Source organism: Faecalibacterium sp. IP-1-18 (genome assembly GCF_023347355.1).
GTDB classification, from domain to species: Bacteria; Bacillota; Clostridia; order Oscillospirales; family Ruminococcaceae; genus Faecalibacterium; species Faecalibacterium prausnitzii.
In genome coordinates, this window is record NZ_CP094472.1 from 2,916,510 (window position 1) to 2,974,180 (window position 57,671).

General features: G+C 54.8%; 42 protein-coding genes, 2 tRNA genes and 6 rRNA genes (2 of these 50 cut by a window edge). 27 read left to right on the top strand and 23 right to left on the bottom strand.

Features of this window, described 5'->3' with window-relative positions; genetic code table 11:
* Together MTP43_RS13845 and MTP43_RS13850 are read right to left on the bottom strand one after the other, a co-directional pair.
* Positions 1-775, bottom strand: the 5' portion of a protein-coding gene (locus MTP43_RS13845) for an SGNH/GDSL hydrolase family protein (RefSeq protein WP_005922696.1). 305 nt of this gene lie to the left of the window's left edge; only the first 775 of its 1,080 coding nucleotides appear in the window; the start codon lies at positions 773-775; its stop codon lies off the left edge, out of view.
* On the bottom strand, positions 772-1,701 hold the full coding sequence (locus MTP43_RS13850) for a glycoside hydrolase family 113 (RefSeq protein ID WP_249234913.1): 930 nt from the start codon (positions 1,699-1,701) through the stop codon (positions 772-774). Before MTP43_RS13850 ends, MTP43_RS13845 begins: the two co-directional genes overlap by 4 nt.
* A gap of 273 nt (positions 1,702-1,974) precedes the next feature.
* On the opposite strand from MTP43_RS13850, the gene MTP43_RS13855 reads away from it, so the two are divergent.
* Complete coding sequence (locus MTP43_RS13855) at positions 1,975-3,087, top strand: SGNH/GDSL hydrolase family protein (RefSeq protein WP_249234914.1); 1,113 nt, start codon at positions 1,975-1,977, stop codon at positions 3,085-3,087.
* Between the two features lie 112 nt (positions 3,088-3,199).
* Here MTP43_RS13855 and MTP43_RS13860 read toward each other — a convergent pair whose 3' ends face one another.
* Positions 3,200-4,186: a LacI family DNA-binding transcriptional regulator gene (locus tag MTP43_RS13860; protein ID WP_005922703.1), complete on the bottom strand. Its 987-nt coding sequence runs from the start codon at positions 4,184-4,186 to the stop codon at positions 3,200-3,202.
* Positions 4,187-4,583: 397 nt separating this feature from the next.
* Here MTP43_RS13860 and MTP43_RS13865 point away from each other — a divergent pair, with 397 nt between their 5' ends.
* The 15 genes from MTP43_RS13865 (at position 4,584) to MTP43_RS13935 (ending at position 21,487) form a co-directional block, all read left to right on the top strand.
* Positions 4,584-5,996, top strand: a complete 1,413-nt coding sequence (locus MTP43_RS13865) for an ABC transporter substrate-binding protein (protein ID WP_097779852.1) — start codon at positions 4,584-4,586, stop codon at positions 5,994-5,996.
* A gap of 71 nt (positions 5,997-6,067) precedes the next feature.
* Positions 6,068-7,015, top strand: coding sequence for a carbohydrate ABC transporter permease (locus tag MTP43_RS13870; protein ID WP_249234915.1), 948 nt, complete (start codon positions 6,068-6,070; stop codon positions 7,013-7,015).
* Between the two features lie 16 nt (positions 7,016-7,031).
* Positions 7,032-7,877 (top strand): carbohydrate ABC transporter permease, encoded by an 846-nt coding sequence (locus MTP43_RS13875; protein ID WP_249234916.1) that lies wholly within the window; start codon positions 7,032-7,034, stop codon positions 7,875-7,877.
* A gap of 199 nt (positions 7,878-8,076) precedes the next feature.
* The gene (locus MTP43_RS13880) at positions 8,077-9,096 is read left to right on the top strand and encodes a glycoside hydrolase family 130 protein (RefSeq protein ID WP_249234917.1); all 1,020 of its coding nucleotides are present in this window, start codon (positions 8,077-8,079) and stop codon (positions 9,094-9,096) included.
* 140 nt (positions 9,097-9,236) lie between these two features.
* On the top strand, positions 9,237-10,418 hold the full coding sequence (locus MTP43_RS13885) for an AGE family epimerase/isomerase (protein WP_249234918.1): 1,182 nt from the start codon (positions 9,237-9,239) through the stop codon (positions 10,416-10,418).
* Positions 10,405-11,595, top strand: coding sequence for a glycoside hydrolase family 130 protein (locus MTP43_RS13890; RefSeq protein WP_097777010.1), 1,191 nt, complete (start codon positions 10,405-10,407; stop codon positions 11,593-11,595). The genes MTP43_RS13885 and MTP43_RS13890 overlap by 14 nt, the downstream gene beginning before the upstream one ends.
* A gap of 37 nt (positions 11,596-11,632) precedes the next feature.
* Positions 11,633-12,313, top strand: coding sequence for a YesL family protein (locus tag MTP43_RS13895; protein ID WP_005922719.1), 681 nt, complete (start codon positions 11,633-11,635; stop codon positions 12,311-12,313).
* Between the two features lie 44 nt (positions 12,314-12,357).
* Entirely contained in the window at positions 12,358-14,043 is a 1,686-nt protein-coding gene (locus tag MTP43_RS13900; RefSeq protein ID WP_044960176.1) for a phospho-sugar mutase, read from the top strand.
* 117 nt (positions 14,044-14,160) lie between these two features.
* The gene (locus MTP43_RS13905; protein WP_044960178.1) at positions 14,161-15,075 is read left to right on the top strand and encodes a type I phosphomannose isomerase catalytic subunit; all 915 of its coding nucleotides are present in this window, start codon (positions 14,161-14,163) and stop codon (positions 15,073-15,075) included.
* Positions 15,076-15,167: 92 nt separating this feature from the next.
* Positions 15,168-15,842 (top strand): hypothetical protein, encoded by a 675-nt coding sequence (locus MTP43_RS13910; protein ID WP_113621309.1) that lies wholly within the window; start codon positions 15,168-15,170, stop codon positions 15,840-15,842.
* Positions 15,843-17,171: 1,329 nt separating this feature from the next.
* Positions 17,172-17,507: a hypothetical protein gene (locus tag MTP43_RS13915; protein ID WP_005922736.1), complete on the top strand. Its 336-nt coding sequence runs from the start codon at positions 17,172-17,174 to the stop codon at positions 17,505-17,507.
* A 624-nt stretch (positions 17,508-18,131) separates the two neighbouring features.
* A complete protein-coding gene (locus MTP43_RS13920) occupies positions 18,132-18,863 on the top strand; it encodes a replication initiator protein A (protein ID WP_005922747.1) in 732 nt (243 codons plus the stop codon).
* Positions 18,860-19,696 (top strand): ATP-binding protein, encoded by an 837-nt coding sequence (locus MTP43_RS13925; protein ID WP_113621676.1) that lies wholly within the window; start codon positions 18,860-18,862, stop codon positions 19,694-19,696. The genes MTP43_RS13920 and MTP43_RS13925 overlap by 4 nt, the downstream gene beginning before the upstream one ends.
* Positions 19,697-19,768: 72 nt before the next feature.
* On the top strand, positions 19,769-20,083 hold the full coding sequence (locus tag MTP43_RS13930) for a helix-turn-helix domain-containing protein (protein WP_005922752.1): 315 nt from the start codon (positions 19,769-19,771) through the stop codon (positions 20,081-20,083).
* Positions 20,084-20,098: 15 nt separating this feature from the next.
* Positions 20,099-21,487: a site-specific integrase gene (locus tag MTP43_RS13935; protein ID WP_005922754.1), complete on the top strand. Its 1,389-nt coding sequence runs from the start codon at positions 20,099-20,101 to the stop codon at positions 21,485-21,487.
* Between the two features lie 162 nt (positions 21,488-21,649).
* Here MTP43_RS13935 and MTP43_RS13940 read toward each other — a convergent pair.
* The 4 genes from MTP43_RS13940 to MTP43_RS13955 form a co-directional block, all read right to left on the bottom strand.
* A tRNA-Lys gene (locus tag MTP43_RS13940) sits at positions 21,650-21,725 on the bottom strand.
* A 39-nt stretch (positions 21,726-21,764) separates the two neighbouring features.
* Positions 21,765-21,881: ribosomal RNA gene (rrf, locus tag MTP43_RS13945) — 5S ribosomal RNA — on the bottom strand.
* 126 nt (positions 21,882-22,007) lie between these two features.
* Positions 22,008-24,842, bottom strand: a 23S ribosomal RNA gene (locus tag MTP43_RS13950).
* Between the two features lie 270 nt (positions 24,843-25,112).
* Positions 25,113-26,623 (bottom strand): 16S ribosomal RNA (locus MTP43_RS13955).
* Together the 16S, 23S and 5S rRNA genes with 1 tRNA gene alongside form the textbook arrangement of a ribosomal RNA operon.
* A 960-nt stretch (positions 26,624-27,583) precedes the next feature.
* Here MTP43_RS13955 and nrdD point away from each other — a divergent pair.
* Together nrdD and nrdG are read left to right on the top strand one after the other, a co-directional pair.
* On the top strand, positions 27,584-29,755 hold the full coding sequence (gene nrdD, locus MTP43_RS13960) for an anaerobic ribonucleoside-triphosphate reductase (RefSeq protein ID WP_015536517.1): 2,172 nt from the start codon (positions 27,584-27,586) through the stop codon (positions 29,753-29,755).
* Positions 29,756-29,844: 89 nt separating this feature from the next.
* On the top strand, positions 29,845-30,402 hold the full coding sequence (nrdG, locus tag MTP43_RS13965) for an anaerobic ribonucleoside-triphosphate reductase activating protein (RefSeq protein ID WP_015536516.1): 558 nt from the start codon (positions 29,845-29,847) through the stop codon (positions 30,400-30,402).
* Positions 30,403-30,579: 177 nt separating this feature from the next.
* On the opposite strand, the gene MTP43_RS13970 is transcribed toward nrdG, so the two are convergent.
* Complete coding sequence (locus MTP43_RS13970) at positions 30,580-32,157, bottom strand: RecQ family ATP-dependent DNA helicase (RefSeq protein ID WP_113621613.1); 1,578 nt, start codon at positions 32,155-32,157, stop codon at positions 30,580-30,582.
* A 249-nt stretch (positions 32,158-32,406) separates the two neighbouring features.
* Here MTP43_RS13970 and MTP43_RS13975 point away from each other — a divergent pair, with 249 nt between their 5' ends.
* On the top strand, positions 32,407-33,435 hold the full coding sequence (locus MTP43_RS13975; RefSeq protein ID WP_113621614.1) for a glycosyltransferase family 2 protein: 1,029 nt from the start codon (positions 32,407-32,409) through the stop codon (positions 33,433-33,435).
* Between the two features lie 9 nt (positions 33,436-33,444).
* On the opposite strand, the gene MTP43_RS13980 is transcribed toward MTP43_RS13975, so the two are convergent.
* Positions 33,445-33,648, bottom strand: a complete 204-nt coding sequence (locus MTP43_RS13980) for a hypothetical protein (RefSeq protein ID WP_147232774.1) — start codon at positions 33,646-33,648, stop codon at positions 33,445-33,447.
* Positions 33,649-33,750: 102 nt separating this feature from the next.
* On the opposite strand from MTP43_RS13980, the gene MTP43_RS13985 reads away from it, so the two are divergent.
* From MTP43_RS13985 to MTP43_RS13995, 3 genes are all read left to right on the top strand, one after another.
* Complete coding sequence (locus MTP43_RS13985; RefSeq protein ID WP_249234919.1) at positions 33,751-35,046, top strand: cation:proton antiporter; 1,296 nt, start codon at positions 33,751-33,753, stop codon at positions 35,044-35,046.
* Positions 35,047-35,297: 251 nt separating this feature from the next.
* Positions 35,298-35,549 (top strand): AbrB/MazE/SpoVT family DNA-binding domain-containing protein, encoded by a 252-nt coding sequence (locus tag MTP43_RS13990; protein WP_005922780.1) that lies wholly within the window; start codon positions 35,298-35,300, stop codon positions 35,547-35,549.
* Between the two features lie 21 nt (positions 35,550-35,570).
* On the top strand, positions 35,571-36,506 hold the full coding sequence (locus MTP43_RS13995) for an alpha/beta fold hydrolase (RefSeq protein ID WP_113621616.1): 936 nt from the start codon (positions 35,571-35,573) through the stop codon (positions 36,504-36,506).
* 190 nt (positions 36,507-36,696) lie between these two features.
* On the opposite strand, the gene MTP43_RS14000 is transcribed toward MTP43_RS13995, so the two are convergent.
* From MTP43_RS14000 to MTP43_RS14025, 6 genes are all read right to left on the bottom strand, one after another.
* Positions 36,697-37,647 carry a histidine kinase dimerization/phospho-acceptor domain-containing protein gene (locus MTP43_RS14000; RefSeq protein ID WP_005922784.1) on the bottom strand — a complete coding sequence of 317 codons (951 nt, stop codon included), beginning with the start codon at positions 37,645-37,647 and terminating at the stop codon, positions 36,697-36,699.
* The gene (locus MTP43_RS14005; protein ID WP_044960186.1) at positions 37,629-38,309 is read right to left on the bottom strand and encodes a response regulator transcription factor; all 681 of its coding nucleotides are present in this window, start codon (positions 38,307-38,309) and stop codon (positions 37,629-37,631) included. Before MTP43_RS14005 ends, MTP43_RS14000 begins: the two co-directional genes overlap by 19 nt.
* 4 nt (positions 38,310-38,313) lie before the next feature.
* Positions 38,314-39,177 (bottom strand): TraX family protein, encoded by an 864-nt coding sequence (locus MTP43_RS14010; RefSeq protein ID WP_044960188.1) that lies wholly within the window; start codon positions 39,175-39,177, stop codon positions 38,314-38,316.
* 139 nt (positions 39,178-39,316) lie between these two features.
* A 5S ribosomal RNA gene (gene rrf, locus MTP43_RS14015) occupies positions 39,317-39,433 on the bottom strand.
* Positions 39,434-39,559: 126 nt separating this feature from the next.
* Positions 39,560-42,394 (bottom strand): 23S ribosomal RNA (locus MTP43_RS14020).
* Between the two features lie 270 nt (positions 42,395-42,664).
* Positions 42,665-44,175 (bottom strand): 16S ribosomal RNA (locus tag MTP43_RS14025).
* A gap of 556 nt (positions 44,176-44,731) precedes the next feature.
* Here MTP43_RS14025 and MTP43_RS14030 point away from each other — a divergent pair.
* The 3 genes from MTP43_RS14030 (at position 44,732) to MTP43_RS14040 (ending at position 46,081) form a co-directional block, all read left to right on the top strand.
* Positions 44,732-45,508, top strand: a complete 777-nt coding sequence (locus tag MTP43_RS14030) for a type III pantothenate kinase (RefSeq protein WP_015537045.1) — start codon at positions 44,732-44,734, stop codon at positions 45,506-45,508.
* 70 nt (positions 45,509-45,578) lie between these two features.
* A tRNA-Arg gene (locus MTP43_RS14035) sits at positions 45,579-45,655 on the top strand.
* A gap of 174 nt (positions 45,656-45,829) precedes the next feature.
* Positions 45,830-46,081, top strand: a complete 252-nt coding sequence (locus MTP43_RS14040; RefSeq protein ID WP_112121690.1) for a DUF6061 family protein — start codon at positions 45,830-45,832, stop codon at positions 46,079-46,081.
* 19 nt (positions 46,082-46,100) lie between these two features.
* On the opposite strand, the gene MTP43_RS14045 is transcribed toward MTP43_RS14040, so the two are convergent.
* The gene (locus MTP43_RS14045; protein ID WP_242983622.1) at positions 46,101-47,156 is read right to left on the bottom strand and encodes a helix-turn-helix domain-containing protein; all 1,056 of its coding nucleotides are present in this window, start codon (positions 47,154-47,156) and stop codon (positions 46,101-46,103) included.
* A gap of 236 nt (positions 47,157-47,392) precedes the next feature.
* Here MTP43_RS14045 and MTP43_RS14050 point away from each other — a divergent pair, with 236 nt between their 5' ends.
* Together MTP43_RS14050 and MTP43_RS14055 are read left to right on the top strand one after the other, a co-directional pair.
* Positions 47,393-48,805, top strand: coding sequence for an MFS transporter (locus MTP43_RS14050; protein WP_005934545.1), 1,413 nt, complete (start codon positions 47,393-47,395; stop codon positions 48,803-48,805).
* Positions 48,802-51,273, top strand: a complete 2,472-nt coding sequence (locus MTP43_RS14055; RefSeq protein WP_015537047.1) for a glycoside hydrolase family 2 protein — start codon at positions 48,802-48,804, stop codon at positions 51,271-51,273. The genes MTP43_RS14050 and MTP43_RS14055 overlap by 4 nt, the downstream gene beginning before the upstream one ends.
* 179 nt (positions 51,274-51,452) lie before the next feature.
* On the opposite strand, the gene MTP43_RS14060 is transcribed toward MTP43_RS14055, so the two are convergent.
* The 7 genes from MTP43_RS14060 to MTP43_RS14090 form a co-directional block, all read right to left on the bottom strand.
* Entirely contained in the window at positions 51,453-53,177 is a 1,725-nt protein-coding gene (locus tag MTP43_RS14060) for a recombinase family protein (RefSeq protein ID WP_442900572.1), read from the bottom strand.
* A complete protein-coding gene (locus MTP43_RS14065) occupies positions 53,174-53,638 on the bottom strand; it encodes a hypothetical protein (protein ID WP_005922204.1) in 465 nt (154 codons plus the stop codon). Before MTP43_RS14065 ends, MTP43_RS14060 begins: the two co-directional genes overlap by 4 nt.
* Before the next feature lie 165 nt (positions 53,639-53,803).
* Positions 53,804-54,088 (bottom strand): hypothetical protein, encoded by a 285-nt coding sequence (locus tag MTP43_RS14070; protein WP_015538118.1) that lies wholly within the window; start codon positions 54,086-54,088, stop codon positions 53,804-53,806.
* A gap of 389 nt (positions 54,089-54,477) precedes the next feature.
* Positions 54,478-54,852, bottom strand: coding sequence for a hypothetical protein (locus MTP43_RS14075; RefSeq protein WP_249234921.1), 375 nt, complete (start codon positions 54,850-54,852; stop codon positions 54,478-54,480).
* A 137-nt stretch (positions 54,853-54,989) separates the two neighbouring features.
* Positions 54,990-55,955 carry a hypothetical protein gene (locus tag MTP43_RS14080; protein WP_249234922.1) on the bottom strand — a complete coding sequence of 322 codons (966 nt, stop codon included), beginning with the start codon at positions 55,953-55,955 and terminating at the stop codon, positions 54,990-54,992.
* A 12-nt stretch (positions 55,956-55,967) separates the two neighbouring features.
* Positions 55,968-57,287: a relaxase/mobilization nuclease domain-containing protein gene (locus MTP43_RS14085; RefSeq protein WP_249234923.1), complete on the bottom strand. Its 1,320-nt coding sequence runs from the start codon at positions 57,285-57,287 to the stop codon at positions 55,968-55,970.
* 263 nt (positions 57,288-57,550) lie between these two features.
* Positions 57,551-57,671, bottom strand: partial view of a DUF3592 domain-containing protein gene (locus MTP43_RS14090; protein ID WP_015537049.1) — the end only. The gene runs 335 nt beyond the window's last position; only the last 121 of its 456 coding nucleotides appear in the window; the start codon falls outside the window, past its right edge; its stop codon occupies positions 57,551-57,553.

The window sequence follows — 57,671 nt, forward strand, 5'->3', positions numbered from 1 at the left end:
TTTTCCAGTGGTCCAGATGCCCCAGCTTTTCCTCCGGGTCTGCCCGGAAACCCTCCAGCTTGGGGGAGATCTCCCGGATGGTCAGCCGCCGGGCGTTCTCGTAGGCGTTGGCGGTGAGCGGTGCCGGGAAGGCAGGCTCCTGCTCCGGTTCTTCCCGGTGGGCGTTGACTGCCTCCAGCAGCTTGATGATCTCCCCTGCCACCAGACCGTGGCCGTAATCGTTGGGGTGCAGCCCATCAGGGCTGAGCAGGGTGCGGCTGGCATACTTACCGGCATGCAGATCCTTGTAAATGCTGTCCCGGATGCTGACGTGGGGCACACCGTAGTGGTCGCCCACGGCGTTGTGCTCGTCCTGTGACGTCTCGCCGGTATCGTAATAAATGTTGTTCAGCAGCACCACCGCCGGGTGAGAGGGCCATGTGAGCAGCTTACGGACAACACCCTCGTAGGTCTCCTGCCGGAAGGGGACGTCCAGATCGTTGACGCTGAAATCCACTACCACAAAATCCGGCTGGTACATCAGCACATCGGTCACGGCACGGGCAACGCCATAGTGGGAGCTGGTGCCGCCGATGCCGCCGTTGACGTAGTGGAACTTCGACTGCGGAAAGGTATCCACGAACCACTGATACACCCGGAAAGCGTAGGCATTGCCGGGCTGGGTGGAAAGGCTGCCCTGGGTGATGGAACCTCCCAGAAAGCCGATGGTCAGTTCCTGCCCTGCCGCGGCACGGCGGAACAGTTCTTTCAAGCGAGCAAAATTGGACGTATTCATTCTAAAACTCCTCCCTGATATGCGTTATGGATAATTTTTGCCGCCGGACGGCCGGACACGGCGTAGGCACTGACTGCTCTGGTGTCGGCAGGCCAGTCCCACACGCCAAAGCCCATGACCCACGGACGCTTGGCGCAGGCGGAAAACATTGCCTCATACCAATCTGCCTGCTCCAGATCGTTCCGCGTTCCCTTCAACTCCCAGTTGTTGGGCACGGCAGAAGAGCCGGTGATATTCATACAGCCTGCCTCGCTGAAGAGGACGGGCTTTTTGTATTTTTGGCTCACCGCCTCGATACGGTCCAGCTGGTTTTCCCAGTCCTTCAGGGGGTAGTAGCCGCTGGAGGCGATGCAATCCACGGCATCCCACCAATTTACATGGTCCTCGCCGTATTTATCGCAGTTATAGCTCACCGGGCCGTGGTACTGCTGGCGCACGGCGGCAATGAGGGCGCGCCACTCTGCTTCCCTGTGCTCGGTCATGGTCATTTCGCAGCCGGTCAGGAACAGCCCACAGCCTTCGGCTTCGGCAAGAGCCGCGTAGTGGGTCTGGAAGGCGGTGTAGTTGGCAAACCATCCGCTCCACTGGGTCTCGCAGGGCACATCGTGGTCAAAAAAGCTGATGCGCGCCCGCCACACGCCGTTGGCACAGTTGACGGTAGGCTTCAGCGCCACCTGCAAGCCCAACTGCTTGGCAAAGCGGATAGCACTGCACAGCTCCTCGTCTGTGGGGGTGGCATCGGTGCGCCAGTCAATTTCCTCACTATAAGGGCCAGACTGTATTCCAGAGGGCGACAGGATGACCCAGTTGGCTGCGGTGGCTTCCACCATGGCTGCCATACTGCGGTGGGCATTCTCGCTGCTCAGGTTGCCCCGGTGGGGAAAGGGTGCAAAATTCACCCCATAAAAGTTGTGTTCCAGCTCCATGACATCTTCCTCTTTTTTCTCAAAAATCAACGTCAAATTGCACAATAAGTATAATGCAATCTTGGAAGTTCCGTCAATATGCCGCTTCATTTTCAGCGTATGGTACAAGGAGAGGGGCAAAGCACTGGTCAACCTGACCTGAAAAAAGCCCCTGCACCGGGAGGAGCAAAGGCTAAACTAAATTTTAGGTTTTTGTTAGCTTACAGATTTAGCTTGCGATTTTGCGCAGAATCTGCTATGCTTCAAGCAAAAACCAACGGGAGGGAACAGAAAATGGAGCAACTTACAACTGCGACGCTGACCCAGCTGCCGCAGGTGCGGGCACTGGGGCGGCACACCGGGCGTGACCCGCTGACCCTGTTCTGGACGGCCAGCGGCATGGAGCTGGAATTTACCGGCAGTGAGCTGTGGGTGGATCTTTTCGCCGATTATGAAGTGGTAGAGCCGTGGGTCAGCGTGGAGCTGAACGGCGCATGGGTGGCACGGTTTGCCGTGAACCCCGGCAAAAGCCGGGTCTGTCTTTTCCGGGGCATGACACCGGGCAAGGCAAAGCACGTCCGGCTGCTAAAGGATGTGCAGGCCATGCATGATGACCCGGCGCATCTGTTGCAGATCACCGGGCTGGAATATGCAGGCGGCGATTTTCTGCCCCTGCCGGAGCCGCAGTATCGGCTGGAGTTTGTGGGCGACAGCATCACCAGCGGCGAGGGTGCCATCGGAGCCAAGCCGGAGGAGGACTGGGTGGGAGCCTTTTTCTCTGCGGAGAACCACTACGGCCGCCTGACCGCCGATGCACTGGGAGCCGAATACCGCTGCATCTCGCAAAGTGGCTGGGGTCTCGTGACCGGCTGGGACAACGATGTGCGCCATGTGATGCCGCCCTACTATACGCAGGTGTGCGGTGTAGCGATGGGGCAGCGCAATGCCGCCCTTGGCGCACAGCAGGAAAACGATTTTGCTGCATGGAAACCGGATGCCGTCATCGTCAACCTGGGCACCAACGACACGGGCGCATTCGATAACCCGCCGTGGCAAGACCCTGCCACCGGCAAGCCCCACCAGCTGCGGCGGCTCTCCAATGGGGACTTCCACCCTGCGGACGCCCAAAAAGTGGCAAATGGTGTACAGCATTTCCTGACGCTGCTCCGGGCGAAGAACCCCGGGGCAAAGCTGGTGTGGTGCATCGGAATGCTGGGCAGCGAGCTGCTGCCGGTATTGCGGCAGGGCATGGAGCAGTACAAGACCATTACCGGAGACAGCTCTGTCTATCTGCTGGAGCTGCCCAACACCACGCCGGAAACCGTGGGTGCCCGGCAGCACCCCGGCGCAGAGAACCACCGGCAGGCGGCAAAGGTTCTGACCGCCTTTCTGAGAACGATCCTGTAAAAATGGAAACAGGATGCCGGAGCGTCCGCAGACGCTCCGGCATCCCCAATATAAACTCTATTTTCCGCTAAAGGGGCTGATGCACAAACCTTCGTGCATCAGCCCCTTTTTATCAGGTAGATTCTCTTCTTACAAAGCCGCCGGGCACGATGACGGTGGGAGCAATGGCAGGCTTATGCGCCATTTTGCGGCGCAGTTGCGCCACCACCGTTTTTGCCATGCCGTCCAAGTCCACCCGGTAGCTGGTGAGCTGGGGGCTGCAAATGGTAGAGTAGCGGTAGTCGTCGTAGCCGGTCACTGCCACATCCTGCGGCACCCGGTAGCCGTTGCGCTTGAGGATCTCCACCAGATTATAGGCCACCGCATCGCAGTTGCAGACAAAGGCGTCCGGCATTTCATGAGGCAGAGAGAACGGCACGAACTTACCCTGATCGTCCCGGTCCTCCAGCCGCCAGTCGTCCCGGATGGGCAGACCGGCACGGAGCATCGCCTTGACGTAGCCCAGATACCGGTCCATGATGGAACTGGTGGACAGCACGCTGCCAACAAAGCCGATGTTCCGCCGCCCGGTGGAGATAAGGTGCTCGGTCATCGTGTAGCTGCCGCTGGTGTTGTCGCTGAGCACGCAGTCGGCGGCAATGGCATCGTCGTAGAAGTCCAGCAGCATAAAGGGCACCCCGGTCTGCACCGCCGTAGCAAGGTAGCGGCGGCTGATCCCGCCCATAAAAATCAGGCCGTCCACTTTCCGGTTTACAAGGAAGGTGGGCATATTGCAGCTTTTTTCTGCCTGCGGCAGAACGATCTCCATCAGAACCGAGATGTCCTGCTCGGTGGCAGCTTTCAACACGGCACGGTACAGATTGGAATAAAAGGCATTCTCGTTGAAAAAGCGGTCTGCCACCAGAATGCCGATGCTCTCGCCGCCGGGGTGGGCGTTGGTCCGGGCGGGGGGCTGGTAGCCCATCTCCTCGGCGGTGGCAAGGATCTTGGCACGCATCTCGGCGCTTACGCCCTCCTTCCCTGCCAAACCCTTGGAGACGGAAACGGTGCTGATGCCCAGCCGCTGTGCAATGTCCGCCATGCGTACTGCTTTTGCCATGTTCCTGACCAGCTTTCTTCTTGATTTGGTTATGAGGTAAATAAAATTCTGATTAACTTTATAACTAGCATAACAGTTTTCGGTAGTTTCGTCAACAAAAACCTTTGAAAGCCTTCAAGCTAACCATTGTTTAGGCTAATTTTCTCTATTTTTGTTAGCTAACAAAACATTTTAAGTTCAATTTTCGTGTTGTATCCCGGATTTGCGGGTCAGTTTTCACAAGAAAATCGCCGAATTGCCACCAAAACACCGAATCTTTTTGGTGATATTGACAGTGCATCGTGAAAAGACTATACTTAAATCACAAAAAGCGAAAGGAAGCAGTTAGCTAAATCAAGTTAACAAAAGCTTTCGCAACCCGGAAAAAGGTTCCACATTAAAGAAGGAGGACATCCCTATGCGTAAGATCAATCGCCGCAATTTCCTGAAGGTCACTGGTGTGTTGGCCGCAGCCTCCGCTCTTGCCGCCTGCGGCGGCAGCAGCACTTCTACCGCCGGCTCCACCGGCAGCACCGCCGGTTCCGCTGCCAGCGCAGACGGTGCAAAGGCTTACAATGAGCTGACCGTTGGCACCGACAACACCGACCTGAAGGCCGATCTGAAGTTCGTCAGCCACCGCACCGACCTCATCGAGGACGGCACCTTTGACGGCTACGTTGCCGCATTCCAGAAGCTGTATCCCAACATCACCATCAAGTACGAGGGCATCACCGACTATGCCAACGACATGACCACCCGTCTGACTTCCAACGACTGGGGTGATTTGTGCATGATCCCCACCAACATCCCCCTGACCGAGTTGGGCGACTACTTTGAGCCTCTGTGCGCACTGAGCGACATTGAGAACGAGTACAACTTCGCTTCCAACCGCGCTTATAACGGCAGCGTGTACGGCATCCCCTCCACCGGCAATGCACAGGGCATCATCTACAACAAGAAGGTTTTTGAGGCTGCCGGCATCACCACCCTGCCCAAGACCCCGGACGAGTTCCTGGATGACCTGCAGAAGATCAAGGACTACGATCCTTCCATTGATCCCCTGTACACCAACTACGCCGCCGGCTGGACCATGACCGCATGGGATGCTTACACCAGCGGCGGCGCAACCGGCGACCCGAACTGGATGAACATTACCATGCCCCAGACCAAAGATCCGTTCCAGAAGGGCATTCTGGGTGCGGACGATATGGGTCCCTACGCTGTGTACTACATCCTGTACGAAGCAGTGAAGCGCGGCTTGACCGAGGCCGACCCCACCACCACCGACTGGGAGGGCTCCAAGCCCCGCATCAATAACGGCCAGATCGGTGCCATGGTTCTGGGCAGCTGGGCCATCGTGCAGATGCAGGCCGCCGGTGACCACGCCGACGACATTGGCTATATGCCGTTCCCCATCACCGTCAAGGGTACCCAATACGCCAGCGCAGGTGCAGACTACTGCTACGGTGTGAACAAGAACACCACCGATGACAAAAAGCTGGCTGCCATGCTCTACATCAAGTGGCTGACCGAAAGCTCCAACTTTGCTTATGATCAGGGCGGTGTGCCGGTGCTGAAGAGCCAGGAATACCCCGATACCCTGAAGGCATTTGACGGCATCGACCTGGTCGAGGATGCCCCCGCCCCCGCAGAACTGGCAGACCTTGCCACCGAGGTGCAGCAGGAGGCTGAGCTGATGCTGAATGCCGACCAGACCCACGTCATGCGTGTGGTGGAGGCTGGCATCAACGGCGACGAGACTCTGGACGACATCGTGGCCGACTGGAACGCCGCATGGGACGCAGCTGTGGATGCCTGCGCACCGCAGTAAGCGATCTATCGTTATAAATCAGCAGGGCGGGCCCGTGTCCGCCCTGCTTTTGGTGAAAGGAGGTCTTTTACATGGCATCTTCCGCAACCGTATCCGCGCCTAAAAAGCGCAAGAGCTTCAGCGAATACTTCCACAGTATGCGCGGGCAGCAGCTCATCGTCACGCTGGTGTTCCTGTTCGTTCCGCTGATACTGCTGTTCATGTTCACCTATCTGCCCTTCTTTAAGATGGTGGAGTTCAGCTTCTTCAAAATGAAGTACATCGGCAGACGCACCTTTGTGGGGCTGCAGAACTACATCTCGGTCTTTACCCGCAAAGACTGCTTCCACGCTCTGAGCCTGAGCCTTTACTACATGGCAGGTTCGGTGGTGCAGATGGCGCTGGCGCTGCTGTTTGCCACCATCCTGAGCTTCAAGTGCAAGGGCAGCAAGTTCTTCCGTGGTGCACTGTACTTCCCCTGCCTCATCTGCGGCATCTCGGTGGGCTTCATCTTCAAGTTCTTCTTCACCCACGGCTTTGTGCTGGATACCCTGCTGAGCTGGGTGGGTTTCAACGTGGATAAGCTTCCCTTCTGGCTCCGGGATGAGTCCATCAACAACGTCGTGCTGGTGGCCTGCTCTATCTGGAAATACATCGGCCAGAACATCGTCATGTTCATCGGTGCTATCGCTTCTGTGGACCCTGTGCTGTATGAGGCTGCTGAGATCGACGGTGCCAACGCATGGCACCGCTTCAAGGACATCATCCTGCCCTCCATCAGCACCATCGTGGTGCTGAACCTCATCATCTCGGTGTCCGGCGCACTGTCCGCCTTCGAGATGCCCTATGTTGTCACCGGCGGCGGCTTCAACACCTCCACCTACTTCGTGGTCATGGACAAGATCGCCCATACCGACCAGAAGGTGGGTCTTGCATCCGCCATGGCTGTGGTTCTGCTGCTGCTCATCGTGATCGTCACCTACGCCCAGAAGGCTGTGGAAAAATGGCTGGAAAACCGCAGCAGCGGCGTAACCAAGTGAAAGTGAGGCAGAACGTATGAACGCAACCAAAATGAAGCGCATCCTCATCAACATCTGCAAGTATGTGCTGCTGATCTTTGCCGCTTTCGTGGCACTGGTGCCCATCGTGTCCTGTATCTTCACCGCCTTTAAGACGAAGGAAGAGTATGCCAACACCAACGTCATCACCCTGCCCAAGAGCTTTTTGAACTTCGATAACTTCATCATCGCATGGAACAAGGCCAACATGGGCAAGGCGTTCCTCAACAGCTTTATTATCCTGATCTGCGTGCTGGTAGGCAGCATTATGATCAGCGCCATGCTGGCTTATGTGCTGAACCGGTTCAAGTTCCCTGGCAACAAGCTGATCCGCAACCTGTTCACCATTGCCACCCTGATCCCCGGCATCGCCTCTCAGGTCACGGTGTACCAGATCATGACCGCTCTGCATCTGGTGAACTCCATGCCCGGCTACATCATCCTGATGATGGGCACAGACGTTATCACCATCTATATCTTTTTGCAGTTCTTCGAGAACCTTTCTCCCACGCTGGACGAAAGCGCCATTCTGGATGGCTGCACCTACTTTGGTGTGTTCTTCAAGATCCTGCTGCCCCTGCTGAAGCCCGCCATCGTCACCAGCGCCATCCTGAAGGGTGTGTCCACCTACAACGAATACTACATGGCAAACCTGTATCTGCAGGATAAGACCAAGTATCAGGTGGTTGCTACCTCGCTGTATGTGTTCTCCGGCCCCATGGGCAACCAGTACAACTACATCTGCGCCGGTGTCATCATCACCATCATCCCCGCCCTTATCGTGTTCCTGCTGTGTCAGGATCAGATCTACAGCGGCATGGCTGCCGGTGCTGTCAAAGGCTAAAATTGCGACCGCCGCCTGCGGCGGAAACAGGGAGCAATTTTTGGCACCGCAAGAGGAAAGCCGTTTTCGGCCAGTACAGCCTTTTCAAGACATCCACATTTTTCCTTCATCATCTGCTGCTTCTCCCGGTTTCTGTGCAGGAGCCGGGAGAATACAGCAGAAGGAAAACAAACAATCTTCTATTACAGGAGTTTATCTTATGAGCAACGTAAAAATGTTCTGCGACGCACTGCCCAACATCCCCTGGCAGGAAAAGCCTGCCGATGTTACCGCCCCGGTATGGAGGTACAATGAGAACCCCATCATCGACCGCAACCCTGTGGAAGGGGTGGCACGCATCTTCAACAGTGCCGTGGTGCCCTACGAGGGCAAGTTCATCGGCGTGTTCCGTGGTGAGCAGGTCAACGGCATCCCCTACATCTATCTGGGACGCAGCGAGGACGGCATCCACTGGAACTTTGACAAGGACAAGATCCCCTTCGTCAACGAAAAGGGCGAGCCGTTTATGCCGGTGTACGCCTACGATCCCCGTCTTGTGAAGGTGGAGGACACCTACTACATCATCTGGTGTCAGGACTTCTACGGTGCGTCCATCGGCATCGCCAAGACCACCGACTTCAAGACCTTTGTCCGCATTGAGAACCCCTTTATCCCCTTCAACCGCAATGCCGTGCTGTTCCCCCGGAAGATCAACGGTCTGTACACCCTGCTGAGCCGCCCGTCTGACAGCGGCCACACCCCCTTTGGTGACATCTTCCTGAGCCAGAGCCCGGATATGGAGTTCTGGGGCCGTCACCGCCATGTGATGAGCAAGGGCTCCAACTGGTGGGAGAGCGTGAAGATCGGCGGCGGTGCTGCTCCCATTGAGACCAGCGAGGGCTGGCTGCTGTTCTACCACGGCGTTACCGGCACCTGCAATGGCTTCGTCTACTCCATCGGCGGTGCCATTCTGGATAAGGACGAGCCCAGTAAGGTACTGTACCGCTGCGGCAACTTCCTGCTGACCCCGGAAAAGTGGTATGAGGAGCGTGGCTTCGTGCCCAACGTCTGCTTCCCCTGCGCCACCCTGCAGGATGCCGACACCGGCCGCATCGCTCTGTACTATGGCTGCGCCGACAGCTATGTCGGTCTGGCCTTCACCACCGTAGACGAGGTGGTGGATTACATCAAGACCCACGATAACGCAGGCCCCACCGACCACGAGGTGGGCATCCGCTAAGCGTCAAGCGCAACCCTCTCTGTCAATGCTTCGCATCGCCATCTCTGCAAAAAGAGATTTTACGTCCCCTACCGGGCGCTGGCACGGCGCAAGCCGTGACCGAGAGGGTTTTACTTTGTACAGAAAGGAAGTCCTGTATTATGTCTTCCATCAAACAGGCAGCAGAAGAAATGCTGCTGCAAACCATCATTCCCTTCTGGAAAGGGCTGCGGGACGATGAAAACGGCGGCTTTTACGGCTACATGGATTTTGACCTGAAGCTGGATAAAAAAGCCGAAAAGGGCTGCATCCTGAACAGCCGCATTCTGTGGTTCTTCTCCGAGGCTGCCATGCTGACCGGCCGGGCAGACCTTGCCGAAGATGCCCGCCACGCCTACCAGTTCTTCCTGAAAAACTGCTACGATGAGACAAACGGCGGCGTGTACTGGAGCTGCGATTACACCGGCAAGCCGCAGGACACCACCAAGCACACCTACAATCAGGGCTTTGCCATCTATGCCCTTTCCGCTTACTACCGGCTGACCAAAGACCCCGTTGCGCTGGACTACGCAAAAAAGATCTTTCATCTCATCGAGCAGCACTGCACCGACAGCGAGGGCTATCTGGAGGCCTTTACCATCGACTGGAAGCCGGAGAGCAACGAAAAGCTCTCGGAAAACGGTGTCATGGCGGCAAAGACCATGAATACCCTGCTCCATGTGTTCGAGGGTTACGCCGGGCTTTATCAGGCCAGCCGTGACCCGGAGGTGGAAAAGGCTCTGCGCCGCATCCTTGATATCTACGAGCACAAGATTTACAGCCCGGAGCTGCACCGGCAGCTGGTGTTCTTTGACCAGCACTACAACTCTATCATCGATTTGTACAGCTATGGCCACGATATCGAGTCCAGCTGGCTCATCGACTGGGGCTGCGATTTACTGGGAGATGCAGCGCTTTCCAAGCGCATCCACGCCATCAACTCCGACCTTGCCGCCCACATCTACAAGGAAGCTTACATTGACCACTCGGTGGTCAACGAGTGCGACCGGGGCAAGGTGAACACCACCCGTGTGTGGTGGGTGCAGGCCGAAAGCGTACTGGGCTTCGTGAACGAATACAACAAGAGCGGCGATGCAAAATACCGCGATGCCGCCGCCGATATTTACCACTACATCTGCAACGTGATGGTGGACAAACGCCCCGGCAGTGAATGGTTCTGGGAGGTGGACGCAGACGGAAAACCGTCCAGCCGCAAGCCCATCCTTGAGCCGTGGAAGTGCCCCTACCACAACGGCAGAATGTGCATGGAACTGATAAGGAGGAACCCCGATGTCACAGTCTAAACTCCACCCCGAATACCTGCGCCAGAAGGCTTTGCAGGATGCCTACCTGGCCCGCAAAAACAAAAAGACCGATTTCTACAACGGCATCTACGACCGGTGGGAAAACCCGGTGCTGACCCGTGAATCCATCCCGCTGAGCTGGCGGTTCGATCTGAACCCGGAGACGAACCCCCACTTTATGGAGCGTCTGGGCGTGAACGCCGTGTTCAACTCCGGTGCCATCAAGCTGAACGGCAAGTACTACCTTGTGGCACGCATCGAGGGCAACGACCGCAAGAGCTTCTTTGGCGTGGCAGAGAGCGACAGCCCGGTGGAGGGCTTCCACTTCTGGGAAAAGCCCATCCTGCTGCCGGACACCTGCCCCGAAGAAACCAATGTCTACGATATGCGCCTGACCCAGCACGAGGACGGCTGGATCTACGGCGTGTTCTGCTCCGAGAGCAAGGACAACAGCGTGAATGACCTGTCCGCTGCCGTGGCTGCCGCAGGCATCGTCCGCACCAAAGACCTCAAGACCTGGGAGCGTCTGCCGAACCTTGTCACCAAGCGCAGCCCTCAGCAGCGCAATGTGGATCTGCTGCCGGAGTTTGTCAACGGCAAGTACGCCTTCTACACCCGCCCCATGGATGACTTCATCGACACCGGTTCCGGCGGCGGTGTAGGCTTTGGTCTGTGCGAGGACATCACCCACGCCGTCATTGACGAGGAGATCATCACCAGCCCCCGCCGCTACCACACCATCACCGAGGCAAAGAACGGCGAGGGTGCCACCCCCATCAAGACCGAAAAGGGCTGGCTGCACATTGCCCATGGCGTGCGGAATACCGCCGCCGGGCTGCGGTACGTTATTTATGTATTCGTCACCGCACTGGACGACCCCAGCAAGGTGATCGCAGAGCCTTCCGGCTTCCTGATCGCTCCCCGGGATTGGGAGCGTGTGGGCGATGTTTCCAACGTGGTGTTCACCAACGGCGCGATTGCAGACGATGACGGAAGCGTGTATATTTATTATGCAGCCAGCGACACCCGTCTCCATGTAGCTTCTACCACCATCGACAAACTGCTGGACTTCGCCTTCAACACCCCCGCCGACCCGCTGCGCAGTGTGGACTGCGTAAAGCAGCGGTGCGCCCTCATCGACAAAAATCTGGAGTACCTCAAGAGCATCGGCGAGTAAACCGCCCCTCTGAGACCTCCACCCGAAAGGAAACGCCATGAAAAAGACCAACATCGACAGCCCCTTCTACCGCACTATGGGGAAGATCGGCGATCTGCTTTTTGCCAATCTTCTGTGGCTGGTGTGCTGTTTGCCCATCGTCACCGCCGGAGCCTCCACCCTGGGGCTGTTCACGGTGGTGAACAAGATGGCGGCAAAGGAGGACTACACCGTCCATACCGACTTTTTCAAGGCGTTCAAGCGGGATTTTAAGCAATCTACTGCCCTGTGGCTGGTGCTTTTGCTGGCAGGCTTTGCCGCCCTCACCGGGCTGCGCACCGCCACCGCACAGGACACCCCCAGCACCGGCATTCTGGCGGCAGCGTCCTTTCTGCTGCTGGTGCTGGCAGGCTGCTGCGGCAGCTGGGGCTTTGCCCTGCTGGCACGGTTCACCTATCCCGGCGTTCTGCCGGTGCTGGCGGACAGCGGCCGCATGACCCTTGCAAACCTGCTGCCCACTGTGGGGAATCTGGCTTTTCTGGCGTGGTTTCCTCTGCTGGCAAAAGCCGCCCCTGCGTGGTTCGTCTATCTGCTGCCCCTGTGGCTGCTCATCGGCGGCGCAGGTTCTGCCCTTGGCATGGCAAGCCTGATGCGCCCCGCCTTTGCTCAGCTGGAAAAAGCCGGGCGCAAGGAAGAGGAACCGGAAGAAGAACCTGACACGGAGGACAGCGTGCAATGATCGTCTGCACCGAAACTGTCCTTATTGGAAGAAAGTGTGATCCTATGGAAGAAAAAGTAAAACAGCAGTATGACCGCTGGCTTTCCCAGCCCGGGATGCCTGCTGACCTTGCCGAGGAGCTGAAGAGCATTGCAGGCAACGAGGACGCCATCACCGACCGCTTTTACCGGGAGCTGGAATTCGGCACCGGCGGTCTGCGGGGTGTCATCGGCGCAGGCACCAACCGGATGAACGTCTACAACATCCGCAAGGCAACGCAGGGGCTTGCCAACTACCTGAACGCCTCCGACCTGCCCAAGAAGGTGGCCATCGGCTACGACAGCCGCATCAAGAGCGATGTGTTCGCAAAAGAAACGGCGGCTGTTCTGGCTGCTAACGGCATCAAGGCGTACATCTACCCCCGTCTGGAACCCACCCCGGCGCTGAGCTGGGCGGTGCGGTACTACGGCTGCGGCGCAGGCGTGTGCATCACCGCCAGCCACAACCCCGCCAAGTACAACGGCTACAAGGTCTACGGCGCAGACGGCTGCCAGATCACCCTTGAGGTGGCAGCAAAGATCCTTGCCGCCATTGAAGCAGTAGACTGCTTTGCCGTACAGCCTGCGGACTTTGACGCAGCCCTTGCCGAGGGCAAGATCGAATACAGCAGCGAGAAATGTCTGGACGACTTTGTGGATGCCGTCTATGCCCAGCGTGTGGGCGATGGGGCTGGCACCGCCGACCTAAAGCTGGTGTACACTCCGCTGAACGGCTCCGGTCTGGAATGCGTGAAAAAACTGCTGGCAAAGCTGGGTGTCACCCATGTGACCGTGGTGCCGGAGCAGGAAAAGCCGGACGGCAACTTCCCCACCTGCCCCTACCCGAACCCGGAGATCCGGGAAGCCATGCAGAAGGGTCTGGAGCTGTGCGACAAAGTGCACCCGGACCTTTTGCTGGGCACCGACCCGGACTGTGACCGCTGCGGCACCGCCGTGCCGGACGGCAAGGGCGGCTACCGGCTCATCACCGGCAACGAGATGGGCATCATTCTGTTGGACTACATCTGCCGCACCCGCAAGGCACTGGGCACCATGCCGGAGCATCCGGTGGCTGTGACCACCATCGTCTCCACCGATATGGCCACCCCGGTGGCGGCAAAGTACGGCGTGGAGCTGCGCCGCACCCTGACCGGCTTCAAGTTCATCGGCGAGCAGATCGGTCTGCTGGAAGCCGCAGGTGAAGCCGACCGCTACATCTTTGGCTTTGAGGAGAGCTACGGTTACCTGTCCGGCGCTCACGTCCGGGACAAGGACGCCGTCAACGCCACCCTGCTGGTGTGCGAAGCCGCCGCATGGTACGCAAAGCAGGGCATGACCCTGCTGGATGCCATCAATCAGCTGTATGCCGAGTTCGGCTGCTACCGCAACGCCCTGCACAGCTTCGCCTTTGAGGGCGAAAGCGGAATGCACACCATGGACGCCATCATGAAGCAGCTGCGGCAGACCCCGCCCACCGCCATCGGCGGCATGGCCGTGGAAAGCTTGGTGGACTACAACACCGCCGGCACCGGACTGCCCAAGGCCAATGTGTTGGAGTTCCGTCTGGCGGGCGGTGCCAAGCTGATGGTACGCCCCTCCGGCACCGAGCCGAAGATCAAGGTGTATCTCTCTGCCGTTGCTCCCACCGAAGAAGCAGCCGATGCCATCAATGACACTCTTGGCAAAGCTGCCTCTGCCCTGTTGAAAGCATAATCCCCTGCAAACTGGCTGCCTCGTTCCCGCCGAAAAATGGACGGGGCAGCTTTTTGCACCCTTTTTCGGAAAAATCGCCTTTTGTGTTCAATTTCAGGCATATTCGAGGTATATAAAATGAAAACGATTCAGCTTACTCCCAGCTGCAAAGACTACCTCTGGGGCGGCGAAAAGCTGCGCACCGAGTACGGCATCCAGAGCGAATTACACCCCCTGAGCGAGGCATGGATGCTGTCCTGCCACCCGGACGGCCCCAGCTACCTGCCGGACGGCTCCACCTTCCAGCAGTACATCAACACTCATCCCGGCTGCCTTGGCACCCACTGCGAAAAGTTCAGCGAGTTCCCCGTTCTGGCAAAGCTCATTGATGCCAAAAAAGACCTGTCCATTCAGGTGCACCCCTCCAATGAATACGCTTTGGAGCACGAACACCAGTACGGCAAGACCGAGATGTGGTATGTGCTGGAAGCAGAGCCGGGTGCCTCCCTCTACTACGGCTTCACCCATGAGATCAGCAAGGAAGAGTTTGAACGCCGCATTCAGGATAACACCCTGACCGACGCGCTGAACGCCGTGCCGGTGCACAAGGGGGACTGCTTCTTCATCCCCTCCGGCACGCTGCACGCCATCCGCAAGGGCATCGTGGTGGCAGAGATCCAGCAGAACTCCAACGTCACCTACCGCATCTACGACTATGGCCGTCTGGGCGCAGATGGCAAGCCCCGGCAGCTGCACATCCCGCAGGCACTGGATGTTACCCTCCGGGAGCCGCCGAAAGCGCAGGACTTCCACGGCCATCTGGCGCAGTGTGATTACTTCACGGTGGATGCCGTAGAGGGTGACTTTGAGGATGTCTGCGACGAGACCTCCTTCACCTCTCTGCTGGTGCTGGAAGGCAGGGGTACCCTGACCGAGACCGCCACCGGCGAAAGCCTGCCAATCCGCAAGGGGCAGAGCCTGTTCCTGCCCGCTGGCACCGGGGCCTACGCCGTAACCGGCACAGACCTCAAGTGCCTGCGTACACGGGTGTAAATAAAGCATGAAAAATTCCCGGGCAGTCTGCCGCTGCCCGGGAATTTGTGCTATGATAGATGCAGAAAAACAGACGAAACGAGGACACAGCCATGGCATCCTACCGCTACGAACGGGATATCAAACCCGAAGACCTGATCCAGGAAACGCCCCCTCCCCTGACCCCGGCGCAGCAGCGTGCCAACTGGTGGCACTACCACTGGTATTATGTGGTGCTGATCGCTGCTGCCCTGCTGGCGGTGGGGTATTTCGTCTGGAACCGAGTCACCGAGGTGCAGCCGGACTACACCGTGGCAGTGGTGAGCCGCACCGACCCGGACACTGCTTTCCTCAGCCAGCTGGAGACCCGGCTGGAAGCCCTTGCCGGGGACGTGAACGGCGATGGCAAGGTGAAGGTCACGGTAAAGGGCATCTGGCTGGCACTGGACTTTGAAACGCAGGATGCCGCCCTGCAGCGGCTGATGCAGTCCAGCGAGGACAAGCTGAACTCTGATTTTTATCTGTGCGAGAGCACCCTGTTCATCGTGGACGACCCCGCCGCCATGGAGCAGCGGTATGGCTGCTTCCAGACGCTGGACGGCACCGACCCGGAGGAAGGAGACGTTCTGTCGGTGGCAGACTTTGCTCTGCCGCTGCAAGACACCGCCCTTGCCAATGATGTGCAGAGCGAAAGCTCTACCCTCTGGTACGCCGCTCGCCGCCTGAACGAGGGCATGAATGCGGATGCCGCTGCCGCTTTGAATGCGCTGTGGGAGAAGCTGGTTTGAGGATTGCGAGAGCATATAGCCTGCATCGGCACGGTGCAGTTCAAGGGTTTGGGTGTTCCCAACAAGCATTTTGCAACGCAAATGGTGTTTGTATAGACAGACACATTGCTTGCAGATGCAGACGTTGTATATACGTCTGCCCTGCTTGCAACAACTATGAAGCCTCTCAATGCGCTTCCCAAATTTGAAAAACATTTTGCGATTGAGACTATCCGTTTTTAAGTTCAACTTGAAGTGGACGGTTATTTTTCTTCTTAGAAAATTTTCGTGTTTGCATCCGCAGCAAGCAGGGCAAGCCGGTACCAACTCGCAATTTTTGAATCAGATTTTACAAATCCGAATTCAAAAACGCTTGTTGGGCTTCTCCCAAACCCGACATTCAGCACAAAATTGCGCTGACCGTGCATCTTATCCTCTAAAGGCATTATGACCCACAAGGGGGCCGGTACCGTCCAGCCCTCTCTCTTTTTGCCAAAGTTTTCATCGCCTTTTCTTGCAACCCGCCGAAAGTGGCGTATTTTCAAATCTTTTTGTTGACACAGCTCGATTTTTGTGGTAGTCTATTCCAACAATTTAATATAACATATTTACTTAGAGTTCCAGCTCGGCTCCTGAAGGAGCCGGAGCAAGTTTTTGACTTTCTTATCGCTACATAACGAACCCGAACCAAGGCCATCCCGGAAGGGATGGTCAGGTTTCGGTTGTTGTGTGGCGATTTTTTATTGTCAGATCCAGCACCGCACCTTGAAAATCGAAAGACCGTCTGCATGGGATACCCGGCAAAGACCTCGCAAGAGCGAGCCGGAAAACGCCGCCGGAAGGGGGCAGGAAATCCATGCAGGGAGAACGGCACACCCAATATCAACTGGTCAAAATGGCCAGTTGATGTGGTGAATGACACAAAGCGTCATTCACCAGAAACATCTTCTACGTTACAGCTCGTTCAATGTGTTCAAATTGAACACATTGATTCTATCCATGTTACGCTTAACCTCGACTTGACATTTTGTCAAGCCACGGTGAAATCTGGTAAGTGCTGCTTTTCAGTACTTACCAAATTACCGTAACACGGTCACTCTGTGGTGGGTTACGAAAACCGTAACTCACCACTTGGAAGTGGTAAATAGACAAATTGTCCACTTACCACCCAGCCATAACGCACAGATTTTAGTTGGTGATCATTTTGATCACCAACCAGACAATCGTAACGCTTTATTGTGTGAAAGTGGTGGTTACCATTTTGATAACCACCATATACCCGTAACATTTGGGGCAAATAATGCTTTTCATTATCCACCACACACCTGTAACAGCCAAAGGAGGATGCCTATGACAACAGAACAATGGGAACGTGAAAATCAGGACACCCTGATGGAATATTTCATTGACGGTGACCCCAGTGTGCACAGAATCCAGTGTGAATGCTGCCGCAAGGTCATCTACACCCAGACCCGGAACCGCAAATATTGCAGCTTCCAGACCTGCGGTCACCGGATGCTGAACTTGCGAAAAAGTCTTAAAAAGCGCATTGAGCGCGGAGCCTACACCTGCCCTTGCTGTGGTGAGCAGTTCTTGCCGATTCGGGCGGATGCCAGATATTGCAGCAACGCCTGTCGGCAGAAAGACTACCGCAAGCGTAAAGTAACGGCTCACGCTTCTCTTTGAGGAGCTTGATGAAGTTTGTCAAGTTCCTTATCTACGCTCGCTTTTGTTCAGTAAAGTGGCACTTCCCATTCTGGGAAGTGCCAAAAAACCGTAATGCTTAAATTGCTCACTCCCAAATCCCCAAAGTGGGGATTTGGGCTGTCATCTGAAATCAGGTTACGCTTTCCGTAACTTGATTTGCAACTCCTGCCGAATCAAGTTCCCACTTCGGGAACTTGGTTGTAGCCGTATCAAAATCAAGTTATCAAAATGATAACTTGATTGCATCCGTGGCAGAGCCACCGGAGTTATCATTTTGATAACTTCGGCTTTATCTGTAGCACGTCACTCCTACTCCGTAAAAATCAAGTGGTCAAAATGACCACTTGATTCTGCCTGTAACGCTGCAATGTCGTTGCAAATCAGGTTGCCAAGATGACAACCTGATTCCACCTGTAACACTTCAAGGTTGGCTGAAAATCAGGTGCCGCCACCCGGCACTTGATTTTACCCGTAACGGAATCAGTGGGTCAAAATGGCCCTCTGAAAAAGCCGAGCGAGCTGCGGGCAGAAATTCGCAAATCTTTGCCTGTCAACTTTTTCGGAGCAGGAGTTGCAGACCTTTGCGCCATTTTTTGATATAAAATGCTGGAGGTGAATTCTATTTCCGACTACCTGACTGTCACTACGCCCTTGCCGCAATATCTGCCCTATGCCCGCTTTTTGCTGGACACAGACCTAAGCCACACAGCGAAGCTGCTCTACACTCTGCTGCTGGATCGGGCAACGCTTTCTCAAAAGAACAACTGGATCGATACACAGGGGCACATTTATGTGATCTATCCGCTTTCCCATCTGGCAAAAGATTTAGGGTGCTGCATTTCCAGTGTAACACGCGCTTTCTCCGAACTGGAAAACGCACAACTCATGGAACGTATCCGCAGTGGATTTTCCAAGCCCAGCCGTATTCTGCTCAAGGTTCCGCATACTACGCAAAATTGCACCATCGCAGTATGCAAAAATGCCGAGGATGACTGTGCAGAAACGAGCAGTATGATTGCGCAAAAATGCACACCTAACCAACGTAATAAGAGCAACCTGAAAGATAACCACCTGATAAAAACAACAGATGCCCCTTTAACCTTCGGAGAATATCGCAATGTCTTTCTGACAGAAAAAGAGTACAAGCAGCTCCAGACTGACTTTTCCGGGCTGGACAGCCTGGTCGAACAGCTTTCGGCTTATATCCAGTCTACCGGCAAAAAGTACTCTGATCATGCCGCTACCCTGTGCATCTGGGCGAAACGGCAAAAGTTAGAACAGAAGCAAACACCGGGTATTCCGGACTACACATTCAAGAAAGGAGAAAGCCTATAAAGACGATCGAAAAAATTTTGGAACAGCCCCTATCTAGTATTCCCGAAAATATCGAAGATTATTATGGCGAGGACGGTCTGCTTTACTGCGGAAAATGTTACACCCCTAAAGAAGCATTTTTTGCAAAGGGCATTGTCCTGATGGGCAAGAATAAGCACCCAGTCGAATGCTGCTGTCAGCGCATGGAAAGAGAAAAGCAGGAAGCCCTTATCAACCAGCAAAAACACCTCGACCTTGTGCGGCGACTGAAAGCAGAAGGATTTTTAGACCCAGCAATGCTAGACTGGACCTTTGAAAACGACAATGGCCGCAGCCCGCAGATGCACCATGCACATCACTATGTGGAACAATGGCAGACCATGCGCGCAGAGAACCTAGGACTGCTCCTCTGGGGCGGTGTAGGCACCGGCAAAAGTTTCCTTGCCGGGTGCATTGCAAACGCTCTGATGGAGCAGGAAGTGCCTGTGCGTATGACAAACTTCGCCCGAATCCTGAACGAGTTGAACAGCAGCTTTTCCGGGCGGAACGATGTTGTGGACAATCTCTGTCGCTACCCTCTGCTCATCATTGACGATTTCGGCATGGAACGTGGCACCGAATACGCACTGGAGCAAATCTACAACATCGTAGACAGCCGATACCGCAGCCAGAAGCCTCTGATCGTCACCACCAACCTGACACTGGACGAGATACGCCACCCACAGGATACCGCCCATGCCCGCATCTATGACCGCCTGCTGGAAATGTGCGTTCCGATTTCCTGCATCGGCATGAGTTTCCGCCAAGAAACAGCGCAGGAAAAGCTGGAACGCGTGAAACTTTTGATCGGATAAACCGATAACATCGGAAAGCCAAAATTGCCGGGTGCAATAGTCACCCGGCTACAAGGAATTGGAGGTCTGCCTATGAATATGAATCGGCCTGACATGACCGAAACTGTGAAATCCGAAAATTATACGAATAAGTTCTTGCAAAAGGACTCAACTACGACTACAATGGAGGTGGTCACTCAAACCAATGCCGTCAAGTCTCCGACTGACAGCCCGGCAACCACGAAGCTGGTGTACACGGTGGAAGAAATCGCACGAATGCTGGCCATCAGCCTGCGCTCTGCTTACAACCTGTGCAACCGCACCACCGAATTCCGCGTCCTGCGGGTAGGCGGAAGCATCCGTGTCCCGAAAGACAGCTTCGATGCGTGGCTCAACCGGGCAGCTTGATAAGGAGGCAACAGTATGGCATATATTACGAAGCGTGGCAACTCTTACAGCGTCCGCTACACCTACGAAGATGAACACGGCAAGAGCTGCGACAAATGGGAGAGCTTTCCCACCAAAGAGGAGGCAACGAACCGAAAGAAACAAATCGAACACGAGCTGGCAACGGGAACCTTCCTGATCCCGTCCTCGGTGACGGTGGCAGAGTTCCTGATGGACTGGCTGCCCAAGCAGTGCAGCAAACACAAGTGGGCTCCCAAGACCTACGAATCCAACCTTTCCACCATCCAGAACCTGATTATCCCCTATATCGGCAGCATGGAGATGCAGAAGCTCAAGGCCTATCACATGGAAAACCTCTACACGACCCTGAGCAAAACGCCCTGCGGTTCGTATATTGAGGGCAAGAAACAGAAATTGACTGAAAAGCAGAAGCAGCGGTTTCTTTCCGGCACCACCATCCACGAGGTTCATCGGCTGCTGGGTACAGCCTTCCAGTATGCCGTAGAGTGGGGCATCCTTGTCAAAAGCCCTGTTCCCGTGGACAGCCCCAAGAAATCCACACAGGAACGCACCATCTGGACAGTTGAGGAAATGCGAGCGGCACTGGACAGCATGGAGGACCCCATCCTGCATCTGGCAGTCCACCTCACGCTGGTGGGCACACTGCGAGAGGGCGAGATCGTAGGTCTGACCCCGGAGGATCTTGATTTTGACGCTGCGGATGGCATTGGAACCTTCCGTATCAACAAGTCCATGCAGCGGGTGCGAAAAGAAGCCCTGAATCAGGTAGACGATGGCTGCATCATCAAGGTATTCCCGGATAAGTTGGAACGCAGCACCACTTCCCTCATCCTGAAAAGCACCAAAACCGCATCCTCCTGCCGCACCATCTTCATGACCTCTGCACTAAAAGAAGAATTGAAGAAGTGGCTGAATCAGCTGGCGACAGATGAGAGAAAAGACCCGACACGCTACCATGACAGTGGGATGCTGTTCCGTCTGCCCAACGGTCTGGCGGTGGAGCCGGTGCTCATTCGCAAAAAGTTCCTCAAGTGGCAGGATGCCCACCCGGAGTTCCCCCGCATTGTCTTTCACGGTTTGCGGCATTCCAGTGCCACCTATCAGCTGATGATCTCCGGCGGCGATGTGAAAGCCGTTCAGGGCACCACAGGGCACGCCACGGCGGATATGCTGGTGAACACCTACGCTCATATCCAGCAGTCCTCTCGTGTAGAACTGGGCAGGAAATTTGAGGAAGGGTTCTATGCTAAACAGGAAAGCCCCAGCCCGCAGGCTGTACCCGCCGCAGGCGAACCGACCATCTCCATGACCGCTCTGCTGGAACTGCTGAAGAATGCAGACCCCGAAGTAAAGGCCCAGCTCCGTCTGGCTCTGCTGACCTGATGCAAAATTTACTACGCATTTCAAAGCAATTCCAGCCCATGCAGAGGATTCCTATGAAAACGCCAACCGTGCAAAAACCGTGCATTGACCGTGCAAGCCCCGATTTTTCGGGGTTACATAACAAAAAAGAACGCCAAATCTTACGATTTGACGTTCAATATCTGGTGCACCTCCAGGGACTCGAACCCTGGGCCCACTGATTAAGAGTCAGTTGCTCTACCAACTGAGCTAGAGGTGCATATTATCAGAATGCGGTTTCTTCATTCTGATAATCAAAAGTCGGCGACTACCTATTTTCACAAGCCGTTTCCAGCTAACTATCTTCGGCACAAGTAAGCTTAACTTCTGTGTTCGGAATGGGAACAGGTGGAACCTTACCGTCATCGACACCGACCGATTTGACTGAATCAGTATAACATATTTCTGTGCTTCTGTCCAGTATTTCTTAGAAGGACGTGCCTTCAAAACTGAATAATCACTGCTAACATTTTTTCGTTGACTTAAAAGTCTCAAGCGAATTGTGGTCAAGCCCTCGACCTATTAGTACACGCTTGCTGAATGGATCACTCCACTTACACATCGTGCCTATCAACCTTGTAGTCTTCAAGGGGTCTTACTTGTTTGAAACAATGGGATATCTTATCTTTGGGTCGGCTTCACGCTTAGATGCTTTCAGCGTTTATCCGATCCGTACATAGTTGCCCAGCTATGCCCTTGGCAGAACAACTGGTGCGCCAGAGGTACGTCCGCTCCGGTCCTCTCGTACTAGGAACAGCTCCCATCAAATATCCTGCGCCCACGACAGATAGGGACCGAACTGTCTCACGACGTTCTGAACCCAGCTCGCGTACCGCTTTAATTGGCGAACAGCCAAACCCTTGGGACCGAATACAGCCCCAGGATGCGATGAGCCGACATCGAGGTGCCAAACCTCCCCGTCGATGTGGACTCTTGGGGGAGATCAGCCTGTTATCCCCAGGGTAACTTTTATCCGTTGAGCGATGGCATTTCCACTCACATACCACCGGATCACTAACTCCAACTTTCGTTACTGCTCGACCCGTCAGTCTCGCAGTTAGGCTCGCTTCTGCGTTTGCACTCTTTTGCTTGATTTCCGTTCAAGCTGAGCGAACCTTTGAACGCCTCCGTTACTCTTTAGGAGGCGACCGCCCCAGTCAAACTGCCCACCTAACAATGTCCCCCGCCTTGATTCAAAGGCGCAGGTTAGAATTCCAATATCGCAAGGATGGTATCCCAACGGCCACTCCACAAATGCCAAAGCACTTGTTTCCCTGTGTCCCATCTATCCTGTGCATGCAACATCGAAACCCAATATTAGGCTACAGTAAAGCTCCATGGGGTCTTTCCGTCTTGTCGCGGGTAACCGGCATCTTCACCGGTACTACAATTTCGCCGGGCGGGCTGTCGAGACAGTGCCCAAATCATTACGCCTTTCATGCGGGTCAGAACTTACCTGACAAGGAATTTCGCTACCTTAGGACCGTTATAGTTACGGCCGCCGTTCACTGGGGCTTCGATTCAATGCTTGCACATCTCCTCTTAACCTTCCAGCACCGGGCAGGCGTCAGCTCGTATACGTCATCTTTCGATTTAGCACAAACCTGTGTTTTTGGTAAACAGTTGCTTGGGCCGATTCTCTGCGGCTCCATCTCTGGAGCACCCCTTCTCCCGAAGTTACGGGGTCAATTTGCCGAGTTCCTTAACAACCCTTCTCCCGTTGGCCTTAGAATCTTCTTCCTACCTACCTGTGTCGGTTTGCGGTACGGGCACCGCAGAAATACACACAGCTTTTCTCGCCATCTTCCATCCCGGACTTCGGTACTAACTTCCCTCGATCGCTACCGGAACCAACACCCGGCTCCGAGACTTCAAATGTGTCCCTGTGCTTAACTCTTTTGGTGGTGACGGAATCTCTACCGTCTGTGCATCGGCTACGCCGTTAGGCCTCACCTTAGCTCCCGACTAACCTGGAGCGGACGAACCTTCCTCCAGAAACCTGAGGCTTTCGGCCATGCAGATTCTCACTGCATTCGCGCTACTCATTCCGGCATTCTCACTTCTATACACTCCACAGCCGCTTGCGCTACTGTTTCACCGCGTATACAACGCTCCCCTACCCAATACATTGCTGTATTGCCTAAGCTTCGGTGTCAGGTTTAGCCCCGTTAAATTCTCCGCGCAAAGACGCTCGACCAGTGAGCTATTACGCACTCTTTGAATGTGTGGCTGCTTCTGAGCCAACATCCTGGTTGTCTACGTATCTTCACATCGTTTTCCACTTAACCTGACTTTGGGACCTTAGCTGTAGATCTGGGCTGTTTCCCTTTTGACAATGACATTTATCTGACACTGTCTGACTCCCAAGCATCAATACTCTGGCATTCTGAGTTTGATAAGCTTCGCTAACCTCTCGGCCGCTAGGCTATTCAGTGCTTTACCTCCAGGTATCTAACTTGAGGCTAGTCCTAAAACTATTTCGGGGAGAACCAGCTATCTCCGGGTTCGATTGGAATTTCTCCGCTACCCACAGTTCATCCGCCGCCTTTTCAACGGAGGTCGGTTCGGTCCTCCATGGAATTTTACTTCCACTTCAACCTGACCATGGGTAGGTCACCCGGTTTCGGGCCCATTGTATGCAACTTAACGCCCTTTTCAAACTCGCTTTCGCTTCGGCTCCAGACCTTAAGTCCTTAACCTTGCTGCATACAATCGCTCGCCGGACCGTTCTACAAAAAGTACCCTATCACACATTGACGTGCTCTAGGTGCTTGTAGGCACAGGGTTTCAGGTTCTTTTTCACTCCCCTCCCGGGGTGCTTTTCACCTTTCCTTCACAGTACTATACGCTATCGGTCACTGGGTAGTATTTAGGGTTGGAGGGTGGTCCCCCCGTATTCCGACCAGGTTTCACGTGTCTGGCCGTACTCTGGAACTCGCTCAGCTCTCTCCGTTTTCACCTACGTGGTTCTCACACTCTCTGACCGGCCTTCCCATGCCGTTCGGTTAACAGATTAAGTCCTAAAAGCAGTCCGTACCCCGGAAGTATTTCTACTTCCGGTTTGCCCTCTTCCGCGTTCGCTCGCCACTACTTACGGAATCTCGTTTGATGTCTCTTCCTCGCCCTACTTAGATGTTTCAGTTCAGGCGGTTCCCTCGATATACCTATTTTTAAGTTCAGTATAACGTACCTGAGTATGAACCCAGGTGAGTTTCCTCATTCAGAAATCTCCGGATCAATGCTTATTTGCAGCTCCCCGAAGCTTATCGCAGCTTATCACGTCTTTCATCGGCTCCCAGTGCCAAGGCATTCGCCCTGCGCCCTTGTTCGCTTGACCTTTCAAACGTTCTTTAAGAACATTTGGTATCCTCTTGATTCTCTCTTGCCAACGAAGATTATTGTTACCCTTCCTTTTGAAATTGTAATATTTCTTAAAAAAGAACTTACTATAATCTTTGTTTCGCAGTTATTATTCAGTTTTCAAGGTACGTCTTTGAGTGTCCTTTTCAGGGCCCTCAAAATCGAACAATATCTACTTAAACTTTAACTTGTCACCTGTTCCAATGACCGACCATCTTAGATGCTCTGTCATTGCCTGACTCCTTAGAAAGGAGGTGATCCAGCCGCAGGTTCTCCTACGGCTACCTTGTTACGACTTCACCCCAATCACCAGTTTTACCTTCGGCGGCGTCCTCCTTGCGGTTAGACTACCGACTTCGGGTCCCCCCGGCTCTCATGGTGTGACGGGCGGTGTGTACAAGGCCCGGGAACGTATTCACCGCAGCATGCTGATCTGCGATTACTAGCAATTCCGACTTCGTGCAGGCGAGTTGCAGCCTGCAGTCCGAACTGGGACGTTGTTTCTGAGTTTTGCTCCACCTCGCGGTCTTGCTTCTCTTTGTTTAACGCCATTGTAGTACGTGTGTAGCCCAAGTCATAAAGGGCATGATGATTTGACGTCATCCCCACCTTCCTCCGTTTTGTCAACGGCAGTCTGGCCAGAGTCCTCTTGCGTAGTAACTGACCATAAGGGTTGCGCTCGTTGCGGGACTTAACCCAACATCTCACGACACGAGCTGACGACAACCATGCACCACCTGTCTCTGCGTCCCGAAGGAAAAACATATTTCTATGTCCGTCGCAGGATGTCAAGACTTGGTAAGGTTCTTCGCGTTGCGTCGAATTAAACCACATACTCCACTGCTTGTGCGGGCCCCCGTCAATTCCTTTGAGTTTCAACCTTGCGGTCGTACTCCCCAGGTGGATTACTTATTGTGTTAACTGCGGCACTGAAGGGGTCAATCCTCCAACACCTAGTAATCATCGTTTACAGTGTGGACTACCAGGGTATCTAATCCTGTTTGCTACCCACACTTTCGAGCCTCAGCGTCAGTTGGTGCCCAGTAGGCCGCCTTCGCCACTGGTGTTCCTCCCGATATCTACGCATTCCACCGCTACACCGGGAATTCCGCCTACCTCTGCACTACTCAAGAAAAACAGTTTTGAAAGCAGTTCATGGGTTGAGCCCATGGATTTCACTTCCAACTTGTCTTCCCGCCTGCGCTCCCTTTACACCCAGTAATTCCGGACAACGCTTGTGACCTACGTTTTACCGCGGCTGCTGGCACGTAGTTAGCCGTCACTTCCTTGTTGAGTACCGTCATTATCTTCCTCAACAACAGGAGTTTACAATCCGAAGACCTTCTTCCTCCACGCGGCGTCGCTGCATCAGGGTTTCCCCCATTGTGCAATATTCCCCACTGCTGCCTCCCGTAGGAGTCTGGGCCGTGTCTCAGTCCCAATGTGGCCGTTCAACCTCTCAGTCCGGCTACCGATCGTCGCCTTGGTGGGCCATTACCTCACCAACTAGCTAATCGGACGCGAGGCCATCTCAAAGCGGATTGCTCCTTTTCCCTCTACCCGATGCCGGGTCGTGGGCTTATGCGGTATTAGCAGTCGTTTCCAACTGTTGTCCCCCTCTTTGAGGCAGGTTCCTCACGCGTTACTCACCCGTTCGCCACTCGCTTGAGAAAGCAAGCTCTCTCTCGCTCGTTCGACTTGCATGTGTTAGGCGCGCCGCCAGCGTTCGTCCTGAGCCAGGATCAAACTCTTTATAAATGATATTTATCACTTAAAAGTGTTAAATCTTGTTTCGCTCAGCACGCAATCGCTTGCGTCCTGTGTGAATTACTTTGTTTGGAATTGTTTACCGTGTTTTTCCAACACGAAAATAGGTTCCGTTACAAGTTCTTTCGATATTGTTCAATTTTCAAGGTCCTGTGCGCCGCAGCCTTGCGGCTGACGACTTGATTATTTTACCACAGAAGCGGTTTTTTGTCAAGCACTTTTTTGAGAAGCTTTTGAACTTTTCTGAACTTGGAGCGCTTCGTACATCTCAGTGTCAACTGGTGTTTTTCAGCGTCTATTGGTTCTTTTCAAGGGCTTCCTGCTGAGGCTTCAGAAGTCATTCTTTTGTCTCAGCGCTTGGCGCTCAAGTATAATACCACACCCCGGCAATCTTGTCAACACTTTTTGACATCTTTTTTCCAATTTCTTTGCGGTGGGGGGTGGGGGCAAAACTCCAACCGCAACGAACCCTCTCAGGCATCGCTGCGCGATGCCAGATTCCCCCTTTTGTCACCTGCGGTGACATTTTCCCCCGGCCGGGGGAAATCTGTCCTCTCGGGGGGAGCTTTATTGGCGCTGATCGGAAGATGCACAAAAGCTCCCCCTTTCGGGGGAGCTGGCGCGCAGCGCCTGAGAGGGTTCAGCCTTATATTATTACATTATATAGGCAGAGCAAATCCCAACCGGGTATAGACGGCGGCTGATATTACTCGCCGGAAAGCAAGTCGCTCTGTCAAGAGTTTCCGTGCAAAATTTTGTCCCGAAAAATATCCACGATTTTTGGCGATTGCTACAAAACGCAAAATATAGTGGTATTTTGCTTGACTTGCCACTAGATAATGATAAAATAGAGCTACATTCAGTTTGTTGGATATCGTTGTGCGCAGACGGGTATCTCTTATGGTAAGAGGTACCCGTTCACAATGCGCCTATATAGAAGGAGGAGAACCGATGAAGATCATCAAACGAAACGGTGCAGAAGTTCCTTTTGATATTACCAAGATCATCACCGCCGTTACCAAAGCCAGCGATTCCGTGGGCGGTCAGGCTCGCCTGAGCCGGGAGCAGATCACCCAGATCGCCGCAGCCGTTACCGACCAGTGCCAGCAGCTTAACCGCGCAGTCAGCGTGGAAGAGGTGCAGGATCTGGTGGAGAACCAGCTGATGGACATTCAGGCGCACGATGTGGCACGGCACTATATCACCTACCGCTACGTCCAGAGCCTGAAGCGTCAGACCAACACCACCGACGAGCGTATTCTGAGCCTGATCGAGTGCCAGAACGAAGAGGTCAAGCAGGAGAACGCCAACAAGAACCCCACCGTCAACAGTGTACAGCGCGACTATATGGCCGGCGAGATCTCCAAGGATCTGACCGCCCGTCTGCTGCTGGACCCGGAGATCGTAAAGGCACATCAGGAGGGTCTGATCCACTTCCACGATTCCGACTACTTTGCCCAGCACATGCACAACTGCGATCTGGTGAATCTGGAGGATATGCTGCAGAACGGCACCGTCATCTCCGGCACCTATATCGAGAAGCCGCACAGCTTCTCCACTGCCTGCAACATTGCCACCCAGATCATTGCACAGGTGGCCTCCAACCAGTACGGCGGCCAGAGCATCAGCCTGACCCATCTGGCTCCCTTTGTGGACGTCTCCCGCAAGAAGATCGCCGCTGAGGTAGAGCTGGAGATGGAAGGTCTGGACGTCTCTGCCGAGCGCAAGAAGGAGATCGTGGAGCGCCGTCTGCGCAACGAGATCAACCGCGGCGTGCAGACCATCCAGTATCAGGTGGTCACCCTGATGACCACCAACGGTCAGGCACCCTTTATTACCGTGTTCATGTATCTGGGCGAGGCCCGCAACCCGCAGGAAAAGGCCGACCTTGCCATCATTATCGAGGAGACCATCCGCCAGCGCTATCAGGGCGTGAAGAACGAGGCCGGTGTATGGATCACCCCCGCCTTCCCCAAGCTGATCTATGTGCTGGAAGAGGACAACATCCGCCCAGGCACTCCCTACTACTACCTGACCGAGCTGGCCGCCAAGTGCACCGCTAAGCGCATGGTGCCGGACTATATCTCGGAAAAGAAGATGCTGGAACTCAAGGTGGACAAGAACGGCGAGGGCCACTGCTACACCTGCATGGGCTGCCGCAGCTTCCTGACCCCCTATGTGGACCCCGAGACCGGCAAGCCCAAGTACTATGGCCGCTTCAATCAGGGCGTGGTCACCATCAATCTGGTGGACGTTGCCCTGAGCTCCGGCGGCAACTTTGAAAAGTTCTGGAAGATCTTTGACGAGCGTCTGGATCTGTGCCACCGGGCTTTGCAGGCACGCCATAAGCGGCTGCTGGGCACCCCCAGCGACGCTGCTCCCATCCTGTGGCAGTACGGCGCGCTGGCACGCCTGAAGAAGGGCGAAAAGATCGACAAGCTGCTGTTCGGCGGCTACTCCACCATCAGTCTGGGCTATGCCGGCCTGTACGAGTGTGTGAAGTATATGACCGGCAAGAGCCACACCGATGCCGGTGCCAAGCCCTTTGCCCTGAGCGTGATGCAGCACATGAACGACAAGTGCAACGCGTGGAAGAAGGCCGAGAACATGGACTACTCCCTCTACGGCACCCCGCTGGAATCCACCACCTACAAGTTTGCCAAGTGCCTGCAAAAGCGCTTTGGCATCGTGAAAGGCATCACGGACAAGAACTATATCACCAACAGCTACCACGTCCATGTCTCCGAGCCCATCGACGCCTTTACCAAGCTGAAATTCGAGGCCGACTTCCAGCGCCTGTCCCCGGGCGGTGCCATCAGCTATGTGGAAGTGCCCAACATGCAGGACAATCTGGAAGCCGTCATAAGCGTGCTGCAGTTCATCTACGACAACATCATGTACGCCGAGTTGAACACCAAGTCCGACTACTGTCAGGTGTGCGGCTACGATGGCGAGATCAAGATTGTGGAGGACGACGGCAAGCTGGTGTGGGAGTGCCCCAAGTGCGGCAACCGCGACCAGAACAAGCTGAACGTCGCCCGCCGCACCTGCGGTTATATCGGCACCCAGTTCTGGAACCAGGGCCGCACGCAGGAGATCAAGGATCGCGTGCTGCATCTGTAACAACAGCTAAATTTTATTTTTGATTTGATATTTGGAGCGGCCTTTCGGCCGCTCCAAATATCTTTTCAGCAAACGACAGGAACATGAGCATGAACTACGCAAACATCAAATATTACGATATCGCCAACGGCCCCGGGGTGCGCACCAGCGTTTTTGTGTCCGGCTGCCGCCACCACTGCCCGGGCTGCTTCAACGCCGTGGCATGGGATTTTGACTACGGTCAGCCCTTTGATAAAACCGTGCGCAACGAGGTATTCGCCTCCTGTCAGCCGGACTATATCGCCGGGCTCTCCCTGCTGGGCGGCGAACCCTTTGAACCAGAGAACCAGCGGGAGCTGCTGCCCTTTGTGCGCAACTTCAAGGCTCTGTACCCCGCCAAGACGGTGTGGTGCTACTCCGGCTACACGTGGGAGCAGCTTACCGGCGCAGAGCCCAGCCCCGCGCGGTGTGAGGTGACCGACGAGCTGCTGGCACTGCTGGATGTGCTGGTGGACGGCAGATTCGTGCAGGCCGAGCACGACATCTCCCTGCGCTTCCGCGGCAGCCGCAACCAGCGCCTGCTGGACGTACCCAAGTCCCTTGCCGCCGGGCAGCCCGTGTGGTGGGAGGACGAAAAGGTATTCGCCACCCATACCATGGAACGGTAAGCGGTGCTGAACTCCTTCTCGTGAAAATGCGTTTGTCGCGGCCCGCAGGCCGCGACAAACGCTCTATTAAAAATAATTCTTCCGCTGAATATGGCCAAAGCAACGCGGAGGCCATTCGAAATCGTCCCGCACTAAAAGAAGCCGCTGCACAGACTGTGCAGCGGCTTCTTTCTTTTCTCACTCCCGGCTGCCCACGGCGTCCTCGATGACGCGCAGAAAAGCGTTGCCGTAGCGGGCGGCCTTCTTTTCGCCCACGCCGCTGATGTTCAGCAGCTCGTCGATGCTCATAGGCTTTTTCTCTGCCATCTCCCGCAGGGTGGCATCGTTAAACACCATAAAGGCGGGCAGGTTCTGCTTGCCCGCAAGGCGCTTGCGCACCGCATACAGGGCGTTGAGCAGCTTTTCGTCCGCCTCGCTCAGGCTGCCCGCTGCGGCGGGCTTTGCGCGGCGGGGCTTTTCCAGCCGGTCGGCGCTCTGGGCGGCACGGCGGCGGGCGTACTCCACCTGCAGCTGGGCTTCCTGCTCGGCGGCAAGGCAGCAGGAGCAGTTGCCGCACTTTTTGGGCGCGGCTTCTCCGAAGTATTGCAGCAGAAAGCCGCGCAGACAGTGCTGGGTGGTGGAGTAGAAGGTCATGTACTTGAGCCGCTCCTCTGCCTTGCGGGCGGCTTCGGCCTTTACATCCGCGGGCAGACCATTGTCCGCCTCCCGCTCCTTGTCGATGAAAAAGCGGATGGTGCGCACATCCGTGCCGGAATACAGCAGGGTACACCGGGCGGGCTGACCGTCGCGCCCGGCGCGTCCGGCCTCCTGATAATAGCTTTCCAAGTCCTTAGGCATATTATAATGGATGACGAACCGCACGTTGGGCTTGTCGATGCCCATGCCAAAGGCATTGGTGGCCACCATCACCTGCACACGGTCATAGAGGAAATCGTCCTGATTCTGCCGCCGGGTGTCCGCATCCAGCTTGGCGTGGTAGGCTGCCGCCCGGATGCTGCGGCTCTGCAGCAGCTGCACCGTCTCGTCCACCTGCCGGGTGGTGCTGCAATACACGATGCCCGCATGATTGCCCTCTTTGAGCACCAGTTCCAGCAGCTCTTTTGGCTTCTGGCTGGGCAGTGCCCGCCGGGTCTCAAAGTACAGGTTGGGGCGGTCGAAGCTGGTAGTCACCTCGTAGGGCGCTTGCAGCGCCAGATGGGTGCGGATATCCTCCCGCACATGGGCGGTGGCGGTGGCGGTGAACGCGCCCATGACCGGTCGGCTGGGCAGGCTGTCCACAAACGCCTTGATGCGCAGATAGCTGGGGCGGAAATCCTGTCCCCACTGGCTGATGCAGTGCGCCTCGTCCACCGTGACCATGCTGATCTGCCGCTCCTGCGCGAACCGCTGGAAGCCCGGCATCTCCAGCCGCTCCGGTGCTACATAGATGATCTTATACCAGCCCTCCCGGGCGCGATGCAGCATCAGCGCCTTCTGGTTGTCGGTCAGGCTGTTGTTCAGAAAAGCCGCCGCCACGCCCGCCTGCACCAGCGCCCCCACCTGATCCTTCATCAGGCTGACCAGCGGGGACACCACGATGGTGATGCCCGGCAAAAGCAGCGCCGGCACCTGATAGCAGATGGATTTGCCCGCGCCGGTGGGCATGACCGCCAGCACATCCTGTCCGGCCAGCAGGCGGCTGACGATCTGCTCCTGCCCGGGGCGGAAGCTGTCGTAGCCGAAAACTTTTTTCAGGATACTGTGCGGGTTTTCCATGGTTTCCTCCGTTATATATATAGGTGCACTGACGCGCAGAACGCTCAAAACCTTATCAGTATACCACAAAACTGATACTTTTGGCAGAAAAAAGCGTCACTTTGCGCAAAAGTGTGCGATAAGCGCTCTTTCTGCCCGGGAAGGATAGCTTTTCAGGCGCGAAAATGCTATAATGAGAACACATATCTCCATGCCACCCCGCAGACTGCCCGGCATGGACCATGCAACGTAAAAAGGAGCATTTATAATATGCAGCAGAAACTTATCACCTTTGCCGTGCCCTGCTACAATTCCGCAGCCTATATGCGTCACTGCATCGAAACGCTGCTGACCGCAGGCGAGCAGGCCGAGATCATTCTGGTGGACGATGGTTCCGTCAAGGATGACACCCCCGCCATCTGCGACGAGTACGCCGCAAAGTACCCCACCATCGTCAAGGCCATCCATCAGGAGAACGGCGGCCACGGCGAAGGCGTCAATCAGGGCATCCGCAACGCCACCGGCCTGTACTACAAGGTAGTGGACAGCGACGACTGGCTGGACACCGACGCCCTGAAAAAGGTGCTGGAGCGCCTGACCACGCTGGTAGCCCGCGGCACCGCGCCGGATCTGATGATCTGCAACTATGTGTACGAGCATGTGGAGGACGGCACCAGCCATACCGTGCGCTACACCAACGTGTTCCCGCAGAACCGCCTGTTCGACTGGGTGCACGTCCGGCGCTTCCGCCCGGATCAGAACCTGCTGATGCACTCGGTCATGTACCGCACCGAGGTGCTGCGTGAGTGCGGCATGGTGCTGCCCAAGCACACCTTCTATGTGGACAACATCTTTGTGTACCAGCCCCTGCCCTATGTCAAGAGCATGTACTATATGGATCTGGATCTGTACCGCTACTTCATCGGTCGAGCAGACCAGAGCGTGAACGAGAGCGTGATGGTCGGCCGCGTGGACCAGCAGCTGCGGGTCACCAGGCACATGATCGACTGTCAGGATCTGGACGCGCTGAAGGACCAGAAGCGTCTGCGCGCCTACATGGTGCACTACCTGTCCGTCATGATGGCGGTCAGCGACATCTTTCTGCTGCTGGACGGCAGCGCCGAGGCACACGCCAAAAAGGCCGAGCTGTGGCAGTACCTCAAGGATCACGTTACCCCCGGTGTCTACCGCGCCGTGCGCGTGAACCTTGGCGGCCTGACCGACCTGCACTTCCCCGGCGGTGACAAGGTGGTCGTAGCCACCTACCGCCAGCTGCGCAAGATCTTCAAGTTCAACTAAGAGCATATTTTATATTTCGGGATAGCGGAACGCCTGCGGGCGCTCCGCTATCCCTTTTTCACGGCTGGGGTCGTAAAGGGAAACGGCAGCCGAACTGCTTGTATTCCGTCCTTTCTCGTTCTGTTTCTGTCTTTTCGTCTCAAAAGATGTATGAAACGCGCGGGATGGTTGCTTTTCCTCCGTTGTTCCGGTATACTGGATACGTTTTCCCATTTTGACCCCCGCGCTGGATTTCACACGGGAGTTCGATACTTTTTTGACAAGGAGGAACCGAGTGCTGCGGCCTTTGGCTGCACACCCAATACAAACCACATTATGGAACAAATGTTGATCTGTCTGTCCCTTGCCCTGATCGCCGGCCTGCTCATGTCACGCGCTGCCAAGGCCGTGCGTCTGCCCGCCGTCACCGCTTACCTGCTTACCGGTCTGCTGATGGGGCCCTTCTTTCTGGGTCGGCTGGGATTGAGCCGTTTCGGCTTTGGCTTTGGCAGCCTTGCTGCCGTGGAGGGCTACGGCATCCTCACACAGGTGGCGCTGGGCTTTATCGCCTTCGTCATCGGCAACGAGTTCCGGCTCAGCGCCCTGAAGCACATGGGACGCCGCGCCGTGACCGTGGGCGTTGCGCAGGCGGTGATCACCACCGCGCTGGTGGATATCGCCCTTGTTGCCCTGCACTTTGCCCGCCCGGACGTCATCTCGCTGGCCTCTGCCATCACGCTGGGCTCCATCGCCGCCGCTACCGCCCCTGCCGCTACCCTGATGGTGGTCAAGCAGTACAAGGCCGACGGCCCTTTGACCAAGCTCCTGCTGATGGTGGTCGCCATTGACGATGCCGTGGGTCTGGTGCTGTTCTCGGCCTCCTACGACGTGGCAAATGCGCTGGAGCAGGGCCGCATCGACCCTGTGAGCGTGGTGCTGGAGCCGCTGCTGGAGATCGCGCTCTCGCTGGCGCTGGGCGCTGCCGCCGGTTACCTGCTGAACCTGCTGGAGGTCTACTTCCACTCCCGCTCCAAGCGCATGAGCCTGTCGGTGGCCTTTGTGCTGCTGACCGTGGGGCTGTCCATGACCAAGTTCGAGATCAACGGCACCCGCTGCGGCTTCTCGCTGCTGCTGGTGTGCATGATGACCGGCACCGTGTTCTGCAACGTCTGCCCCACCTCGGATGAGCTGATGGACCGTCTGGACCGCTGGGTGTCCCCCATCAACATCCTGTTCTTCGTGCTGTCCGGCGCAGAGCTGGACCTGACCATCCTCACCAACCCCATGGTGCTGCTCATCGGCGTGGTATACATTGTGGCGCGCTCTGCCGGTAAGATCAGCGGTTCTTACCTGAGCTGCCGCGCCACCAGCTGCAGCCCGGCTATTCAGAAATATCTGGGCATCACCCTGCTGCCGCAGGCCGGTGTAGCGCTGGGCATGGCGGCCACCGCCGCCGAGCTGTCGGACGGCCACATGGTGCGCAACGTGGTGCTGTTCTCGGTGCTGGTGTACGAGCTGGTAGGCCCCACTCTGACCAAGATCTCGCTGGTCGCCGCCGGAGAGATTCGTCCCGAGGGACGCACCAGCGCCCGCGTGGAGAACCAGCCCGAAGCCCCTGTGGAGCTGAGCTGAGACGGCGAGAAAGAATTATTTGTAATTTAGGGGTTCTGAAAAGCCTGCAGGCTTTTCAGAACCCCTTTTTTCACGGAGAGAATCTCCCCCACCTTTATGTGCAAAAGGTCTTTTTTTGTCGAATCAGCACGCAATCATTGACGAATGGTGTTATTTTTTGTATACTGAGCTTATCAGCGCTGGCACAATTTTCCTATTGTGTCAGTGGTTGCTAAAAAGGAATAAGGAATAGTGAAGGAGAATGACACATTATGAAAAGCACTGGCATCGTTCGCGGCATTGACTCGCTGGGACGGATCGTTCTGCCGAAGGAGCTGCGCACTAGTATGCACCTCGACACCGACACCAAATTGGAGATCTTTGTGGATGGGGACGCCATCGTCCTGAAAAAGCACCGCCCCGCCGGCAGCTGCGATTTCTGCGGCGAGGTGGACGAGCAGGCCATCCAGTTCGGCGGCTACTGCATCTGCAGCGCCTGCCGCCGCAAGCTCAGCGCACTGTAACGCAGAAAGGGGGCTCTTTCCATGAGCCGGTTCATCGACTTTACCCTTCCCTCCACCGTGCCGGGGCGCACCCTGCACGGCTTTCGCTGCGTCCCGGAGGGGCAGGTGCGGGCGGTGCTGCAGCTGTCTCACGGCATGGTAGAGTATATCGACCGCTACCGCCCCTTGGCAGAATATCTGGCCGACCGGGGTATTCTGGTCACCGGCCACGACCATCTGGGGCACGGTGCATCCATCCGCACCAAGGAGGACTACGGCTATTTTGCCGAGCCGGACGGCAACCGCGCCGTACTGGCCGACCTGCACGCCGTAACCGTGCTTACCAAGGAGCTGTACCCAAACCTGCCCTACTTTTTGCTGGGGCACAGCATGGGCTCGTTCTACGCCCGGCAGTATTTGTGCGAGTATGGCCGGGAGCTGAACGGTGCCATCATTATGGGCACAGGTTTCCAGCCCAAGGCGCTGGTCAAGGTTGCCAAGACCCTTTGCCGGGTGCTGGCCGCCTTCCATGGCTGGCACTACCGCAGCAACCTTGTGGCCAACCTTTCCTTTATGGGCTACAATAAGGGGCTGGAGGGCCGCACCACCCACGACTGGCTCAACCGCGACCAGGCCGAGGTGGACAAGTATCTGGCGGAGGAGCGCTGCACCTTTACCTTTACGCTGAACGCCTATTATAGTATGTTCAGCGGCATCCTGCGCCTGCACGACCCGGCTTTTCTGGCACGGATGCCCAAGGAGCTGCCGCTGCTCTTCCTCTCCGGCGATGCCGACCCGGTGGGCGAGCAGGGCAAGGGCGTGCGCCGCGCCATCCAGAGCCTGAAGGACGCCGGTGTGCAGAACATTGAAAGCATCTTCTACCCCGGTGCCCGCCACGAGCTGCTGCTGGAGACCAACAAGCAGGAGGTCTTCGCGGACATCGCCGCATGGCTGGACAAACAGCTGGCAAAACAGTAAATACAAACAAAGGGCTGCTGCACGTTTTGTGCAGCAGCCCTTTCGCGTAAGACGATTAGAAATGTCCTCCGCTTCGCTCTGGATATTCTCAGCGGAATAAAGATTTTTTATTTGGCTTCCAAAACGCCTGTGGGCGTTTTGGAAGCCTTTTTTACAGTCAGGATAAATCAGCTATAAATCGTTTATTTTGTCATTGTTCTGCATTTCGTTTATACCGCAGCGGGGTCTGCACCTCGGCGCGGATCTTGCCAAGATAGGTGCGGGTCTGCTCTGCGCCCTGCAAAATAGACTCTACCTGCGCTTTCTGCTCTGCGGTCAAATCGTCATCCTCTGCCAGCAGTTCCGCGTTGCCCTCGATGATGGTCAGCGGCGTTTTCAGCTTGTGGGACAGCTGAATGATCTGCTCCCGCTGCCGCTGCTCCATGGCCCACTGCTTCTGCAGGCTGCCGGTCAGGGCGTCGCCCATGGTCTGCAATGCCTGTAAAGTGCTCTCGTATTCCCGCACCTTCGCGCCGGAAAACACCGCGCTGTCCAGATCCTTCCGTGCCACCGCCTGTGCTGCGGCGGTCAGCTTTTCGGTCTCCCGGGTCAGGAAGCGCCCGGTCCTGTGGGTGCTCCACACCACCGCGCCTACCAACAGCAGAATGCCCAGAATGCAGTGCACGGTCTGCATATCCGGCAGCACACCCCGCAGCGCAGGGTCGGCGTAGGGCACGGCATAGTCAAATTGCAGCAGGCAAACCGTTCCGTCCTGCAATTTTGACGTCATATAATACTGCGTGTAGCCAAAATGCCAGTGGGTTTTCCCCTGCCGGTTCTCCATTGCCCGCTGCAAGTGCCCGGCATCCATGTTGGTGGCCAGCACCTCGCTGCTGTCCGGCGCGGCAAACAGAGCGTAGCGGCACAAGGAGTCCAGTTGGGTCTCGTCAAAGGTGGCAGCAGTCATACCCGGTAAAACGTCCTGTGCGGCTTTCTGACAGGCCTGTGCAGCTTGATTCGCGGGAAGAAACAACTCGCCGTTCTGGATCCACAGCATCAGCGCCAGCAGCCACCCCACCGCGACCAGCAGGCAGGCCAGCGCCGTGCGCACCAGATATTGCAGCAGCACGCTGCGCAGAGAGGTCAGTCTTCGCTTTTCCATCGGTATCCCACGCCCCATACGGTATTGAGCAGCTTTTCCGGCTCCGGCACGCCCGCCGCCCGCAGCTTTGCCCGGATATTTTTGATGTGCTGTGTCACGGCAGTGTCGTCCGCAGTGCCGTCAATACCAAAAACCGCTTCGTAAATTTGCTCCTTGGTAAAGGTTTGCCCTGCGTGCAGCGCCAGATACTCGCAGATGGCATACTCCGAGCGGGTCAAGGGCAGCACTGTGCCCTCCACCGCCGCGCTCCGGGCGGTCAGGTCAAAGGCCACGCCGCTGCGCACCATCCGGTGCGCCGGGGTGCGGCTCTGCCGCCGCAGATGTGCCGCCACCCGCGCCCGCAGCTCTGCCACCCGGAAGGGCTTGGACAAAAAGTCGTCTGCCCCGATGCCCAGCCCCTCCAGCACAGCTGCCTCGTCGGTGCGGGCACTCAGAAACAGGATGGGGACTTCAGTCAGGCTGCGGATGCGCCGACAGACCGCAAAGCCGTCCTCCCCGGGCATCATCACGTCCAGCAGGATGCAGTCTGCCCAGCGGCAGAGCGCCTCGGTCAGATCTCTGCCCGCCTGCCGCGTTTCTACCCGGTGGCCGTCCCGCTCCAAAGTGGTGCGGATCAGCTTGCAGAGCTCCAGATTGTCATCCATTGCCAGAATGTTTGCCACAAAATCACCTCAACATGTTATAAACAAGGCACGATGCCCCATACAGCAGGTACACATGGGCGGGGTAGAACCAGTAGAACAGCTGCTTGTGTCCGCTGCCGCGCTGCCCGTTGTACAGCAGCATCAGCAACACCGCCGCCACCTCGAACCACTCGTAGTAGTCGGTGAACATCTGCGTCCAGACAAAACCCTCCTGTCGGCAAGCCATCCCAAAGGTCAGCGCAAAGTCACACAGGAAAATCACCAGTGCCCATACTGTCAGCTGCACTTTGCGCCGTCCGCGCAATGCATACAGCAGCACACCGCCCAGCAGAAAACTCCAGCTGCCGTCCGTGATGCCTGTCCACATGGGCAGCGGGCTGGTGATGACAAAGGCCACGACTGACGAAGCGATGGGCATCTCCTGTACCCCGGGGAAAAGCAGCAGAAATACTACCACCACATACGGCCAGCACAGAACGGCGGCAATAGCGCCAATGCCCTTTGCGTATTTTTTCTCCCGCAGCCAGTCGATGCCCTGCCAGACGATGCACAGCAGCATCAGATCCTGAAAAATAGCATTCAGCGGGTAAAAGTCATCCCCGCGCCGGAAGGCCTTGGCGTAGATCATAAAGAATTCCAGCGCCGCCATAGCTGTGCCGATAGCCCAGATGCGGATAAAATACCGCTTGCGGTCATGGGTGTGGGCAAAGCCCTCCACCGTGCAGAACAGAAACAGCGGCGCACTGAGCCGCCCCAGCATACTGAACACCGTCGGGATGCAGCCGGTGAATTCAAAGAAATAATGAATGTGGTCCAGCACCATCAGCGCCAGTGCAATGGTCTTGAGCTGGGTACCGTCCAGCCCTTTTTTCGTTAATTTGTCCATATAGACTCTCCTTTCTTTGTGCATCCAGTGTAACAGGAAAATCTGTAGAAAGTATAAGGTTCTGCCTTTTATGATACTATTTTCTGCCCCGAAATGCAATAAAAAAGCCCTGAGACTTTCATCTCAGAGCTCTTTATTAAGTCGGCGACTACCTATTTTCACAAGCCGTTTCCAGCTAACTATCTTCGGCACAAGTAAGCTTAACTTCTGTGTTCGGAATGGGAACAGGTGGAACCTTACCGTCATCGACACCGACCGATTTGACTGAATCAGTATAACACATTTCTGTGCTTCTGTCCAGTATTTCTTAGAAGGACGTGCCTTCAAAACTGAATAATCACTGCTAACATTTTTTCGTTGACTTAAAAGTCTCAAGCGAATTGTGGTCAAGCCCTCGACCTATTAGTACACGCTTGCTGAATGGATCACTCCACTTACACATCGTGCCTATCAACCTTGTAGTCTTCAAGGGGTCTTACTTGTTTGAAACAATGGGATATCTTATCTTTGGGTCGGCTTCACGCTTAGATGCTTTCAGCGTTTATCCGATCCGTACATAGTTGCCCAGCTATGCCCTTGGCAGAACAACTGGTGCGCCAGAGGTACGTCCGCTCCGGTCCTCTCGTACTAGGAACAGCTCCCATCAAATATCCTGCGCCCACGACAGATAGGGACCGAACTGTCTCACGACGTTCTGAACCCAGCTCGCGTACCGCTTTAATTGGCGAACAGCCAAACCCTTGGGACCGAATACAGCCCCAGGATGCGATGAGCCGACATCGAGGTGCCAAACCTCCCCGTCGATGTGGACTCTTGGGGGAGATCAGCCTGTTATCCCCAGGGTAACTTTTATCCGTTGAGCGATGGCATTTCCACTCACATACCACCGGATCACTAACTCCAACTTTCGTTACTGCTCGACCCGTCAGTCTCGCAGTTAGGCTCGCTTCTGCGTTTGCACTCTTTTGCTTGATTTCCGTTCAAGCTGAGCGAACCTTTGAACGCCTCCGTTACTCTTTAGGAGGCGACCGCCCCAGTCAAACTGCCCACCTAACAATGTCCCCCGCCTTGATTCAAAGGCGCAGGTTAGAATTCCAATATCGCAAGGATGGTATCCCAACGGCCACTCCACAAATGCCAAAGCACTTGTTTCCCTGTGTCCCATCTATCCTGTGCATGCAACATCGAAACCCAATATTAGGCTACAGTAAAGCTCCATGGGGTCTTTCCGTCTTGTCGCGGGTAACCGGCATCTTCACCGGTACTACAATTTCGCCGGGCGGGCTGTCGAGACAGTGCCCAAATCATTACGCCTTTCATGCGGGTCAGAACTTACCTGACAAGGAATTTCGCTACCTTAGGACCGTTATAGTTACGGCCGCCGTTCACTGGGGCTTCGATTCAATGCTTGCACATCTCCTCTTAACCTTCCAGCACCGGGCAGGCGTCAGCTCGTATACGTCATCTTTCGATTTAGCACAAACCTGTGTTTTTGGTAAACAGTTGCTTGGGCCGATTCTCTGCGGCTCCATCTCTGGAGCACCCCTTCTCCCGAAGTTACGGGGTCAATTTGCCGAGTTCCTTAACAACCCTTCTCCCGTTGGCCTTAGAATCTTCTTCCTACCTACCTGTGTCGGTTTGCGGTACGGGCACCGCAGAAATACACACAGCTTTTCTCGCCATCTTCCATCCCGGACTTCGGTACTAACTTCCCTCGATCGCTACCGGAACCAACACCCGGCTCCGAGACTTCAAATGTGTCCCTGTGCTTAACTCTTTTGGTGGTGACGGAATCTCTACCGTCTGTGCATCGGCTACGCCGTTAGGCCTCACCTTAGCTCCCGACTAACCTGGAGCGGACGAACCTTCCTCCAGAAACCTGAGGCTTTCGGCCATGCAGATTCTCACTGCATTCGCGCTACTCATTCCGGCATTCTCACTTCTATACACTCCACAGCCGCTTGCGCTACTGTTTCACCGCGTATACAACGCTCCCCTACCCAATACATTGCTGTATTGCCTAAGCTTCGGTGTCAGGTTTAGCCCCGTTAAATTCTCCGCGCAAAGACGCTCGACCAGTGAGCTATTACGCACTCTTTGAATGTGTGGCTGCTTCTGAGCCAACATCCTGGTTGTCTACGTATCTTCACATCGTTTTCCACTTAACCTGACTTTGGGACCTTAGCTGTAGATCTGGGCTGTTTCCCTTTTGACAATGACATTTATCTGACACTGTCTGACTCCCAAGCATCAATACTCTGGCATTCTGAGTTTGATAAGCTTCGCTAACCTCTCGGCCGCTAGGCTATTCAGTGCTTTACCTCCAGGTATCTAACTTGAGGCTAGTCCTAAAACTATTTCGGGGAGAACCAGCTATCTCCGGGTTCGATTGGAATTTCTCCGCTACCCACAGTTCATCCGCCGCCTTTTCAACGGAGGTCGGTTCGGTCCTCCATGGAATTTTACTTCCACTTCAACCTGACCATGGGTAGGTCACCCGGTTTCGGGCCCATTGTATGCAACTTAACGCCCTTTTCAAACTCGCTTTCGCTTCGGCTCCAGACCTTAAGTCCTTAACCTTGCTGCATACAATCGCTCGCCGGACCGTTCTACAAAAAGTACCCTATCACACATTGACGTGCTCTAGGTGCTTGTAGGCACAGGGTTTCAGGTTCTTTTTCACTCCCCTCCCGGGGTGCTTTTCACCTTTCCTTCACAGTACTATACGCTATCGGTCACTGGGTAGTATTTAGGGTTGGAGGGTGGTCCCCCCGTATTCCGACCAGGTTTCACGTGTCTGGCCGTACTCTGGAACTCGCTCAGCTCTCTCCGTTTTCACCTACGTGGTTCTCACACTCTCTGACCGGCCTTCCCATGCCGTTCGGTTAACAGATTAAGTCCTAAAAGCAGTCCGTACCCCGGAAGTATTTCTACTTCCGGTTTGCCCTCTTCCGCGTTCGCTCGCCACTACTTACGGAATCTCGTTTGATGTCTCTTCCTCGCCCTACTTAGATGTTTCAGTTCAGGCGGTTCCCTCGATATACCTATTTTTAAGTTCAGTATAACGTACCTGAGTATGAACCCAGGTGAGTTTCCTCATTCAGAAATCTCCGGATCAATGCTTATTTGCAGCTCCCCGAAGCTTATCGCAGCTTATCACGTCTTTCATCGGCTCCCAGTGCCAAGGCATTCGCCCTGCGCCCTTGTTCGCTTGACCTTTCAAACGTTCTTTAAGAACATTTGGTATCCTCTTGATTCTCTCTTGCCAACGAAGATTATTGTTACCCTTCCTTTTGAAATTGTAATATTTCTTAAAAAAGAACTTACTATAATCTTTGTTTCGCAGTTATTATTCAGTTTTCAAGGTACGTCTTTGAGTGTCCTTTTCAGGGCCCTCAAAATCGAACAATATCTACTTAAACTTTAACTTGTCACCTGTTCCAATGACCGACCATCTTAGATGCTCTGTCATTGCCTGACTCCTTAGAAAGGAGGTGATCCAGCCGCAGGTTCTCCTACGGCTACCTTGTTACGACTTCACCCCAATCACCAGTTTTACCTTCGGCGGCGTCCTCCTTGCGGTTAGACTACCGACTTCGGGTCCCCCCGGCTCTCATGGTGTGACGGGCGGTGTGTACAAGGCCCGGGAACGTATTCACCGCAGCATGCTGATCTGCGATTACTAGCAATTCCGACTTCGTGCAGGCGAGTTGCAGCCTGCAGTCCGAACTGGGACGTTGTTTCTGAGTTTTGCTCCACCTCGCGGTCTTGCTTCTCTTTGTTTAACGCCATTGTAGTACGTGTGTAGCCCAAGTCATAAAGGGCATGATGATTTGACGTCATCCCCACCTTCCTCCGTTTTGTCAACGGCAGTCTGGCCAGAGTCCTCTTGCGTAGTAACTGACCATAAGGGTTGCGCTCGTTGCGGGACTTAACCCAACATCTCACGACACGAGCTGACGACAACCATGCACCACCTGTCTCTGCGTCCCGAAGGAAAAACATATTTCTATGTCCGTCGCAGGATGTCAAGACTTGGTAAGGTTCTTCGCGTTGCGTCGAATTAAACCACATACTCCACTGCTTGTGCGGGCCCCCGTCAATTCCTTTGAGTTTCAACCTTGCGGTCGTACTCCCCAGGTGGATTACTTATTGTGTTAACTGCGGCACTGAAGGGGTCAATCCTCCAACACCTAGTAATCATCGTTTACAGTGTGGACTACCAGGGTATCTAATCCTGTTTGCTACCCACACTTTCGAGCCTCAGCGTCAGTTGGTGCCCAGTAGGCCGCCTTCGCCACTGGTGTTCCTCCCGATATCTACGCATTCCACCGCTACACCGGGAATTCCGCCTACCTCTGCACTACTCAAGAAAAACAGTTTTGAAAGCAGTTCATGGGTTGAGCCCATGGATTTCACTTCCAACTTGTCTTCCCGCCTGCGCTCCCTTTACACCCAGTAATTCCGGACAACGCTTGTGACCTACGTTTTACCGCGGCTGCTGGCACGTAGTTAGCCGTCACTTCCTTGTTGAGTACCGTCATTATCTTCCTCAACAACAGGAGTTTACAATCCGAAGACCTTCTTCCTCCACGCGGCGTCGCTGCATCAGGGTTTCCCCCATTGTGCAATATTCCCCACTGCTGCCTCCCGTAGGAGTCTGGGCCGTGTCTCAGTCCCAATGTGGCCGTTCAACCTCTCAGTCCGGCTACCGATCGTCGCCTTGGTGGGCCATTACCTCACCAACTAGCTAATCGGACGCGAGGCCATCTCAAAGCGGATTGCTCCTTTTCCCTCTACCCGATGCCGGGTCGTGGGCTTATGCGGTATTAGCAGTCGTTTCCAACTGTTGTCCCCCTCTTTGAGGCAGGTTCCTCACGCGTTACTCACCCGTTCGCCACTCGCTTGAGAAAGTAAACCTCCTCTCGCTCGTTCGACTTGCATGTGTTAGGCGCGCCGCCAGCGTTCGTCCTGAGCCAGGATCAAACTCTTTATAAATGATATTTATCACTTAAAAGTGTTAAATCTTGTTTCGCTCAGCACGCAATCGCTTGCGTCCTGTGTGAATTACTTTTGTTTGGAATTGTTTACCGTGTTTTTCCAACACGAAAATAGGTTCCGTTACAAGTTCTTTCGATATTGTTCAATTTTCAAGGTCCTGTGCGCCTCAGCCTTTCGGCTGACAGCTTATTTATTTTATCACTTTCGTGATAAATTGTCAAGCACTTTTTTGAGAAGCTTTTGAACTTTTCTGAACTTGGAGCGCTTCAGGTTTCTCGGTATCAGCCGGAACTTTTCAGCGTCTATTGGTTCTTTTCAAGGGCTTCCTGCTGAGGCTTCAGAAGTCATTCTTTTGTCTCAGCGCTTGGCGCTCAAGTATAATACCACACCCCGGCAATCTTGTCAACACTTTTTGACATCTTTTTTCCAATTTCTTTGCACGGGGGGTAAATGCCCTCTCCACTCCTCTCCCAGCAAAAGCCTTGCGTATCGGCGGCGGGTGCGCTATTATATATTATATACATTATAGAGCGCTGCGAAAGGAGCCCTGACCATGATCCTCACCGTCAATATCGGCAACACCCACATTACTGTGGGCGGCTACGAGCAAGATACCCTTATTTTCTGCGGGCGGCTGCACTCCGACCCCGCTGCCACGGTGGAGGAATACGCCATCCGGCTGGTGAACCTGTTACAGCTGTACGGGGTATCCCCGGCGCAGATCGAGGGCGGCATTCTGGGCAGCGTGGTGCCCATGCTCAGCGGGCGGGTGCTGGCGGCCTTACAGCTTTTATGCAAGGCGCGCATCCTGACCGTGGGACCAGGGCTGAAAAGCGGCATCAAGCTGCGGCTGGACAACCCCGCGCAGCTGGGTGCAGAGCTGCTGTGCGGCGCGGTGGCGGCGCTGGCAGAGTGCCCCGGGCCGCTGGTGGTCATCTCGGCAGACACGGCCATCTCCCTGATGGCGGTGAACGCCAAGCAGGAACTTGTGGGCGGCGTGATCCTGCCCGGGCCGCAGCTTTCCATGAATGCGCTGGTGCAAAAGACTGCCCAGCTGCCCCAGATCGACCCTGCCGCCCGCGCCCCGGAGTCGGTGCTGGGCAAGAGCACCTCGGCCTGCTTACAAAACGGCTTTGTGCTGGGCACTGCCAGCCTGCTGGACGGTCTGGCCGACCGCTTCTGCGCCGAGCTGGGCGCGCAGACCGCCTTTTACGCCACCGGCGATTTGCCCCGCTCCATCCGGGAGGCCTGCCGCACCCCCATCCACTACCGCGAGACCCTGATCACCGACGGCCTGCACCGCATCTGGCTGCGAAACCGGAAGGGCTGACGATTTTCGTTTGCATTTTGCATTCCGATGTGTTATACTGTGTTGTACCCACCAAAGGGGTACGGCATTTGCGATCGTAGCTCAGCTGGATAGAGCGTTCGGCTCCGACCCGGAAGGCCAGAGGTTCGAATCCTCCCGGTCGCACCAAACAATGAAAATCCGAACCTTTTCTCGATAGGAGAAGGGTTCGGATTTTTTGTTTTCTTCGGAAAGCAAGATGAAGGCTCCTTCCCGATGGCTGTGTGTCCAAAACCTTATCAGAAGAACCGTATAACAAAAGTCACAACTGTAAAGGTGCCGTAAGGCAGAAAGGACACAAACATGAAGTACGATGCAAGAGCCTGCAAATTCAACATGGACACCGGGTGCGTGGAACTGCTGCTCCAGGATGGGAGAAAAATCTCCATCGACTGCACCGGGGTCGAGGATGCGTTGGATGTTACCATGGCACAGAGGTCAGAGTTGGACTACCTCATTTATAATGACCCACTTGGTTATGCCGATTTGATTCTGAACGGCAATCTAGAAGAATACTTGAAAAACGTAACCGGGAGCCATGGGCTAGAAGATTAAGAGAAAAGCGCAGAGCACCTTATTCAGAGTGCTCTGCGCTTTTCTGCATCTTGCGCCATTGTTGCGGGGTCATGCCGTACTTTTGCCGGAACAGTTCGTAGAAGTGGGTGCGGTTGGTAAATTTGAGTTGTAGGGCGATCTCACTGACGGAAAGTGTTGTTTCCCGCAGCAGCCGTTCAGCCTTCTGGAAACAGAAGGTCATGCCGTAATCGAAAAGACACAGACCGGTGCGGCGCTGGACGATGGAATTGAGATAGCTGCCATTGTAATTCAAAAGCCGTGCTAGTTCACTGCGAGGCAGCCGCCCGTCGGTATCCTCCAGCAAACGGCTGATGCGCAGAAAGAGCAGGCTTTCGGGGCTGCTGCTCAGGTGCACCGGGGTGACATAGAACCCGGACGACAGAAAATCGAACAGTTCGCAAAGTGCGCCCTTCAAATAATAGGTGGCGGCGGCACTGGGTTCGTGCAGGATGTGGGTCATGCGGGCGATGAGCGTTGCCAGGGTTTGAACACTATCGGTGTTTTCCGGTGTGGGGAAAAGGTCCTGATACTCCTTTCGGAGGTCCTGGCCCAGATTGGCCAGCATAAACTGCAAAACGGGATTTTCCGGCAGATGACGCTCGGCTTCAAATAATTGCAGGGATGCAGATTCCGTCAGGCTGCGGACAAAATCTGCGGACAGACCAATAAAACAGAGCTTGGCGGGGCCGATGAAGCGTTCGTTATGGAGGATGCTGCGATTCACCAGACAGCAGGTCCCGGCACGGTAGGGGTATTCTTTTTCCTCAATCTGTTGGATGACCTCCCCTTCCAGCACCAGCATCAGCTCAAAATAATCGTGGCGGTGCAGCGGACGGGAGCTGAGGGTGCGGAATAGGCTATCCATCGAGTTTTCGTGCAGCCAGCAGCCATTGGGGGAATACATCTGGATGCTGTATTGGTCGGTTTCTCCCAGACCGGTACAGGACTCCAGGGTGATCTGCACCGGAGCAAGGAGCTTGAAAAAGCGAGAGAGCTGGCTGCCCTGGTTCTCCACTTCCAAAATATTCTCGTAGCTGGTGGAATCCGGTTTCATGAAAGAGTCTCCTTTTTTCGCAATGTGCGAATATGATACAATCCGATGGATGCGGCACACGATGCTGTCATTGTGGAATGTGAACGGAATTGCTAAAATATAGGCACAATACAAAAACATTCTGTAAAAGCTGTGCGGCCGATGGCTTTATTATAGAGTGCTTTTGAAAAAATGTAAAGCGACAGACGCATTCTGTCGCCGTGAATGATACAGCACATCTTGAAAGGAGAATCCCCATGTCTGCTACTGCAACGACAGAGAAAAAATATCTGAAATGGTATCAGAAGCTGGCCTACGGTTCCGGCGATCTGGCCTCTAACTGCTCCTATGGTCTGGTTTCCAGCTTTGTACTGCTTTATCTGACCGGAACACTGGGTCTGGACAGCGCCATCATTGGCTCTTTGATGCTGGCTTCCAAGGTTCTGGACGGCATCAGCGATGTGATCTTTGGCACCCTGATCGACCGCACCCACTCCAAGCTGGGCAAGGCACGTCCGTGGATGCTGTTTGGTCAGGTAGGTGTTTCCCTCTGCCTGTTTTTGCTGTTTGCCATCCCGGCTGGCAGTACCACCATGCAGTATATCTACTTCTTCATCGTGTACACGGCACTGAACGCAGTGTTCTATACTGCCAACGGCATTGCATATTCCTCTCTGGTGGCACTGATCACCAAGAACAACAATGAGCGTGTGCAGCTGGGCTCCTTCCGTTTTATGTTTGCGGTCGTCACCAACATCTTTATGGGCTTTGCCGTTACCGGCATGGTGGAGAAGTTCGGCAGCGGTGCCGCAGGCTGGCGTACCACGGCTCTGATCTTCGCGATCGTTGGTCTGGTGGTCAACACCATCAGCTGCCTTGCAGTTAAAGAGCTGCCGGAGGAAGAACTGAGCGGCAACACCAGCGAAGCCGCAGAGGAAGGCAAAGCAGTTGCCGAGGAGAAAAAGCATGGCTTTGCCGAGACTGCTAAGATCCTCGTCCACAACAAGTATTACCTGATGATCCTTGCCATCTACATCGTGTACTATATCATGAGCAACCTGACCACCGGTGCCGGTGTGTTCTGCGCCACCTATTACTGGGGCGATGGCAGCCTGCTGGGTCAGTTCTCCATGATGAAGATGTTCCCTGTTATCATCGCACTGGCCTTTGCGCCTGTCCTCATCAAAAAGACCGGCAGTATGCAGAAGGTCAACTTCTGGGGCTACGCCATCAGCAGCGTGCTGGGCATTCCCATGATCTACTTTGCCATGCAGAAGAATCTCTCCATGTTCCTGCTGTTCATGTTCATCAAGGGCGTCTTTGCAGGTACCCTCAGCGGCTCTTTGAACGCTCTTATTGCTGAGGCCAGCGGCTACACCACACGCACCACCGGCGTCCACATGGACGGTATGATGTACAGCTGCTCCTCTCTGGGCGTGAAGGTCGGCGGCGGCATCGGTACTGCGGCTGTGGGTTGGCTGTTGAAGCTGGGCGGCTTTGTGGGCACCGCAACGGTCCAGAGCGAAAGCGCCATTCGGATGATCTTCAACCTGTACATCACCTTCCCCTTTGTGATTGGCATCATTATTACAGTGCTGCTGGCTTTCCTTGATGTGGAAAAGGCCAATAAGAAGTGGGATGCTGAACACAAGAAAGAGGCACAGGCATGATTCGACAGAATTTCAACGCAGATTGGACGGTAGAAAAGGGCGATGGCAATTCCCGGATGAATTCCTTTCTGGGAAATACCCAGACCAAAACCGTGCATCTGCCCTATGATGCCATGATCCATGAAGCCCGCACCCCGGACACAAAAAACGGTGCACAGACCGGCTTCTACCCCGGCGGCGAGTACATTTTTCAGAAGCATTTCACCGCACCGCAGGCGTGGCAAGGCAAGCCGGTGTCCCTCGTATTTGAGGGCGTGTACCAGACGGCGCTGGTCTACCTGAACGGCTGGCTGCTGACCCGGAACGTGAACGGCTATGCGGAGTTTACCGTGGAGGCTGGTCCCTACCTGAAATATGGTGCCGACAACCTGCTGAAGGTCATTGCAGATAACAGTCTGGAACCCAACAGCCGCTGGTATACCGGCAGCGGCATCTACCGCCCGGTGCGGCTGCTGGTGGGCAACAAGGTCTATCTGCCGCAGGATACCGTGCGTATCACCACCCGGGAGGCGGACGAGGGCTTTGCCCTGCTGGATGTGACGGCACAGGTGCAGTCTGCCAGCACTGTTACAGAACGGGTGACCCTGCAGCAGACCATCTGCCGGAAGGGCACGGCAGTGCTCACCGACCGGCAAAACCTCCTGCTCCAACCCGGCGAAAGCAGAACCGTCTCCTTCCGGTACTGCGTGGACAGCCCGGCTCTGTGGAGCCCGGAGAACCCCAACCTCTACACCAGCACCATGCAGGTGCTGGAGGGCGAGGAAGAACTGGACCGGGAAGAGACCGGCTTCGGCATCCGTACCCTGAGCATCGATGCAGCGCATGGGGTACGCATCAACGGGCAGACCGTCAAGCTACGGGGTGCCTGCATCCACCACGACAACGGCATTCTTGGTGCAGCTACCCTGCCCGATGCCGAGGAGCGCCGCATTCGTCAACTAAAGGAAGCGGGCTTCAACGCCATCCGCTCCTCCCATCACCCGGCAGGGCGGGCGCTGCTGGATGCCTGCGACCGGTACGGTGTGCTGGTAATGGACGAACTGAGCGACGTATGGAATGTGCGGAAAAATCCCTACGACTATGCTCTGTACTTTGAGCAGGACTGGAAGCCCACCATTCAAAAGATGGTGGCCAAGGATTACAACCATCCCAGTGTCATTTTGTACTGTGTGGGCAACGAAATCTCCGAGGTAGGTTCGGAAAGCGGAGCAGAGACCAACCGTCGGCTCTGCAACACCTTCCGGGAACTGGATCCCACCCGCTACACCACCAACGCCCTCAACGGCCTTATGGCAGCCGGTTACCGCCTGCGGGAGATCATGGGGGATGTGATGCGAAAGTTCCCGGCACAGCCCGGTCCCTCCGGCGGCGATGGCGGCGGCAGCAATGCCCTGAACAGCTTTATGAGCCTGATGTCCGGGGAAAAGGGGGATTACTTTGCCACCCATCCGCTGCTGACTGAGGCGCTGTCCGGCTGCGAGGATTCCTGCGATGTGATCGGTCTGAACTACCTTACCGGACGCCATGTGCTGGAGCATGAACTGCACCCCCACAAGGCAGTGCTAGGCACCGAGACTTACCCAGCAGACATCGTGCGGCTGTGGCGCATCGTGGAGGAGAATCCTCACATGATCGGCGACTTCACATGGGCTGGCTACGACTATCTGGGGGAGGCAGGCTGCGGCATCTTCCATTACGATGGTGGTGCCAACTTCAGCAGCATCTACCCGGAACGCACCGCCTACATTGGAGATCTGGATCTGCTGGGCAACCGCCGCCCCATCAGCTATCTGCGGGAGATCGTTTACGGTCTGCGGAAGGCACCTTATCTGGCAGTGCTGCGGATGGAACACAACGGTCAGACCTCCAGCAAAACGCCTTGGATGTTCAAGGATAACCTTGCCAGCTGGACATGGCCCGGTTTTGAGGGACAGACGGCTTCGGTGGATGTGTACTCCGCCTCGGAGGAGGTGGAGCTGTTCCTGAACGGAGCTTCTCTGGGCCGCCGTGCCATGGTGGATTTTACCGCCACCTACAGTGTGCCCTACACTCCCGGCGAGCTGAAGGCTGTGGGCTATACCGGCGGTGTGTGTGACGGCGAGTTCACGCTGCGCACCGCACAGGATGCACAGATGACCCTTACAGCAGATCGTAAGACCCTGCAAGCTAACGGCGAGGATGCCGCTTTTGTGATGATCCAATTCGTGGATGCAAATGGCACCGCAGATCTGCACACCAAGCACACCCTGAAGGTGGAGTTGGAGGGTGCAGGCATTCTGGAAGCCGTAGGCAGCGCAAACCCCTGCTCCGAGGAGCGTTACGACACCCCGGAAAGCGAGACCTTTGACGGCTGCTGTATGGCGGTGATCCGCGCAGGAGAAGCTGCGGGCGAAATTCATCTGACCGTCACAGCTGATGACAGCGTTCAGAAGCAGCTGACGATTCTGGTTCAGAAAGCAGAGGGCTGAATCTCAAAAAGCCGGTGAAGGCTCAAAACAAAAACAGGGTGCGCCCCTGAATAGGACGCACCCTGCCAAAGACCACAGACGATAACGATATGTACAACAGGGCGTTCCCCAGAGCAGAGTTCCCATAAAACAGTATTTGCAAAAGTTCCCGCAATGGGGCAGATTTGGCGTGACTCCGGTCACGCCTTTTCTTTTGCTTCCAGTTCATCCAGAGGGATATACCCCAGCCCATCATACTTAATATGGATGTGCTGCACCCGCTTTCCGCTGGACTTATCCGGGGCATCCACATAGATGGCCGACACCAGTTCACGGAGAGCATAAGGGGTGAGTTCTTCAATATGAACGTACTTGTGCGCTTTCTGGACGAACTTCTCAATATTCTCGCTCTGCTGTTCCTGTACTTCGATTTCCTGCTGGATAGAGAGGGCTTCCTCTTCCAGATGCTTCTGTTCGGCATCGTAGCTCTGGCTCATCATGTCAAAGCGTTCATCGCTCAGCTTTCCGCTGGCGTTATCCTCGTAGATTTTCATGAACAGCCGTTTGAGGTCTGCAATCCGCTTCTCATTCCGGGCAAGCTGCTTCTTCAGGACGGTCAGCTTTTCGGTGCTTTCCACCCGAAGCTGCTCCTCCATGACCTTGCGGAAGTAGTCTTCATGACGGAGAATGTAGTCCGTCACCCGCTGAACATGATTCAGTACACGTCCTTCCAGAACCTTTACCCGGATGAAGTGTCCCTTGCACTTGCTCCCGTTCTTCTTGTGCAGAGAGCAATCAAAGAAGTCTTGACTGAAGTCCCTGTTGTTGGACGAACCATATTGCATCTTAGAACCGCAGTCAGCGCAGTAGACCATACCGGAGAAAATGCTGCTCTTGCCTGTCCGGGTCATGCGGTGACGCTGGTTACGAATCTCCTGAACCTTTTCAAACACATCATCGTCAATAATGCGCTCATGTGTATCTAGGAAGATAGCCTGATTTTCCACAGGATTCAGATGTCTCTTTTTATCCCAGATAGAGTTAGTATAGGTCTTGAAGTTGACTGTGCAGCCAGTGTACTCCCGGCGTTCCAGAATCAAACTTACTGCTCTTTTATCCCAGCGGTAAGGGTCTTCCGGGGCAGGTGCGTTTGTACTCCGGCCATGGCTCAACTTGTAGGCGGTAGGAGTCAGAACTTCATCTGCCCACAGTTGGTTCGCAATTTGGGTCGGCCCACGTCCCTCCATGCACATGGAGAAGATGCGCTTCACAATCGCAGCCGCTTCCGGGTCAACAAGCCAATGCTTCGGGTTCTCCGGGTCTTTCACATAGCCGTAGGGGACATTGACCGTCAGCGGTACTCCACGCTCTCCCTTGGCCTTCTGGACAGCCCGAATCTTGCGGCTGGTATCGCGGGCGTAAAACTCGTTGAACCAGTTCTTAATGCCCGCAAAATCGTTGTTTACGCTGTTCGGGTCAATGGTGTCGTAATTGTCGTTAATGGCAATGTAGCGAACGCCATACTGGGGAAAGGTGAAGTTTGTGTACAGACCCGTCAAGGCAGAGTTGCGCCCCAGTCGGGACAGGTCTTTTGTGATAACGATTCCTACACGCCCTGCTTCGATCTCGACCAGCATACTCTGAAAGCCGGGGCGGTCATAGTTCGTGCCAGAATAGCCATCATCAACAAAGAACACCGGGTTCGAGAAGTGGTTCTTTTTAGCGTAGTCCAAAAGGATATCCTTCTGGTTCTCGATAGAAAGGCTTTCGCCGAGTCGCTCGTCCTCCTGCGACAGTCGGCAGTAAAGTGCGGTGATTTTATTCGTTGCTCCAGACATTGTTGTGTCCTCCTTATTCTGTGGAGCAACTGTCAGTACAGGATTGGTTACCGGGTCAAGTATAGCAGAATTGGGCGCAGTTGTCATTCGTCTGCACCCTCATCTTCAAATTTTTGCTGGGCGTTCTTGGCAACAATGCGCTCCAGCTTCTTTAAAAAGGACTCCTTGCCCTCATAGCTGCCGGTCACGGTATAGGTGGTGTGACCGACTTTCTCCGTGGTGGTCAGTTCTGGAATCCAGAAGGCGGACAGGTTCTTGACATGGAGATTGCCGTTCTCATCTACATAGGAGCCGTGCTTCTTCTGCTCTTCGGTCAAGGGCTGCCGCTTGAAATAGATTTCATTTTCGGAGATGCTCACGGTTTCGCTGGCCTGCTCCTTCGGGGTATCGTCATACAGCTGGGCGAAAAATGCCAGTGCATCTTCGGGTGAGTCTTCCTCCATGAGCTGCTCGAAAATCCGCTGTTCCTCTGCCGAGAGGTTATTCCATGCGGCTTCCAACTCCTGCTCGTTGGCTGCGTTGACAAAGGCTTCGATCTCTTTTTTCATGGTGCATCCTCCTTTGGCTGCGAAAAGCGTTTTTTCAAAAAGTATGGGTTTTCGTGAGAGCAAGAATCGTCCCGTGGCCACAAATTTTCAATTCTTGAAAATTTCCTGCCCCTTTGGGACAGCTTCTTGTTGGGGCGTGCCTGCCCCAAACCCTGCTAGGTGATTTCATTCTTGGTGGTTGCTATATTGCTTATATGCCTTTTCAAATCCTGATTTGTTATATATGATAAATTTATAACATTCTCCATCTTTCATGGAAATTGCTGCAACAGGAACGACCATCTGACTCCATGAAAGCTCCCTTATCTCGTTCATGGGCAATACAAGGTTGCGATACAGTGGACTGACTGTGAGCTTTTGAGTTGAATATGTAATGCTCTGTTCATCAATGTACAAACCACCGCCAATGATTCCATTACGGCATAAGCTACACACAAAAGTTTTTCCCATAATATTACCGCCTCCTATTAGTTGATGGTTGGTTAAGTTGAGTATATCATATTGATTTCCAGAAGAACACCCCTATATAGGAGATTTTAGCCGTTTTACTGCGTACGTGCGTACGAGAGATTGGTACGCACGTACGCAGCGATTTGCCCGAAGCGCACCCTATATAGCCGTTTCCCCCTCGGAGAGCCCACTACACTTTGCAGACCGCAGGGCTGAAAGCGTCATAGTGGGTTATTACACTTCCGCAGAAGTGCCTTTTCCTCGCCGCAGACAGCCCGGTGCACCTTTGTGAGAGCTTTCTGTCCAGCGAATCCACATCGCCCACAGGCGATGTGAGCAGGGATTCCAAAGGGGCGCAGCACCCTTGGCACACGACTTTGGTACAAAGTCTAGTGTGTTACACCTTTCCAGAGGTGTATACGTTCCTGAAATGCAAAAAGCCCCATACCCAACACCTTAACGGTGCGGACATGGGACTTGATGCTTCCTCGGCCTAGCCGGGTACTCCGTAACCAATCCTGACAGGCAGTTGCCGTGTCATTTTTCGAAAACTGTTTTACGAATACCCAGCAAGTGGGAACTTCCTGTTTTTCGTTGTTTGCATGATGGGCCTGTTCCGCCTGCCATGCGGCAAACTCCCGCTGACCTTCCTCGCTGTTCCAGCAGGCAAGGATGGCCGGGTAGAACGCCCGTGCCAGACGGTCGATGACATCATCGGGGTAAGGGGAAATGTTTGTGGACTTTTTCTTTTTGTTCAAACGCACGCTCCTTTGATCGTCCCACCGTGGCAAAGCCGGGCGAGAAAATCAAAGTTCCAATTTTTATCAGGCGCAAGGGCGCGGATGCTTTCCGCCCTGCACTTGCGGCTGGGGGCTCGTTGATGGCTTACAGGTGTCTGTTGTTATGCGGTCTTTTCTTCTTCAAGGGCTTCTGCAAGAGCCTTTTCCAGATAGGTTTCGATTTCAGTCAGGTAGTTAGCAGGCCTCTGCATTGCGAAGCGGAGAACCTTCTGCTTTTCCGGGTCAGTGAAATAGCTGGGATTGTTTTTGAGCGTTTTCTTCCATGAGTTTTTCATCATTTCGGTCGCACGGCTCAAGGATTTGTAAACCTTCATAAACTCGTCCGGCACATGATAGCACCGGAATTCTTCTGTTTGTGGCGTGGGCATGGGAACGGGTTCCGCTTTTTCAGGCTCAAATTCAGCGCTGGCAGATTCCAACACTTCCAATGCCTCTGGATGCAGGATTTGAGCAAGGACATCTGAACGATGCTCGACACTTGCCTGCACAAGCTTGGACATTTCTTCGTTGGTGAACTTCACTTCACCGGAAAAGACTTTCTGCTTGATGCCGGGAGAGAGGTTGTCCGCAATGTCGATGCCTCGTGTATAGTGGCTGGCACGGAGAACAGAGGCACGGCTGACACCGTTTTCTTCTGCGATTCGGTCGCAGGTTTTCTTCCCGGAGTGGTGGTTATCATCGTGAGCACCACCACTTTTCTTTGCTAAAGTGTACTGATTGCCCCGAAAGATTTTTGCAGCCTTCTTCTCGGCTTCGTACTGCTTCCCAAGCAGATAGCGTTTCTGTTCGGGACTCAGGTTTCGCCGTCCCAACTGATTCCGGCAAATCCACGCAATGGCTTCTTCGCGGTTCTCAAATCGGAGCGGCATGGTAGAGAAATAAATCTCCGGGTGCTTCTGAAGAATCGCATAACGGTTGTGACCATCAACGAGGGTGTTGTTCCAGACGATCAAAGGAGAGAGCAGCTTGCCTTCCTTGAGGATGTTTTCTTCAAGCTGCTTGTACTCATCGTCCGTCAGCGGCGGGATCTGATTCTGGAACTCCGGGTCGATTTTCAGATTGATCATACGCACAACTCCTTATCTCTCGTGATGTTGCGTCCGTTCGTCCTCCCGGAAGAACAGGGCAACATTCTGTTTTGCATCTTTCAGCTTGAGCAGTTCGATCTTGGCTTCCTTGTACTGCTCATAGAACTGGGCCTTTTCGGAAGCAAGAGCGCAGTATTCCGCTTCCAGCTTGTTCGGACTTGGCAGTTTAGTGATGTTGTTTGCCTTGAGATAGGCTGCTGCTGTCCGGTATGCTGTCAGCTCTGCACGATGCTGTTCTTCAAAGGTTGCGGGGGATTTGGCAGCGTTCCGTTTCTGCGCGAGCGGTCGGTACTGCTTGTAGGAAGCAGCATAACGGCGCAGTGTTTGGTTGTTTGCCATGCGGGTTTCGAGGTCTTTCACTACGGCCAGCGATTCATGGAACTTGGTGTCAAGCTCTGCAATTCTCTGGTCGAGTGCGTCCTCGTTGAGCAGACCTTTCTCCTGCAAAAGAATCAAGGTCTGCGCCATGGCTTTGAGGTTGTGCTTCTTCGCCCAACGCTCATAGCCGATGCCCTTGCCCTGCTTCAGTTTTGCCTGAATGTCCACCAGCTTCTTGATTCGGTCGGGTTTTTCCTCAAGATTGCTGTGGAGGATAATGGGCTGGCTCTTGGCATTTTCTTTCAAGGTGGCAAGCACGAGTTCTTTCTCAAACTTGTCACCGAGGCTGTGCGCCCGGATAAACTTCTTTCTTCCGGCAGGCAGGTAGCTGAGCTGTCCACGGCTTTCCTTAACGGTAATGCCGTACTGCTGCAAGAGCCTGTCCGAGAAATCTTCAAAGCTCATTGCGACATTGAGCACATCCGAGATCTGCTTCCGCAAAATTTCTTTTGCGGTTTCAAACTTCGTTTGTGTGGGCTGCTGTCCGGCGGCAAGCAGGGCTGCGTTTTCACGGTCAAGTTTCATCTGACCGCGCCGTTTCATCCAGTATTCACGCTCGCTCACGCGCTTTTTCGAGCTGAGCAGGTCGATCTGGTACAGCTTGGCATCCTGACACATTTCCATGACTGCGACACGCAAATGCCGCATGGTCTGGGCAGTGCTGGAGTGCTTCATGCCCTCTAGCCAGTCACGGGGCTTCTGCATATAGGGTTTGCGCTCCACTTCTCGTGTTCGGATGCTGCCGATCACGATGTGGACATGGATGTTTCCCGAATGGTTGTGCCCATCGGGGTGGGTGCAGACGATGGCAGGATGAGCGGGGAAGTTGTCCTTGCAGAACTGCAAGCCAAGGGCTTGCGCCCGCTCCATGGTCAGGCCGTTCTCTACTGCGTCCTTCGGGTCGAAGCTGATGATATAATGGTGGGTCTTCACGTCCGCAGACTGTTCGTAAAACAGTATTCAACAAATGACACGGCAACTGGATGTCAGGATTGGTTACTGTTCACTCCGCTAGGCCTAAAAAGCATTAAGTCCCATGACCACACCGCCGAGGTGTTGGCCATGGGACTTTTTGTGTCTGGGAGCGGCACACCTCTATCGAGGTGTAACACACTAGACTTTGTTCCAAAGTCGTGTGCCAAAGGAGATTACGCTCCTTTGAAATTTCCGTCATCATAGAGGAAAGAAACAACCTATTAACTTTCCCATGCAGCAACAATGCTTCTTTCTGGGTTTTGAGGGTCAATAGTCACCTTTATAGGTGTTCCCTTGCTCACGAGAGGTTTGAACCAAAACCAATGGGACTGTCCATAATAA

What these genes read in the sequence shown, in the direction of transcription:
- MTP43_RS14080 (WP_249234922.1), bottom strand. Translation starts at nt 55,955, where the DNA reads ATGATCAATCTGAAAATCGACCCGGAGTTCCAGAATCAGATCCCGCCG.
- MTP43_RS13930 (WP_005922752.1), top strand. Translation starts at nt 19,769, where the DNA reads ATGAATATGAATCGGCCTGACATGACCGAAACTGTGAAATCCGAAAAT.
- MTP43_RS13970 (WP_113621613.1), bottom strand. Translation starts at nt 32,157, where the DNA reads ATGGAAAACCCGCACAGTATCCTGAAAAAAGTTTTCGGCTACGACAGC.
- MTP43_RS13985 (WP_249234919.1), top strand. Translation starts at nt 33,751, where the DNA reads ATGGAACAAATGTTGATCTGTCTGTCCCTTGCCCTGATCGCCGGCCTG.
- MTP43_RS13980 (WP_147232774.1), bottom strand. Translation starts at nt 33,648, where the DNA reads ATGGGAAAACGTATCCAGTATACCGGAACAACGGAGGAAAAGCAACCA.
- MTP43_RS13905 (WP_044960178.1), top strand. Translation starts at nt 14,161, where the DNA reads ATGAAAACGATTCAGCTTACTCCCAGCTGCAAAGACTACCTCTGGGGC.
- MTP43_RS14055 (WP_015537047.1), top strand. Translation starts at nt 48,802, where the DNA reads ATGATTCGACAGAATTTCAACGCAGATTGGACGGTAGAAAAGGGCGAT.
- MTP43_RS13975 (WP_113621614.1), top strand. Translation starts at nt 32,407, where the DNA reads ATGCAGCAGAAACTTATCACCTTTGCCGTGCCCTGCTACAATTCCGCA.
- MTP43_RS13915 (WP_005922736.1), top strand. Translation starts at nt 17,172, where the DNA reads ATGACAACAGAACAATGGGAACGTGAAAATCAGGACACCCTGATGGAA.
- MTP43_RS13990 (WP_005922780.1), top strand. Translation starts at nt 35,298, where the DNA reads ATGAAAAGCACTGGCATCGTTCGCGGCATTGACTCGCTGGGACGGATC.
- MTP43_RS13900 (WP_044960176.1), top strand. Translation starts at nt 12,358, where the DNA reads ATGGAAGAAAAAGTAAAACAGCAGTATGACCGCTGGCTTTCCCAGCCC.
- MTP43_RS14000 (WP_005922784.1), bottom strand. Translation starts at nt 37,647, where the DNA reads ATGGAAAAGCGAAGACTGACCTCTCTGCGCAGCGTGCTGCTGCAATAT.
- MTP43_RS13870 (WP_249234915.1), top strand. Translation starts at nt 6,068, where the DNA reads ATGGCATCTTCCGCAACCGTATCCGCGCCTAAAAAGCGCAAGAGCTTC.
- MTP43_RS13935 (WP_005922754.1), top strand. Translation starts at nt 20,099, where the DNA reads ATGGCATATATTACGAAGCGTGGCAACTCTTACAGCGTCCGCTACACC.
- MTP43_RS13860 (WP_005922703.1), bottom strand. Translation starts at nt 4,186, where the DNA reads ATGGCAAAAGCAGTACGCATGGCGGACATTGCACAGCGGCTGGGCATC.
- MTP43_RS14065 (WP_005922204.1), bottom strand. Translation starts at nt 53,638, where the DNA reads ATGAAAAAAGAGATCGAAGCCTTTGTCAACGCAGCCAACGAGCAGGAG.
- MTP43_RS13850 (WP_249234913.1), bottom strand. Translation starts at nt 1,701, where the DNA reads ATGGAGCTGGAACACAACTTTTATGGGGTGAATTTTGCACCCTTTCCC.
- MTP43_RS13885 (WP_249234918.1), top strand. Translation starts at nt 9,237, where the DNA reads ATGTCTTCCATCAAACAGGCAGCAGAAGAAATGCTGCTGCAAACCATC.
- MTP43_RS13920 (WP_005922747.1), top strand. Translation starts at nt 18,132, where the DNA reads ATGCTGGAGGTGAATTCTATTTCCGACTACCTGACTGTCACTACGCCC.
- nrdG (WP_015536516.1), top strand. Translation starts at nt 29,845, where the DNA reads ATGAACTACGCAAACATCAAATATTACGATATCGCCAACGGCCCCGGG.
- MTP43_RS13855 (WP_249234914.1), top strand. Translation starts at nt 1,975, where the DNA reads ATGGAGCAACTTACAACTGCGACGCTGACCCAGCTGCCGCAGGTGCGG.
- MTP43_RS13875 (WP_249234916.1), top strand. Translation starts at nt 7,032, where the DNA reads ATGAACGCAACCAAAATGAAGCGCATCCTCATCAACATCTGCAAGTAT.
- MTP43_RS14045 (WP_242983622.1), bottom strand. Translation starts at nt 47,156, where the DNA reads ATGAAACCGGATTCCACCAGCTACGAGAATATTTTGGAAGTGGAGAAC.
- MTP43_RS14030 (WP_015537045.1), top strand. Translation starts at nt 44,732, where the DNA reads ATGATCCTCACCGTCAATATCGGCAACACCCACATTACTGTGGGCGGC.
- MTP43_RS13865 (WP_097779852.1), top strand. Translation starts at nt 4,584, where the DNA reads ATGCGTAAGATCAATCGCCGCAATTTCCTGAAGGTCACTGGTGTGTTG.
- MTP43_RS14060 (WP_442900572.1), bottom strand. Translation starts at nt 53,177, where the DNA reads ATGACAACTGCGCCCAATTCTGCTATACTTGACCCGGTAACCAATCCT.
- MTP43_RS13890 (WP_097777010.1), top strand. Translation starts at nt 10,405, where the DNA reads ATGTCACAGTCTAAACTCCACCCCGAATACCTGCGCCAGAAGGCTTTG.
- MTP43_RS14050 (WP_005934545.1), top strand. Translation starts at nt 47,393, where the DNA reads ATGTCTGCTACTGCAACGACAGAGAAAAAATATCTGAAATGGTATCAG.
- MTP43_RS14010 (WP_044960188.1), bottom strand. Translation starts at nt 39,177, where the DNA reads ATGGACAAATTAACGAAAAAAGGGCTGGACGGTACCCAGCTCAAGACC.
- MTP43_RS13880 (WP_249234917.1), top strand. Translation starts at nt 8,077, where the DNA reads ATGAGCAACGTAAAAATGTTCTGCGACGCACTGCCCAACATCCCCTGG.
- MTP43_RS13995 (WP_113621616.1), top strand. Translation starts at nt 35,571, where the DNA reads ATGAGCCGGTTCATCGACTTTACCCTTCCCTCCACCGTGCCGGGGCGC.
- MTP43_RS14070 (WP_015538118.1), bottom strand. Translation starts at nt 54,088, where the DNA reads ATGGGAAAAACTTTTGTGTGTAGCTTATGCCGTAATGGAATCATTGGC.
- nrdD (WP_015536517.1), top strand. Translation starts at nt 27,584, where the DNA reads ATGAAGATCATCAAACGAAACGGTGCAGAAGTTCCTTTTGATATTACC.
- MTP43_RS13910 (WP_113621309.1), top strand. Translation starts at nt 15,168, where the DNA reads ATGGCATCCTACCGCTACGAACGGGATATCAAACCCGAAGACCTGATC.
- MTP43_RS14040 (WP_112121690.1), top strand. Translation starts at nt 45,830, where the DNA reads ATGAAGTACGATGCAAGAGCCTGCAAATTCAACATGGACACCGGGTGC.
- MTP43_RS13895 (WP_005922719.1), top strand. Translation starts at nt 11,633, where the DNA reads ATGAAAAAGACCAACATCGACAGCCCCTTCTACCGCACTATGGGGAAG.